This is a genomic window from Kitasatospora sp. NPDC056076, from assembly GCF_042266305.1.
Lineage (GTDB): Bacteria > Actinomycetota > Actinomycetes > Streptomycetales > Streptomycetaceae > Kitasatospora.
Genome location: NZ_JBHJWG010000005.1, coordinates 57,672 through 114,371 on the forward strand (window position 1 = coordinate 57,672; position 56,700 = coordinate 114,371).

The following is a 56,700-nucleotide window of genomic DNA, read 5'->3' on the forward strand; positions in this document are numbered from 1 at the left end:
TTGGGCCGAGTCGAGCTCCGTTGCGAGCAGGGGCGCCCCGTCGCCCTGGCGGGTGCGCGCCGCAGAGCGGTGCTCGCCCTGCTCGCGAGCGAACTCAACGACCACGTCACCGTCGAGCGGCTGCTCGACACGGTGTGGGAGGGCGCGCCGCCGCCCACCGCCCGCGCCGCCCTGCACGGGCACGTCTCCGCCGTCCGGCGCAGCCTCGGCGAGGGCCTCACCCTGCTCACCCGCGCCCAGGGCTACGTCCTCGTCGGGGACCCCGAACTGGTCGACGCCGAGCACTTCCAACGACTGGCGGCCGCCGCCGAGGAGACCGCCGACGCCGTACGGGCCGCCGCACTCCTGCGTGAGGCCCTCGACCTCTGGGACGGTCCCGCCCTCACCGACTCCGGCTCGCTCACCCTGACCGCCACCACCGGCCGACGGCTCGACACCGCCCGTACCCACGCGGTCGAGCGGCTCGCCGAACGGCTGCTGACCCTCGGCCGGGGCGCCGAGGCCCTCGACGACCTCCAGGCCGTCGTCACCGCCGACCCCCGGCGCGAGCCCGCGGTCGCCCTGCTGGCCCGCTGCCTCCGACAGGCCGGGGACGGCCGTCCCGCAGATCCCGTCTCCATTTCCGCCCCTGTCCCCGTCCCCGCCTCCGTCCCCACCTCCGTATCCGGCCCCGGCGACGCCCTGCCCAGGCCCGGCACCGCCCTGGTCGGGCGCGCCGACGACCTGCGCCGCCTGGACGACGCCGCCTGCCGCGCCGACGGCCGGCCCGTGCTCGTCACCGGAGTCGCCGGGGCCGGGAAGAGCAGCCTTGTCCTGCACTGGGCCCACGCCGGCGCCGACCGCTTCCCCGACGGCCGGATCCACCTCGACCTGCGCGGCTTCGGAGAGGAGGAACCCCTCACCCCGGCCGCCGCCCTCGCCCTCCTGCTCACCCGCCTCGGCGTCCCGCCCGCCGAGGTACCCGAGGACCAGGCCCGGGCGGGCGCCCTGTTCCGGCGGCTGACCGAGGGTCGGCTGCTGCTGATCGTCCTCGACGGCGCCCGCTCCGCCGAACAGGTCGAACCGCTGCTGCCCGGCGCCCCCGAACCCGTCGTGGTGGTCACCAGCCGCTCCCGGCTCACCGACCTCGTCGTCCGCGAGGCCGCCATCCCGCTGCCCGTCGGCGGCCTGTCCGAGGACGAGGCCGTCGACCTGCTCGGCCGGATCGCCGGCCCCGAGCGGGTCGCCGCCGACCCGGCCGCCGCCCGTCGGCTCGCCGCGCTCTGCGACGGACTGCCCCTCGCCCTCCGGGTGGCCGGCGCCCGGCTCGCCTCCCGGCCCGCCTGGTCCCTCGACGACCTCGTCCACGAGATGTCCGACCGGACCACCGGACTCGCCGCCCTCGCCACCGGTGGCACCCTCGGCATCGCGGCGGCCCTCGGCCGGACCGTCCGCGCCCTGCCCGCCGAGGCCCGTCGGCTGTTCACCCTGTCCGGACTCCACCCCGGCGGGACCCTCGACAGCGCCGCCGCGGCCGCCCTCGCCGGTGTCCCCCGGGCCCGCGCGCGCGAACTCCTCGCCGAACTGGACGCGGCCCACCTCGTCCAGGAGGCCTCGCCCGGCCGCTTCCGCGGTGACCGCCTGGCGGGCCTCTACGCCGCCGAACTCGCCGCCGAACTCCCCGCCCACGACCGGGCCGAGGCCACCCGCCGCCTCCTCGACCACGCCGTCGACGCGGCCGCCGCGGCCCTCGAACGCCTCACCACCGCCGTCCCCACCCAGTGCCTCTCCGCGCGCGCCTTCGAAACCGCCGACCAGGCCCTGGAGCTGGCCCGCGGCCTGGTCACCGGCCTGGCCCGGCAGCTGACCGAACGTCCGGGCCCGGACCGGGTGGCGGACGGCGGGCCGGAGCGCATCCTCGACCGGCTGAGCCGCACCCTCGCCGAAGCCTGCCGCGGACCGGCCACCGGGCCCACCCCGACGGAGCCGCCCCACGGCCACACCCACACCGCCCCCGAGGGCGCCGAGGGCGCCGACCCCGGGGAGTGCGCCCTGATGGACCGCCTCCTCGCCGACCTCCTCCGCACCACACCCGTCGTCCGACGCACCGAGCCCCCCGGCGCGGGCCCGGCCCCGGCCCCGGCCGTCCCGGCGGACGCGCGGGCGCCGGGGCCGAGGCCGGGTCCGAGGCCGGGCTGAACCTCGGGTACGACGGCTCGCTACGGCCGTCCGCCCCGAGGCCACCCCTGGGCGTCGAAGACGGCGACCGGGTCGAGGTAGTCGCGCCAGTGCTTCACCTTGCGGTCCTCGACGGTCAGCACGGAGACGAAGTGGTTGTCGTAGGGCCGCCCCGTCGGAACCGACCTGCCGTGGACCGCGTACTCCAGCACCACCACCGAGGTCTCCCGGTCCCGGTGCACCCGGAGGCCGTCCGCGCCGTGCAGCTCCACGTAGTCGCCGTAGTCGCGGTACAGGTCGACGATCCCCTGGCGCCCCTCGACCCGCCGCGGGTACCCCGGGACGGTGATCACGAACTCGAAGACCACGTCCTCGGCCAGCAGGTCGTAGAAGTCCTCGCCGTCGACCAGGCCGTCCAGCCCCTCCTTGACGATCCGGAAGAACGGGCTGTTCGCCCCCACCAGGGGGGTGTCGTCACCGACGGTCCTGCTCATTGCGCCTCCGGGGGCCGGGTACGGGCGTGGTTCACGGCTCCATGCTCGCGGCTCGGGGGAGGTCTTCCCGGCGCGAATCGCCCGGTTCCGGCGGGCGGCTCGCGCGGGCCCGCCGCGATCAGCGGCCTGGCCCGGCGCCCGCACGCCCGTGGCCGTCAACCGGTGGCGGGCGCCAGGTCGTGGACCAGGAAGTGGAGTTGCCCGTCGTCCGTGGACTCCGCCCACAGCCCGTCGGCGTCCAGCACGGACGCCGCGACCATCCGGGCCTCGGCGACCAGCTCGGGACGGTTGTCGAAGCCCGGCCACGGCAGGACGGGGAAGTCGTTCTCCTCGCCGTACCGCCGGACCCGCTCGATGTCGCCGAGGACCGCGCGCGGCAGCGAGTCGTTCGCCCAGGACCACAGCCAGGACTGCTGGGCGAGGCTGACGCTGCCGATCATCGTGAGGCGGCCGGCGAGGAACACCTTCCCGGCGCGCGACCAGGTGATCCGCGCATCGTCCAACGACCAGTGGTACTGCACGTCACCCGACGGCCCGAAGCGGTCGACCATGAGGGCCTGCCGGGCGCGGGCACGTTCGCGGGCCGCGAGCACGACCTCCTCCCAGTCGGAGTGGTCATGCTTCGAGCGGTCGTTCACGGTGTCTCCTCGCACAGAACTTTCGGCGAGATCCTCTCATCCGGCGGGCGGGGGAGGGAGAGGAGGTGTCAGTGGCCTGCGGTTGACTGGTGCGATGGACGAACTCGCCGACCACCTCCACCGCGTCGACGCCCTGCTGGCCCGTCCGGCACCTGGCCTCGCCCGCCTGCCCGTGGCGACCGGGGGTGGCCTGGACGCCGCCCTGCGCCGCCTGGTCGAGGCGCTGCGCCCCCGCTGGGGGTCCTCGCGCACCCTGGCCACCGGCGGCTTCGTCGACCCCACCCTCGACGAGGGCCGCGGGCTGCCGTTGGTGTCAGCGTTCCCCGGGGGCGTGGTCGACCTGTGCGGGTGGGCGGTGGGCGGGCGCTGGGTCGGCTGCGGGATCGTCCGGCCGGACGGCGGGAGCGGCGAACCTCAGCTCCTCGTGCTGACGGCTCCCCGGGCGGACCCGGCGGAACTCGCCCTTCCCGCCGACTACTTCGAGGAGGATGACCGGGCCGAAGGGTCGGGCGCCCGCTGGGTGCGACGGCTCGCCGCGGTGACCGGCCGGCCCCGGTCGCGGCAGTGGTCCGTCGACTGGCCGTCGGCCGAGGCCGGGCTCGGCACCGCCCTGCCCGCCGACTACCGGCACTTGGTGGAGCACTTCGGCCCCGGCACGTTCGCGGGTTTCCTCGACATCTTCCTGCCCGGTCCCCAGCCCGGCTCCGACGATCCCTCCTGTCTGGTGAGGAACGCCCGAACCCTCGCCGAACTCGCCGCCGCCCACCCCGACATCGCCGCGGTCTACCACCCCTACCGGCTCCACCCCGCCCCCGGCGGGCTCCTGCAGTGGGCCGGCTCCGCCCAGGCCGACCAGTTCTACTGGCTGACGGAGGGCCCGGACCCGGACCGGTGGCCGGTCATCGCCCGCAACGAGGACGGCGACCACGAGGCCCGCTTCGACGGCTCCACCGCCGAGTTCGTCCACCGCCTCCTCACCGACCACCGGCACCCCTTCTCCATCGCGGAACTCCTCGACCACCGCGACTTCGAGCCGTACGAACCCCACTCCTCCTGCGAGGACGAGTGACGGCCGCAGGCCCGCCGCCCCAGCCCGGGCGTGCCGTCAGGCCGGGAGGGCGTCGAGCCATTCGGTCAGCAGGCGGTTGACCTCCGCGGGCCGCTCCTGCTGGATCCAGTGCCCGCAGCCGTCGAGGAGGTGGGCGGCCTCCAGGCCGGGCAGGGTGGTGGGGAAGGCGGCGATCGCGTCGGCCAGCCAGGTCGTGGAGGCGTCCAGCGCCCCACCGATGAACAGGGACGGCTGCTCGATCGGCGCGCCGCGGTACGGGGCGAGGTCCGCCCAGTCGCGGTCCATGGCGCGGTAGCGGTTGAGCGCCCCGGTCATGCCGGTGCGCTCGAACTCGCCCGCGTACACGTCGAGGTCCTCCTCGGTCAGCCAGCCGGGGAGCGCGCCCCGGGGGAAGCGGTCGCGCAGCCGGCCGCCGGCGCGGGCCAGGAAGTGCGGGTCCGGCTCGTCCCGGCCCGGCATGGTGTCGGCGGACAGGGCCGCGTAGAAGCCCGCGAGCCAGCCCCGGAGGTCGGATTCCATCTCCGCCTCGGCCCGGCCGGGCTCCTGGAAGTAGGAGACGTAGAACTCCTCCTCCTCGCCGCCCAGTTGGGCGAGGACCTCGCCGGGGCGAGGGCCGCCGGGCGGCGCGTAGGGGACGCTCAGCAGGGCGACGGCGCGGAAGACCCCGGGGTGCAGCAGGGCGGAGGTGGCCGCGATCCCGGCACCCCAGTCGTGCCCGACGAGCACCGCCCGCTCCTCGCCGAGGGCGCGGACCACGGCGACGTTGTCCGCCGCCAGGTCGACCATCCGGTAGGCGTCCGGCCCGGCAGGCGTGCAGGACCGGCCGTAGCCGCGCACATCGAGTGCCACGGCCCGGTACCCCGCCGCGGCGAGGGCCGGGAGCTGGTGGCGCCAGGAGTACCAGGACTCGGGGAAGCCGTGCAGGAGCAGCACCAGCGGTCCGCTGCCCTGCTCGACCAGGTGCAGGCGCCCGGCGGGCCCCTCGACGGTGCGGTGGTGCGGTTCGGCGGACGGCAAGGGGCGGTTCATCGCAACTCCTCGGTGAACGGGCGGGTGCGGCTGCCCACCGATCATGCGGCGCCGCGCCCGCCCGGCGCGAAGATCCTTGACATCCTGGCAAACTGGCAGGACAGGGCGTCGGCGACGGTACGACCGGAGGGGGCGGGCAGCGGTGACGGACGACCGTACGGCCGACGTGCTGGCGAGCATCGGCCCCCGGCTGCGGGCCGCACGCGAGCGCCGCGGGACCACCCTCACCGGCGTCAGCCGCGCGACCGGGATCGCCCTGAGCACGCTGTCGCGGATCGAGACCGGCCGGCGCCGACCGACCCTGGAGGTGCTGCTGCGGCTCGCGCAGGAGTACGGCGTCTCGCTCGACGAGCTGGCCGGCACCGCTCCCGCTCCCCCCGTCGGCACGACGACACGGCGGCGGCGCCCCGACGCGACCGACAAGTCCGTGCTGCCGCTGACCCGTTACGTGGGTGGCCTGCACGCCCACAAGCACGTCCTGCCCGCCGCCACCGCCACCGCCACCGCCGACGTCGACGCGCCACCGGCCCGGCCCCGGCAGTCCTCCCACGACGGGTACGAGTGGCTCTGCGTCCTGTACGGGCGGCTTCGGCTGGCCCTCGGCGACCAGGACCTGATCCTGGTCGCCGGTGACGTCGCCGAGTTCGACACCCGCACCCCCCACGGCGTCGCGAACGCCGGGACCGACGCCCCGGTCGAGTACCTGGTCATGTTCGGCCCCCAGGGCGAGGTCCTCCGCCCCCGCACCCCGCCCCTCGGCCGCACCGCCCACTAGCGGAGCGGCCTCCCGGCGGGCAGGTGCCGAGCGGGCAACGGCAGTTGCCGGCCCCGACCGGCAGGCGGGCAGGCGGGCGGGCAGGCGGGCGGGCGGGCGGATGCCGGGGCCTGGCGGGTTCGGTGCGATCATCCTCGGATGCGAGAGATCGACGAGTTGACCGAGGTGGACGATCCGGCGTGGCCCGAGCTGGCGGCGGCGATCGCGGCGGCGGCCGTGCCGGTGGAGGTGCTGCCGGTCGACCAGGAGGAGGGGCGCCGCTGCCTCCTGCAGTTGCAGGTGACGGCGCGGTCGGTGCTCGGCGCCCTGGTCCTGAACACGGGCGGGCTGCTGCTGGACGACGGGTGGGTGCGGGTGTTCGGCGGCGGTTCGGCCGCGGCCGGGAGCCTGCCGAGCCTGGGCCGGGTCAACGGGTTCCCGGCGGCCTTCGAGTCCGCCTGGCACCCCGCGGACGGTCTCGTCGTCGGCCACGACGCCGTGGGCGGGGTCTTCGCGCTGAACGGCCACGACCCCGCGGCGGCGGGCCGTCCGGGCGCGCCGGGGCAGATCACCTACTTCGCTCCCGACACCCTGGAATGGGAGGCCCTGGAGATCGGCCACTCGGCCTGGGTCTCCTGGCTGCTCTCGGGCGGTGCGGAGAGCTTCTACGACGGTGTGCGCTGGCCCGGTTGGCGGGCCGAGGCAGCGGCCCTGACCCCCTCCCAGGGGATCACGGTGTTCCCGTTCCTGTGGTCCGAGCAGGCCCAGGCGGACCTGGCGGCCACCAGCCGCCGGGCGGTGCCGATGCACGAGGTGCTCGGAGTGGCGGCCGACCTCGCCGGGCAGGCGGGGCTGACCGACCCGGGATTCCTCGGCGAGGTCTGAGGCGACGCGCCCACCTGCGCCGGCGGGCGTGAAGACGCCGCGGCCACATCCCCTTCGCACCGCACGAGGAGCTGCACATGGACCACCGGGACGTCGACACAGCCCTGGCGGAGTCGCTGAAGGTCCTGGGACCGCATGCCGACGAGGACTGGACGGTGCCGGCCGGTCCGCTGGAGTGGAGCTGCTGGGAGACGGCGGCTCACATCGCGCACGACCTGCTGGCCTACGCGGGGCAGGTGGCGGCACGTCCCGCCGACTCCTACCTCCCGTTCGACCTGACCGTCCGCCCCACCGCCTCCCCGGCCGACGTGCTCCGGACGGTCGCCGCCTGCGGCCGCCTCCTCAGCTCCGTACTGGCCGCGGCCGGTCCGACCTCGCGTGCCTGGCACTGGGGTCCCTGCGATCCCGAGGGCTTCGCGGCCATGGGCGTCGCCGAAATCCTGCTGCACACGCACGACATCACCCAGGGGCTGGCCGTGGACTGGCAGCCGCCCGCACCGCTGTGCGCGGCCGTCCTCGGTCGGCTGTTCCCCGACGCTCCTCCCGGAGACCCCGTCCAGGTGCTGCTCTGGTGCACCGGCCGCCAGGAACTGGACGGCCTTCCCCGCCGAACCACATGGGTGTGGAAGGCGGCGCGCTCCGACTGACCGCACCCACCCGGCGAACCGTCTCGGTCACGGCACGGGCCGGTCGGTAGGGCGGCGGTCGGTAGGGCTGGTCGGTGGGGCGGCGGGCGGCGGGCGGCGGGCGGCGGGCGGCGTCGGTGCGAGGGCACCGGCGCCGCCTTCGCGTTCCGGGGGCCTGGGGGCCGGACCCCGGGGTCACTCCTCGACCGGCAGCCCGGCCTCGCGGGCGAGCACACCCAGGGCCCGGCGGAGGGACTCGCGTTCGGCGGGGGAGAGGGCGGCGGCCAACTCGTCGTCGACGGCGTGCGCCAGGGCGGTGCACTCGTGCAGCAGGGCGCGGCCGTCCGCGGTGAGGGTCAGCGTCTGGCGGCGGCGGTCGGCGGGGTCGCGCTCGCGGGCCACCGCGCCCAGCGCCTGCAACTGGTCGGCCAGGCTGACCACCAGGCTCGGAGCTACTCCCATCACCTGGGCCAGCTCCAGTTGGGAGGCGGCGGCACCCGCGTCGAGGGTGGCGAGCAGCGCGACGTGCTTCGGCTTGAGGCCGCGGCTCTCGACGGCGGCGGTGAAGCGCGCGGTGGCGACGGTGCCCAGGGTGCCGAGGCGGAAGGCGAGCGAGGAGGTCAGCGAAGGGGGGTTGACGGCGTCCATGGCAGCGATAATATCTCCACAGAATCATTCAGAGCTCGAATCATTGGAGATGTGCTTGATATGCGGGGGACGATGACGGACTCACCGCCGCTCGGGGCCGGCGCCCTGGCGCTGCCGCACCTGGCGACGGCGCGGCGGGCCACCGGGGGCGCACGATGACCGCGCTGCTGCGCACGGCCGACGACGCGCTCGCCTTCCTGCTCGAACTCGCCGTCTACGCCGCCGCCGTACGGTTCGCACTCACCCGGCGCACCACCCGGCCGGCCCGCTGGGCACTCGCCCTCGCCCTGCCCGCCGGGTACGTCGCGGTCTGGGCCCTGTTCGGCGCACCGGGCGCGCAGGTGCCGCTGCACGGGGCGGCCCGGGCGGTGCTGGACCTGGTCTGGTTCGGCAGCGCGGCCGTCCTGCTCCGGTCAACGGGGCTGCGCCGTACGGCGGTTGTCTTCGCGCTGGGCTACCTGCTGACCACGGCGGTGCACCTGGCGCTGAGCTGAGGCGGGCCGAGGTGGGCCGTGCCGTGCGGCGGGGCGACGGCCGACCGGGGGAACGGTGAACCGGAGCGGGGCGGCGGGCCGTATCCCCCGGCGAGAAATCCCCGTGGGCGGCGGCGGACCCGGGACGGGCCGGGTGTCGGCCGGCCCTGACTCAGGAGAGCGACCGCCATGCCCAAACACCGGCTCAGCCGCCGTCGGCGGATCGCCGCCGCTGCCACCGCGATCGCGGCCGGCGGCGTCCTGATCGTCGCGCAGAACGACGCCCCGGCCGCCGCCACCGACCCGGTCGGCCTCAACGCCGCCTACGAGTACCTGGGTTGGGGCGACGCCCAGGACCCGGTCGCGGTGATGAAGGCGACCGGGCTCAAGCAGTTCACCCTCGCCTTCCTGCTCGCCGGCCAGGGCTGCGACCCGCGCTGGGACGGCAGCCGTCCGCTGACCGGCGGGGACGACGAGGCGAAGATCAAGGCGATCCGCGCGGCCGGCGGCGAGGTGGTGGCCTCCTTCGGCGGCTGGGACGGCGCCAAGCTCGGCGAGAAGTGCGCGGACTCCACCCAACTCGCCGCCGCCTACCAGAAGGTGATCGACGCCTACCAGTTGAAGGCGATCGACATCGACATCGAGTCCACCGAGCTGACCAGCGCCGACGCCCGGCAGCGAGTGGTCGAGGCGCTCGGGGCGGTCAAGGCGAAGAATCCCGGCCTGCGGGTCTACGTCACCTTCAGCACCGAACTGAACGGCCCGGACGCCGACGGCGCCGACCTGATCGCCCGGGCCGCCAAGGCCCGCGTGGAGGTGGACGGTTGGGTGGTGATGCCGTTCGACTTCGACAGCCACCCCGGCACCATGGTCGACGCCACCGTCTCCGCCCTGACCGGCCTCCAGCAGGCCCTCGTCCACGCCTACGGCTACGACGCGGACACCGCCTGGCGGCACACCGGCCTGTCCTCCCTCAACGGGCACTCCGACAGCAAGGACGAGCTGGTCGGCCCGGCGGACTTCCGCGCCATGCGGGACTTCGCGGCCGCCCACCACCTGGCCCGCTTCACCTACTGGGCCGTCAACCGGGACCGCCCGTGCAGCGGGGAGTTCACCGCGGAGAGCGCCTCGGTCTGCGGCGGGATCCAGCAGGACCCGTACGCGTTCACCAGGATCGTGGCCGGCTACCACGTCGACTCCACCCCTGGGGGACCTGTCGGCACCAGCTCCCACTGCCCGGACCCCGAGCCCGCCAATCCCGAGCCCGCCACCGGTGTGACCACCACCGCGAAGCCCGCGGCCGACGGCGGGTCACCCGCTCCGACGGCCACCCGCAAGCAGACCCGGCGCGCGGCAACCGAGGCCACCACCGCCACCGGGATGCCGGCGGACGACCACCAGCCGCCGGAATCGGGCGCCTCACCGTCGCCGACGGCCACCCGGCAGCAGGAGCGGCGCGCGGCGAGCACCGCCACCGCCACGGCCGGGGAGCCGGCCGGTCCGACGGACGACGGCTCCGACGGGCCCACGGCGAGCCCGAGCGCGAGCCGGACCAAGCACGGGACGCCCGGGCCCACCGCCTCCGCCGCGTCCCCCACCGAGTCCCGCGCCACGAGCACCCGTACGGCCCCCGCGACGCCGACGGCGGACTGCACCACGGTCTCGGCCCCCGCGCCCGGCCCGACCACCCCGACCGACGCGCCGACCGATACCGGCACGGGCACCGGAACGGCTCAGCCGAGCCGGACGCCGGCGCCCACCGCGACCGCCTCCGACACCGATCCGGCGCCCACCGACGAGCCCACCACGGCGCTCCCGGCCCCGACCCCGACCCAGTCCTCCGCCCCCACCACGTCCCCCAGTCCCGCCGCCCCCGCCCCGGCGCCCACCACCGAAGCGGCCTCCGGTACGGCCTCCGGCACGGGCACCGGCACCGGCCAGGCCCTGGCCCACACCGGCGGCGGCGACGCCACCGGCATCCTGATGGAGGGCGCCGGCGCCCTGCTGCTGCTCGGCGGCGCCTTCGGCATGGTCGGCACCCGCCGCCGCCGCGAAGGCGAGCGCGCCCGGTAGCGGGCACCGCCCCGGGCCGAGCGGCCGACCGCCCGGCCCGGGGCGGGGTGAGGGTCCGTGAGGTGACCGGGCGCGTGGCGGCCCGCGCGGTGGAGGACGTGCGGGACGGTTTCCCGGGATGCGGGCCGGGACGCCGCGGATTCCCCGGTGGCCGAGGGCTGCGGCGGACGCCGTCCTTCCGTCCGTCGGCCCAGCTCAACGGCTGCGCCCGGTGGGTGCCGTACCCGGGTGGCGGCTCGTCCCATCGGCCGGGCGGGTGCCGTGAGACGCGGCCGTCCGGCGGATGGGACGGCGTACCCCTCCCGTACGGGTGGCCGGGTGAGGCAGAGTTCTGACGAATCATCATGGATTTGGAGACCCCTGTGAACACCGTCCTCCCCACCCGGCGCCGCTTGTCGCTGGGCCTGGCCCTGGCGTCCGTGCTGACGGGCGTCGGCGCCTTCACCGCCTCGGCGGCCTCCGCCGCGACCGTGCCGGCCCCGATACCGATCACCTCTCCGTCCTGCCCGGCCAACCTCCAGAAGGGCGAGGTCGACGGCTGCGTCACCCAGCTCCAGCTGGAGCTCAACCAGACCGGCGCCCACCTCACCGTGGACGGGCAGTTCGGCTCGGGTACGGACACGGCGGTGCGCGACTTCCAGACCGCGCACTCCCTGGACGTGGACGGCATCGTCGGCCGGGCCACCAAGGCGGCCATAGACGCGGCCGCGGCGGCCGCCTCCGGCACGGTCGACCTGCGCACCCAGTGCGGGGACCTGCAGAAGGGCGCCACCGGCGCGTGCGCCAAGACCCTGCAGTCCATGCTGAACACCTTCAACGCGGGCCGCCTCACCGTGGACGGGCAGTTCGGCCCCGCCACCGACACGGCGGTGCGCAACTTCCAGGCCGCGCACGCCCTGACCATCGACGGCATCGTCGGCACCGCCGTCAAGAACGCCCTCTACGGCAGCAAGCCCGTCCCGCTGCCCAGCGGCCCGATCGACTCCACCAAGGTCCTGAACGCGGCCAAGTCCTACCTGGGCGTCCCGTACGTGTGGGGCGGCGGCCACTCGCTGCGCGGCGAGGGCCCCGGCCCGTCGCTGGGCACCTGCGACGGCTACACCGGTTCGATCCAGCCCTGCCCGGCCAACACCACCGTCGGCGTGGACTGCTCGGGCCTGGTCCGCGCGGCCTTCTGGTTCGGCGCCGGCATCGACCTCGCCAACGGCGGCGACACCACCGAGCAGACCCTGGACAAGCACCTCACCCCGATCACGGAGTCCCAGCGCCGCCCGGGCGACGTCGAGTACTTCGGCAACGGCCCGCACGACACCCACCACGTGGTGATCTACGCCGGCACCGACTCCGCCACCGGCGCGGACATGATGTACGAGGCCAAGGAGACGGGCACCAATGTCCACTACGCCGGCCTGCGCACCGGCGGGTACTGGTACCGGGTGACCGCCTGACGGTCCGACGGTCTGACAGCAGGCCCGGACGGGCGCTCGCGCGGGTGACGGTTGCCGTCACCCGCGCGTCGCGTCACCCCTGGCAGGTGACCCGGACCGCGGCGGCCGCGAGGTGGGCGTGGGTGGCCCGGCCGGAGCCGGTCCAGTCCTGGCCGCGGTTGTGGAGGCGGACGGTCAGTGGTCCGGCCTGGGCGCGGAAGGTGCCGGCGTCCACCCAGCTGCCGCGGTGGGAGACCTGGTCGACGGTGAAGGAGCCCAGATCGGCGCCGGAGGCGGCGGCCACCGTGTAGTAGGCCGGGGCGCCGCCGACCTGTTGGACCGAGGAGGAGTCCGGGACGTAGACGGCGACGCCGCAGGAGGCCGGGCCGGGGCCGGTGTCGAAGGTCCACAGGGCGTAGGTGCTGTTGTCGTCCTTGGCGCGGTCGCCGGACATCGGGACCGCGTCGTACCGACCGTCGCAGGAATCGCCGCCGTAGCCGCCGCTGCTGACGGTGACCCAGCCGTCGGCCCCCTGGCGGAACGCCCCGACCTCCTGGAACCGGGCGCCGGGGCCGGAGCAGCCGAGTCCGGCGACGGCCCGGTAGCCGGGGGCGGGCTGTGGGGCGGGCGGGGCCTGCGGGGCGGCCGGGGTGGCCGAGGCGGGTGTCGCGGCTGGTGCGGGGGCGGTGGCCGCCGGGGCGGTGGGCCGGGAGGCCTGGGCCGTGGGCGGGGCCTGGTGCGGGTCGTCGGTCGGGGACGGCGCGGCGGACGGGCTCCCGGTGGGCGTGCCGGTGGGGTCGGCGGAGCTGCCGGGCGTCGCGGTCGGCTCGGTCGACCCGGTGGGTGCGGGCGTCGGGGGGTGGGCCCGGCCGTGGGTGCCCAGGGGCGAGCGGCCGGTCGGCGCGGCGGCCGTGGCCGGGTCGCCGCTGCCGCCGTCCGGCTCGATGAACGGGGCGACGAGCAGCAGGACCGCGCCGGTGGCCATCGAGGCGGCCATCGCGATCCGGCGGGCGTCCCAGCGGGACCGGTCGCCCAGCCGGCCGAGGCCGGCGGACAGCCGGGCGGCGAGCGTGGCGGCGGTGGGGTGCGGCGGGCCCGGTTCGTCTTCCTCTTCCTCGGCGATCCAGGGCAGTTGGAGGCCAGGGCCCGGAGTCGCGCCGTGCGGGTCCTCGTTCAACGGGGGCCTCCGGCGGGGTCGGTGAGGTCGGTGAGGTCGGCGGGGACGGTGAGGGCCTCGGCCGGGGCCCCGGCGGTGTCCGCCCCGTCCGGCAGCGGTGCCCGGACCCCGGTGCGGGTCGGGCCGGACGGTGGCCGGGCCGGGGTTCCGGCCACCGCGGGCCCCGCCGCGCCGGCCGGGTGCGGCCGGGCGGGAGCGGGTGGGGGCGGGACGTGCACCGCGAGGAGTCCGGCCGTGACGAGGCCGGCGGCGGCCGCGCAGCAGATCACGGAGATCCGCCTCGGTGATTCGGTCCTGGTCACGTGTGCTCTCCCCGGGTGACGGTGCTCGCCGGGTTGCACGGCCGGCGGGCGCCGACCGGTTCACGGCGCCGACCGGTTCACGGGGGTCGACCGGTTCACGGGGGTCGACCGGTTCACGGGGGTCGACCGGTTCACGCTGGTTCGAACCTCCCGGGCCCGCCGTCCGTGGTACCGGGTGGGGCCGGGCGACGAACCGGCGCGGACGGACGAGGGAGGACCGCAGCGATGGCCTGGTACCAGGGGCCGAGCCGGATCACGGTGACGGCGGTGGAGGGCGAGTGGCCGCAGCGGGCGGTGGTGACCGTCCGGGGCGCCGCCCCGGTGGAGATCCCGGCGACGGTCGGCGCGGTCCACCTGGTGGTGGCCGACAGCTGGCAGCTGGCGCTGGAGCACCGCTACGGCTCCGAGTGGTGCCCCAACATCCGTGCCGTACAGGGGCGTTGGCAGGAGATCCGGGGCGTGCTGACGCAGTCCGTGCACAGCCGCAACCGCGACCGGGCGGGCGACCGCCGGGACCGCAACCTGGTGCTGCGGATCGAGCGGGTCGAGCCGGACGGCGGCACGCCCGCACCTGCGGCCGGGCCGGCGCCGTCGGCGGCACGCCGCACCACGGCCTCCGGCGCGGCGGCGCCTGCGGCCTCGGGCGTACGGACGACCGCAGGCGGCTCGGCCTCGGCCCGCCCCACCACCTCGGCGGCCTCCACCGCGGCGACCGCCTCCGCCGGCGTACCCGCCGTACCCGGCCTGCCCGGCCGTGCGCCCGCGCCGTACCGGCCGTCCCGGGGCGTCTGAGCGCGCGCCCGTCACGGCGGCCCGCACTGCGCCAGCCGTTCCTTCACCCGCTCCACCTGCCGGGTCATCCGCCCCTGCTCGGCGGCGAGTTCGAGGGCGTGCTCCCAGTGGGCGCGGGCCTCGGCGGTCCGGCCCCGGTCGTGCAGCACCTGCCCCATGACGTCCGCGAAGTCGAACTCGGCATGGGCCTGGTTGCCCTGGGCGCGGCCGAGTTCCAGGGCGCGGTGGATCTGCTCGACCGCCTCCTCGGAGCGGCCGAGCGCGCTCAGCACCTGGGCGTGGGTCTTGGTCGAGATCACCAGGTACGGGTCGGACTCGCGGCCGGCCAGCAGGGCGAGCGATTCGGTGATCGGTGCGAGGCCCTCCGCGGCCCGGTCGGCCCGCAGCAGGGCGTCGGCGAGGTTGTTGAGTGCCTGGGAGAGCGTCCGGTCGTCGCCGCCGGCCCGGGCCTCGGTGACCGTCTCGACGATTCCGGGGAGGGCCTTCACCGGGTCGCCGTAGTCGTCCAGGAAGCTGTTGCGCATGCTCAGGTAGCGGTGCCGCAGGACGGGCCGGCTCTCCGGGTCGGCGACGGCGACGGCGCGCGCGGACTGCTCCAGCGCCTCGGCCCGTCGGCCCAGCCAGCCCAGTGACAGGCTGTGGTTGGAGTACAGGTGCGGCCAGTCGGCGGCGGTCCCCGCGGCCTCGGCGGCGCGCAGCGCCGTCCGGGCGGAGTCCTCCCAGGCGCGGAACAGGCCGGCGTCCAGGTAGAGGTACCCGGCGTTCTCGACCATCCAGCAGGCGTACTCGGGCCGTCCCCACCGGCCGGCCAGGGCGATCAGGCCGCGGACGGCGGGCTCCTCGCCCCGGAACCAGTCGAGCGCCTCCGCCGAGCTCGCGAACTCCGGCGCGCCGCCCGGGGGTTGTGCGGACGGGCGGTGGTGCCGGGCGTCCGGCCGGGCCAGCACGAGGCCGGCCGCCGTCGCGGCGAGGTAGTGGTCGAACAGCCGGGCCAGCGCCGCGTCCCGAGTGGCGGCCGGCAGCTCCTCGGCGGCCTGCCGGGCGTACAGCCGGACCAGGTCGTGCCGCTCGAACCGGCCGGGAACGGTCTCCGCCACCAGGTGCGCCCGGTGCAGCAGTTCCAGGGCGGCGGCCGCCGCCCGCAGGCCGGTGCCCGCGAGCGCGGCCGCGGCCCGGGTGTCGACCTGCTGGCCGGGGTGGATGCCGAGCAGCCGGAACAGCCCGGCGGCCGGGCCGGGCAGGCTGCGGACCGTCAGTTCCAGGGCCGCCGCCACGCTCAGCGCGCCCTGGGTGGCCAGCGCGGCCAGCCGGGAGCGCTCGTCGGCCAGTTCCCCGGCCAGGGTCGCCACCCGCCAGTGCGGGCGGGTTGCCAGCCGGGAACCGGCGATCCGCAGCGCCAGCGGCAGCCCCTCGCACAGCTCCACGACCCGCCGTGCCGCCTCCGGCTCGGCCGCCAGCCGGGGCCGTCCGGTGACCTCGGCGAGCACGTCGAAGGCGTCCCCGGCCGGGAGCGAGGCCAGCGGCAGCGCGCGGGCGTCCGCCTCGACGACCAGCTCGGTCAGCCGGTGCCGACTGGTCACCACGACCGCGCAGCCGGGCTCGACCGGCAGCAGCGGGCGGACCTGCCCGGCGTCGCGGGCGTTCTCCAGCACGATCAGCACCCGGCGCCCGGCCAGCAGTCTCCGGCAGGCGGCCGCGGCCTCCTCGGGGGTGGACGGCACGGCGCTCTCGTCGGCGCCGAGCGCCCGCAGCAGCTCGGCCAGGGCCTCCTCGGGGCGCAGCGGTTCGGTCTCGTCGAAGCCCCGCAGGTTGACGGCGACCCGCCCGTCCGGGAAGGCCGGCCCGAGCCGGTGCGACCAGCTCAGGACCAGGGCGGTCTTGCCGACCCCGGCCGGGCCGGTGACCAGCAGGACCGGGCCGTTGCCGCCGTGCCCGGGCCGGTGCGTTCGCCGGAGGCTCGCGCACTGCTCGTCCAGCCAGGCCAGTTCGCCCGCCCGGCCGACGAAGCGGCGGGGAGCGCGCGGCAGCCGGGCGGGGGCGGGCGCGGGTCGTTCTTCCGCAGCAGCAGCAGCAGCAGTGGCGGCGGCGGACCGGACCTGAGCCGCGGCCTCGCGCAGTGCCGGCCCCGGGTCGATCCCGGCCTCCTCGGCGAGCCTGCCGCGCGCCTCCTCGTACACGGCGAGGGCCTCGGCGCTCCGGCCCTCCTGGTGGAGGCAGAGCACGGCGAGGCGGACGAGTGACTCGCGCAGCGGGTGCTCGGGGAGTACGGCGGTGAGCTGTGACGTCACCGACCGGCCCCGGCCGGTGCGCAGCGCGTGCCCGGCGAGCTGCTCCAACGCCTCGACCCGCAGGGTCTCCAGCCGTCCGGCGGCGGCTTCGCGCAGCGCGGCCGAGCCGCAGTCCGCCAGGGTCGGCCCGCGCCAGAGCGCGAGCGCCTCGCGCAGCAGAGGGACCGCGGCCTCCTCCCCGTCCGCGGTGCCGGCGCGGTCGAGCAGGCGTTCCAGTCGGTGGGCGTCGATCAGCTCCGGGTCGGCGTGCAGGACGTAGCCGGGTGCGCGGGTCTCCAGCCGGAGCCCGCCGTCCAGCAGGGTGCGCAGCCGGGCGATGTGGCCCTGGAGCGCGGCCCGGGCGGTCGACGGCGGGGCGTGCTCCCAGGCGAGGTCGACCAGCCGCTCGACCGGGACGACCCGGTTGGCCTCCAGCGCCAGCGCGGCCAGCACGGCCCGCCGCCGGGACCCCCCGACGTGCACGGGCACGCCCCGGTCGCTCCGCAGTTCCAACGGTCCCAGCAGGAGAATCCGCATGCCGCACCCGTGTTCCCAGTCCGTCCCCGGCCCCCGGCTGCACCTTAGCCGGATCGCCCCTCGTCCCTCGCCCCTTGCCCCACCCGACCGGGGCCGGGGGCCGCCGGGCCGAGGTGGTGGGAGGCGACACCCCCTACCAACCGGCTGGCCCCGTTGATCGGTTGCCTCCCGCCCGCGGGAACTTCTGCGGCCGGTCCGTCAGTCGGCGGTCTCGACGGTCAGGGGCGCTCCGGAGCCCGGCCCGCGCAGTCCGCGCAGTCCGTGCCGCGCGCGCAGGACCGTGGCCCCGGCGATCAGCTCGGCGGCCGTGATCGAGTAGACCGAGCCGCGCTCGAACACGGCCGCGTGGTACGGGACCGGGGCCGTCGGCATCATCGTGAGCAGGACGACGGCGCACACCAGCCCGACCGCGCCGCACCCGAGGACCGCCCAACCCGGCCACCGGGCCCGGCCGCTGCGCACCAGGTGCGCGCCCAGCACCACCGCCAGCAGGTTGCCGCCGATGATCGCCATGCCCGCGCCCAGACCGTGCCAGGCCATCGACCCGTCCCGGTCCGCCTCCGGCGAACCGTGCACCAGTCCGACCAGGACGATCCCCACCCCGTGGACCACGGCCAGGACCACGTACGCCCAGCGCAACCACCCCGGCAGCAGGTGCTGCAGGACCAGGGCCGCGGCGACGAACAGCAGACCCTGCGCGATGAACCCGGCGTTCATCACCCCGTTCAGCGGCGAGCAGATCGTCCGGCCCTGCAACACCCCGCCGCAGGAGGGCACACCCAGATCGCTGATGAAGTTGTGCGCGTAGTCGTAGACCGGGTCCCGCCAGGCGGAGGCCGCCATGGCCTCGGCGACCACGTACTGGACCGCCGCGACCACGAGCGCCACCGCACCCGACTTCCACGCGACTGCCCTGACCTCGTCGTCGATCGCCATCCTCAAAAGCCTTCCGTGTCGGGCCCGACGGAGTTCCAGGAGCCGGGACCACGATCCTGGCGCACGGAGCGGCAGTTGCCGGGCCGACACCACGCACCGGGTCCCCGACCTCCCTCACGTCCCGACTTTCCCGATTCCCGGTGGCGGCGCCTGCCGCGCGATTGACTGGGGGGACGGGCGAGACGCCGATCGGACGTGCGGACGCCACGGAACCGCAGGGCGATGGTGAAGGAGAGGTGGCAGCGATGGCCGTGCAGGAACGCCCCGTCGTCGTGACCGGGTCGGGCAGCGTGCGGGGCGTCGTGGAGGGCGGCGTGGCCGCGTTCCGCGGCATCCCGTACGCGGCCTCCCCGGTGGGGGAGCGGCGCTTCGCCGCGCCCGGACCGCACCCGGGCTGGTCGGGCGTCCGCGACGCCGCCCGTCCGGGGCCGGCCGTGCCCCAGGGGCCGTCCCGGCTCGAAGCGGTGATGGGGCGGCGCGCCCCCGACTGGGACGAGGACGGCTGCCTCACCCTCAACGTCTGGTCGCCGGAGCCGCCGGGTCCGTCCGGCCCTCCTGCCGAGGGGTCCTCCCCGGGCGGCCGCCCGGTCCTGGTCTGGTTCCACGGCGGCGGGTTCAGCAGCGGATCCGGCGGCTGGGACTGGTACGACGGCCGACACCTCGCCGCCGCCGGAGGCCTCGTCGTCGTCACCGCCAACTACCGCCTCGGACCGCTCGGTTACCTCCACCTCCCGGAGCTCGGCAGCGACAACCTCGGGGTGCGCGACCAGGCCGCCGTCCTCGCCTGGGTGCGGCACAACATCGCCGGCTTCGGCGGGGACCCGGAACAGCTCACCGTCGGCGGCCAGTCCGCCGGCGCCTACTCCGCCCTCCACCTCGCCCTCGCACCGGAGACCGGCCCGTGGATCGCGCGGGTCGTCACCCAGAGCGGCCCGTTCGGCCTCCCCCCGCAGGACCCCGGCGAAGCCGCCGACCACGCCCGCCGCTTCCTCGGGATCCTCGGCCTGGACCGCGGCCCCGACCCGCTGGCCGCGCTGCGCGCCGTCCCGCCCGGGCAGCTGCTCACCGCCTACGGGCAACTCGCCCGGGACGTCGCCCGCCCGGGCAACGTCGCTCCGCCGATGTACCCCGTCCTCGGCGGCTACGGCCTGCCGGTGACCTGGCAGCAGGCCCTGGCCGACGGCCGCCTGGACGGCAAGCAGCTGCTGACCGGCACCACCCGGGACGAGATGACGGCGTTCTACGCCTTCGACCCGGCCGTCCGCACCGCCACCGCCGAGCGGGCCCGCGCGATCGCGGCGACCCTGGCGGAGGACGGCGCCGAACGGTACGACCGCACGGCCGCCACCGTTCCACGGACGCCGGGCGACATCCTCACCGAGGTGGCCACCGGACTCCAGTTCCGTGACCGGACCCTCGCCATCGCCGACCACCACGCCGCGGCCGGCCACCCCACCTACGTCTACCGCTTCGACCGCACCCCGACCCCGGACCCGGCCCGCCTGGGCGCCACCCACTGCGCCGAACTCCCCTACCTCTTCACCACCTTCGACGCCTACCCCGACAGCCCGATGCTCGGCGACGCGACCCCCGCCGCCCGCACCCTCGGCCACGCGTTCTCCCACGCCGTGGCCACCTTCGCCGCCACCGGCCGTCCCCCCGCCGAGCACTGGCCCCCGTACGCCCCCGCCGACCCGACCACCGTCCGCCACTTCGGCTGATCCCGGGCCCCTCGGAGGCGCAGGCGAAGGGGGCTTGAATCTCCCGTCGGGGGAGACGCCAGGCAAGGGGAATGGACGGCGACACGCCTCACTCGATCGGCGAGCCGGTTCGGCGGGTCAGTCTCACGGTCAAGGCCATTCGATTCCACTCCGATCGCGAAATCGTGACGCCGACGGCCCTCAAAGGCGTCGCCTCCGGCAAGCCCTCGGCCGAGGTGGGCTATTGGACCGCGGTGCATGCGTGCGGGCGGAGCGTGGCGCCCTGCGCCCTTGAGGCCCTCACCGGCGGGGCCTTCGCCACCTTCGGGAACGGCGGGCTGGCGCAGCTGGAACTCCTGCATCAGGTGGACAACTCCGTCTCGTGCCGGGTCGCACAGAAGAGCCGGTACGCATTCGACCGCATCCTGCTCGCGGCACCGCCCGCCTTCCCCCCTCGACGGCCATCTGCACATCCGGCGCAGGGACGGCTGAGACCCACCCGCTTTCCACGGATCGGCGCACCTCGCGTCCCTCCCGGAACCGATCCGCAGGCCTTGAGCATTACCGGCCGACAGGGCGTCACGAGGTCGAGAGCCCGCGCTCCTTCGGCGCACGGCCCTGGCCCCCGCCGCCACCGTGACGGCGCGCAGAGATGCCGGTTCCCGCATGCCGCTCGACAGCTGATGTCACAACAACCACTAACCTTGTGATTTATCCGTTTACGGCGGTTCGTCGGGGTTTGGTGCCCTTCTTGTGGTGGGCGGGGCGGGCGTATGCCTCGCCGGTGGCGAGGACTCTTCCCACCTCGTAGCGGGTGGCGGGCTGATTGTTCTTCGAGCCGAGCGGTCGGCCGGGGCCGGGGCGGGTTGGTTTCGGTGCACGCGCCGGTGAGGGTGCCTTCGTGTGGAGGTTCCTGAATCCGCGCCGGACACGGGCTGGGGTGAGCTTGTTCGGTTCCGCCGGTCGCTCCCAGGGGTGGCGGAGGTCGGCGACGAGCGGGCGGGCGAGGCGCAACTGGGTGTGAGCGGCGACCACCAGCCAGGTCCAGCGGTCGGCCGCTGTGGAGTCGCGCAGGCGGGGCCGGGTCCAGCCGAGGGTCTGCTTGAGTAGGCGGAAGGTGTGCTCCAGGTCGAAGCGGCGGAGGAAGGACTGCCAGCAACGGTCCACGTCGGCCGGGGTCGCGCCGGTGCGCGACCACCACAGCCAGACCGGACGGTTCACCCCACCGCTGGGCAGCTTCTCGACGGCCAGCCGGATCACCGTGCCCTCGATGACCGGTAGCGGCCCGTCGTGCTCCAGCCAGGCAGCCCGGCGGGTCAGCCGGGGGTGGAGACGGTCCCAGGCCCGGGCGACGGCGGTGCCGTAGCGGCGGGTGTCGGTGGTGGTGACCGCCTGCTCGGCGTCCCAGGTAGCGGGGTCGCCGAAGACGAACTCAGCCCCGTGCTTGGGCGGCCGGCCCCCGGCCGGGTTGGCCGCGGCGAACTCCGCGCGGCTGGGCGCCGGTCGGCGCATCACCCGGTCCGAGCGGAGCCGGCCGAGGACCTGCACCGGCAGGTCGCCGAGCAAGTGGGCGATACGCGGGGCGTCGTATCCAGCGTCCATCACCACCAGGATCTCCGGATCGCTGGCCTTCCACTGCCCTGCGGCGATCAACCTGCCCACCGTGTCCCGGAGCTGGTCGGTGGTGACGGCGGCCAGGTCGGCGCCGGGCTCCAGTCGCACTGCGTCCAGGACGGCCGTCCACGACGTGCGCCTGGCCTCCAGCGCGACGACGAATGAGTATGGCCAGCCGGGGATCATCTGGTGCTTGGCGTCGCCGCGGCCATAGGTGTGGCAGAACGACCGGTCCGGGCAGGTCCCGGCGTCCGGCCGCAGCCACGGCGAGACGTCCACCGCCAGCACCAGGCGGCCGTCGGCGGCCCGCGGCAGCGACAGGCTGGCCAGCTCGGTCCGCAGCCGGTCGATGTCCAGGCGGCCCTTGTTCAACGAGCCGTACAGGGCGCCGTGCCCACGCCGGTGCTCGGGCGCGAGCGCCAGGTCCACCAGAGTCTTCACCGGGCCCTCAGCGCACAGCAGCGCGTCGGCCAGCTCGAACAGCGCGTCCCCTCGACCGCGCAGGCAGTCGTAGGAGTCCGCCCGGAAGCGTGACAGTTCCGCGAACGGATCGCGCTGGCTTGCCTGTTCCACCACACTCGTCACCACGGCCTTCGCGTGAAGTCCTCGATCTTTTAGCCGAGTTCAGGATCACGTGAAGGCCGACCCACCGTCTTGGGAATCCCCGTGTGGGTGACAGGGTCGAACACTCAGATTCGGGGACCTCGGCGGCAGCGGATTCCCCACTCGCCGCTGGGCGAGAAGGTCTCGCCGTTTGCTCGTGTCACGGACAGACTTCGGCCGTCGAAGCTGATCCGGTCGCCGATCGCCAGGAAGAGCGGGCTGTCCAGCTCACAGAAGCCGCCGCTATCCGTCTCAAGATCGTCAACCATCATCATCCGCGGGACCGGAGTGACTCCGTCAGCAATCAGCAGCATGCCGGGATCGTCCCACACCCGGTTGATCGACGGCGTTCGATTTCCGGCGGCCGAGAGGTTAAACGGCAAACTGATCCTCCGTCTGGAAGGGGCCCTTGATGGCGAACCTGGTCTACAAGCGGGTCTCGACCGACCAGCAGTCCACCGCCCGGCAGAACCTTCTCCTGGACGAGGCCGGCATCGAGAACCCGGACGTCTTCGAGGAGGCCCCGGGCATCTCCAGCCGCCTCCACCCCCTCCAGCGGCCGAAGTTCGGCGAGCTGCCGGCGTACGCGCGCCCGGGCGACACCGTCCACATCTCCGAGATGTTCCGCCTGGTGCGCGGCACCGGGCACATCCTCGACGTGCTCGACGTCCTGCACCGCGACCGCCTCGCCCTGCGCATCCACGACGGCGCGTTCTCCGCGATGGACCTCACCGCCCGCCACCCGCGCACCGGTGAGCTGCTGTCCACGGTGAAGTTCATCGTGCAGACCCTCGCCGCCGCCGGAGAACTCCAGCGCGACCTCCAGCGAGAGCTGACGTACGACGGGCTGCGGGCCGCCGAGGTGAAGGGCAGCAAGGGCGGCCGGCGGCCGGCGGCCGGCCGTCGCGGCCGGGAAGATCGCCGACGTGCGCACCGCGTACCTGGAAGGCCGCTCCATCGCCGCCCTCGCCCGCGAGAACGGCGTCAGCCGCGGCGCCATCCGCACCGCCGTCGCCGACCTCCTGCCCGAGCGCACCCACGCCGGTGAGGACACCCCACCGACGAGCTGCCGGTCACCCTCGACATGCCGGGCAAGGTCGCCGACTTCCTCCGCACTGCCGAGCTGGAGCCCGCCGACCGCGCCGCCCTCGACCAGGGCGTGGCGGTACGACGTGGCCAGGGCTACACCCTGCGTGTCACCGCCCAGTCCGCGGCCCACCGCCGACTCCTCGCCTGCTGCCAGCCGCTCGACGGCACCCCGGGCCTCCCGGCGGTCCCGGCTCAGCGCAAGGCCCGCCGCGAGTACGAGAATCAGGGTCAATGCGCTCGCGTCGATCACACTTTGATCGTTCTCACCGATAACCACGGTTCCGTTGATCCCTGAGGCCGGAATTGACGGCAGCACTGACAGCTGCCCTTGCAATCGGCACGGAATGCCCGATCTGCGTGGGATCGCGCGACGGTGGGTGGGTGGGTGAAAAGGGCACCGAGAGGCCGGTGACGCGACGCCATAAGGGGCCGGGCGGCCCGTCAATTACGGTGCGCATCACCGGCATCCGACAGCTGGCGCCGGCGGGCTTTCAGCCGCTGCCGAGGATCCGGCGCAGGAATGTGACGGCTCTCGTGCCGGGCGGTGGGGCTACTCCGGTGCCGTCCGGACCGCCAGGGCCGCCTCGCGGACGTCCGGGTGGGGGTGGCGGCGCAGGGTGCGGAGGGTGGCGCGCCAGTGGGGGTGCCAGTTGGTGCGGGGGCCCAGGGCGTGGGTGAGGGCGACGGCGAACAGGCCGTGGACGCAGCCGGCGTGGGCGGTGAGCTGTTCGACCACGCGGTGCAGGACCGCCGGGTCGCCGGGGCGGCGGGTGGCGTTGAGTCGGTTGTGCAGGGCTTCGGCCGTGCGGGTGGCCGGTAGCGGGCGGTCGGCGTGGAGGGTGGCCAGCGCGTCGAGCTCGGCGAGCAGGCTGCCGTACGGCGCGTCGAGGTCCAGGGCGGCGGCCCGCAGGCGCAGGGCGAGGGGTGCGAAATCGGGGGCCGTGGTGAGGAGTTCGGCTGCGTCCCGGGCCGTTGCGACGGCTGCCGCGGTGGGGCGGTCGCCCACGCCCACGCCGAGTCGGGTCGCCAGGAAGTCGATCCGTTGCCGGGCCGGCCGGTCGCGGTCGGGTGTCGCGTCCAGCTCGTCCGCCGCCGCGTGCTCGCTCGCCAGCAGCCGCGTCAGGGCCTCGGTCAGTCGGCGGCCGGTGCCGCCGGTGGCCAGCACCACGAGGCCGCTGGCGGCGGCCCGCCAGGAGGAGCGGTTGGCGAGGTCGACGGTGCCCGCCAGCAGGAGGTCTTCCGCCTCGGGGTACCAGGGCGCCCAGGAGACCAGCCGGTCGAGCGCGGCCTGGGCGGTCTCCGGGTCGTCACCGCCCGCCACCCGGCTCACCAGGGCGGCGTAGCGGGGGCGGTCGGCGGCGGTCAGGTCCAGCGGGCGGGTGCGCAGCACCGCGGTCCGGGTGACGGGCGGGCCCGCCGCGGCGCCGTCGAGCATCCGCCAGGCCGCGGGCGCGGGGAGCAGCTTGACGGCGGCGGCCACGGCGGCCGCCCGTACGTCGCGGTGTTGTTCGGGCCGGTCGTGCACCTCGGTGAGGAGCGTGAGCGCGGTGTCCAACGGCAGCAGGCGGGCGACCAGACGGACCAGTTCCTTGCGGCTGGTGACCTTCGTCCCGCCGCCGGCGGCGGCCCCGGCGCTGTCGGCTGTCCCGGAGCTGCCGGCCGGTCCGGGCAGCAGCGCCTCCCGCAGCACGGGTGCCAGGCGCGAGGGCGTGACGAAGCCGGCGGCCCGCCCGGCCGCGTACAGGGCCACCCGGGCCCGGTCGTCGCCCGCGTGGGCCAGCAGCAACGGCAGTGCCTCGGCGGGCCGGTCCGTCCGGACCAGGGCCCCGAGCGCGGCCTCGGCGAGCACCGTGTCCGGGGACTCGGCGTACCGGTGGACGGCGGCGAAGCCGAGTTCGGGGATCGCCGCCAGGGTGCGCAGGTGCCCGGCCCGGGTGTGCACGGGCAGCGAGGCGTCGTCCGCCGCCCCGGCCAACAGGTGCGCGGCGGCCGCGCGTTGCCGGGGCGCCCAGCACTCGATCCCGTCGGTCGGCGGCAGCCAGCGGGACCCCGCCGCCAGGAAGCGCCCGTACGGCGGGGTGGCGCCGAGCACGGTGTCGAGCAGGTCGGTGCGCTGTCGGGCCAGCACGACGAGCACCTGTGGCAGGACGGCGGCCGAGGGCTCCAGGTCCAGGACCCGGGCCACCCGCTCGCCCCGGGTCGCCGGGTCGGCGATCCAGTGGCCGACGGCCTGCCGGACGGTCGCGTTGTCACCGAACTGGACGGCCTCCCACAGGAGTTCCTGCAGTTCGGGCAGGCGGTGGGCGCGTCGGCCCAGGGCCCCGGCCAGGGCGAAGGTCAGGGTGTGGTCGACCTTGTCCGCGCCGGCCGTCAGCCACGGCCGCAGCGCCTCGAAGACCTGGACCTCCTGGCCGCGCCGCAGCGTGGTGTCCAGCCGGCCCAGCGGAATGCTGCCGAGCGCCCCGGAGAGCTGCCGCAGGGCGGCCAGGGCCCAGCCCAGCAGGGCCTGTTCGCCGCTCGTGGCGTGCTCGCGCAGCACCCCGAGGGCGAGCTCGGAGAGTGCCTGGCGGGTGTGCCAGGAGGTGTCCCGGGCCTCGACGGCGTCGGTGACGATCCGGGTGAGGGCGTCGGCCGCCGCGCCGGTGAGGAGCGCGGGCGGGACGGCCGCCAGCGCGGCCAGGGCGGGGGAGCGGACCGGGTCCTGCTCGTTGCGCAGCCGCGCCAGCTCGGCGAGCAGCTCCCCGACCGCCGCCGCGTCGCCCGAGCGGGCCGCGTTGCGCACCAGCAGCGGGTAGGCCAGCGCCCGGTCCTCCGCGGCGGGCCGGCGGGTGGCCGCGAGCAGCCGCGGCCGGGCCTCGGCCACCGGCAGGTGGGCGACGTGGGCCAGCACGACGGACCACGCGGCGCCGCGCTCGGCGGCCTGCTCGGCCATCCGCCGGGCCTCGGCCTGCGCCCGACGGCGGGGCAGCGCGTCGAGCACGGCCTCGGACAGGTCGTGGTGGCCCTGGTCCCGGTCGGCGGTGGCGTGGTCGTAGAACGCCTCGCGGCGGGACGGCGGCAGGGCGCGCAGCAGTCGGGCGAGCCACATCGGGGCGGTGCTCCAGGCCCGGGCCAGGTCCGCCAGCTCGGGCGTGTCGAGCCGGGCGGCCCGGGTCAGCGCGCTGCGGGAGATCGACGCGGTGGCGGCCCGCTCGGGCACGGTGACCAGCCGGATGGTCCGGCCGGGCGCGGCGGTCAGCAGCCGGCCCAGGCACTGCTGCACCGGCTGTGGCAGGCGGGTGGGGCAGTGGCGTTCCAGCAGGTCCAGCACCCGCTCCGGCCGGTTCCCGGCCACGGTTGCCAGGGCGTCCCCGTTGCGGTACCACCAGGCGGTGCGGGCGGACTCGGGCAACTCGTCGAGCTGCCGGGCCAGTTCGTCCAGCAGCAGGTCGGGGTGGCGGCGGGCCAGCTGGTGCCAGTTGGTGAAGGCCGGGAACAGTCCGGGCAGGAGTTCGGCCACGGTGCCGGGCCCGCAGCCGGGCAGCAGCCTGGCGGCGGCCGCGTCCCCCCAGGACCGCCGGAAGGAGTCCAGCAGCCGTTCCGCCAGCTCGGTGCGGCCGCGGGACACGATGAGAGTGGTGAGCCGGTGGCGCAGCACGGCCGGCGCGTCGGCGAGTGCCGCGGCCAGCGCCTCGTCGGGGACCGGCAGGTGGAGCGCGGCCTTCAAGGCCTGGCGGCTGACGGCCGGGTCGGGATCGGTGAGCCGGGCGGCGACGAAGGCGACGTCCTCGGCGATCGTGGCGGCGACTCCGGCCAGTCCTCGACCGTAGGCGCCACGCGTGTCCAACTCGGCCAGCAGCGGGCGGAGTTGCTCCGGGTTGTTGCCGCGCAGCTCCCTGGTCCAGGCGGCGAGCCGCCGGATCCGGGCCGGGTGGGCGAGCGGATCGAGCTCGGCGAGGAGGTGGTCGACGGTTTCGGCGGGAGTCTGCGGTGCGCTGGACATGCCCGTCATTCAACCTGCCCGCCGCCCCTGCCGTCGCACGGTTTTCGGGTGCGGCGGGTGCGGCGGGTGCGGCGGGCGGGACGGGGGCTGGCTGGCAGGCGGGCAGGCGGGCAGGCGGGCGGGGCGGGGGCTGGTGGGGCCGGGTGCGGGACGGGCTCAGGTGGTCGACGGGGTCAGTGCGCCGGGCGCCTGGCGAAGACCTGGTGGTCCGCGGGCGCGGGCGGGGCGCTCGGGCCCGCCACCAGGTTGCGGCTGGTGGACTCGAACAGGACGGTGCCGCCGTGCGCGTCCACGTGCGGGGTGGTGGAGTCGCCGTTGCCGAGCGAGCCGTCCGCGGCGTCGGAGACCCGCTCGACGCGGCCGGTGCGCAGGTCGTAGCGGTACACGTCCCAGTGCTCGTGCTGTGCGCCGGGCACCAGGTTGGTGGCGGAGGAGTCGAAGTACGCCCAGTGGTCGTTGCCGGTCACCTGGGGGCTGTCGGAGGTGGCGGTCGAGACCGTGCCGGGCAGCCCGGCGGTGAGGGGGATGAGGGCGCCCGTGTGGAGGTCCCGGGCGAAGAGCTGGTCCTGGTACCGGTCGCCGCCGGGGGCGCCGACGGGGACGGTCAGGCCGTAGACGGCGTACCGCCCGCTCGGGCTGAGCGTCGCGTCCAGGGTCGCGTCGGGGCTGACGTGCCCGGCGGGGTCGTAGCTGACCGGGAGGACGGCGTGCGACCGCACGTCGTAGGTGTAGTAGGTGCCCGCGCGCATCCGCCCCGAGGCCGGCGGCGGGGCCGGGTCGGCCCGGTGCGCGGGGGCGCCGGTGACGCCCAGGTCGGTGGCGTTCGAGCTGAACCCGACGGTGCGGCCGTCCGCGCTGATCGTCGGGTTGACGGACTGGCCCCGGGAGGCGGCGCCGGCGGCGGTGGCGGACACCACCCGGGTGGTGTGCGTCCACAGGTCGGTGAGGTAGACGTTCGAGTCGTAGTTCGGGAGGCGGAGCCGCTCGCCGCGGTCCGCCGTGGTCGCCGTGGCTGCGGGTGCGGCGGCCGGGACGAGGTCGGTGCGGTCGGAGACGTAGGCGACGTAGCGGCCGTCGGCGCTCATGGACGGCGCCGACGCGCTGTGGCCGGGATCGGGGTCGGGGGTGCCCTGCGGGGCGCTGACCAGCCGGGTGTGCCCGGTCAGGCGGTCGCGGACGTAGACGTTCTCCCGGCCCGGGGCGGGGGCGCCGGGGACGACGTTCGCGGCGGTGGTGTCGAAGGCGACGTACCGGCCGTCGGCGGAGACCGCCACGCCGACGGTGACGCCGCTGAGCGCGGAGCCGTCGTCGGCGAGGTCGACCCGCTCGGTGCGGCCGTCGCCGAGGTCCCGCAGGAACGCGTCGGTGCCCCCCTTCGACGGCTGGGCGACCAGGTCGGTCGCCGCGGAGGTGAACACCGCGGAGCGGCCGTCGGCACTGACGGCCCCCGACTGGGCCTGGCTGTTCGCCTCGGCGCCGTTCGGCGTGACGCTGACCGGGACGGTGGCGGACCGACGCGTCTCCGGGCCGGCCTGCGCGGGGGCGGTGGCCAGGGCCGGTGCGGCGGCGGTCAGGGCCAGCGCGGTGGCGGCCGCAAGGGCGGTGACGGGGCCGGCGAAGCGGCGATTGACGGGATGCATGACGGAGTGTCCTCCCCGGGTCGACCGCCCGCCGCTTCCGGACGGCGGGCACCGGGGAGAGCCAATCGCCGGGCGGTGCGGGCGGTCAACCGACGGCGCGGCGAGGAGTGGGGATTGCGCCAACTTTCTTTTCCAGTAAGAGAGTTGACTCGCCGGAGAGGGTCGTATGACGCCCGCCCCGAGGGCCGGCGAACGCGGCGGAAAACCTTGGTGGGGGTGTTGTCGTCGACCAACCGTGCCCCCGTCGGGGCCCGGCGGCGGGGCGGTGATCTACGGTCGAGGTGCGTGCGAGTGTGAACGCGAGTGTGGCGCGGGAAGGCGGGAGGGTGGGCATGGAGTTGCCCGAGGAGGTCCACGGCGAGATCGGGCGGTTGTGCCGGGAGGGGGACGCGCTGCTCGGGGCGGCGGAACTGGTCGAGGCCAAGCAGCGTTACGTCGAGGCCCTGCGGCTGTTGCCGGGCGATCACCGGCAGTGGGCGGCGGCCACCTGGATCTACGTCGCGATCGGGGACGTGCACTTCCGGCTGGGCGTCCACGACCGGGCGCACAAGTGCTTCCGGAACGCCGTCCAGTGCCCCGGGGGGCTCGGCAATCCGTACGTCCACCTCCGGTTGGGGCAGACCGCCTTCGAACTGGGCGACCACGACCGTGCTGCGGATGAGTTGATCAGGGCCTACATGGGTGCCGGGGCCGAGGTCTTCGAGGGGGAGGATCCCGCGTACCTCGGGTTCCTGAGGACCAGGGCGGAGCTGGACCGCCCCGGCCCCGGGGCCCCGGACGGCACCTGACCGGCCCGTTCCGGCAGGTCAGGGGCGGTCCGCCCCCGGGGTGTCGAGGAGGTCGGTCACCAGGCGCTGGGCGTAGGTGGCGTCGAGGCCGGACGGGCGGAAGAGGATGCGGTACATCAAGGGGGCGACGACCCGGTCCATGGTCGTCTCGACGTCGGGGGCGGGCTCGCCGCGGTCGGTGGCGCGGGTGAGGACGGCGTCGAGCTGTTCGGCCGCGTAGGCGGAGCACTGGCCGGCGTTGCTGCCGTCCGGGTCGCCGAGCAGCGCGTCGCGGGTGTAGGCGCGGCCCGAGGGGGAGGCCATCTCGTCGAGGAACTGTTCGGCCCAGGCGGTGAGGTCGGCGCGCAGGTCGCCGTGGTCGGCCGGCGCGCCGTCGGGGCGCAGCCGTTCCACGGCGACGTCCGACAGCAGCTCGGCCAGGTCGCCCCAGCGGCGGTAGATCGTCGACGGGGTGACCTCGGCGCGCTGGGCGACCAGGGGGACGGTGAGCGCGTCCCGGCCCACCTCGGTCAGGAGTTCGCGGACGGCGGAGTGCACCGCGGCCTGGACCCGGGCGCTGCGCCCGCCGGGGCGGACCATCTGCTTGCGGCTCATGACTCCACTTTAAAGCACAGTTCTTGCGTTTAGCGGACGTCTCATTGGGGGCCTTGAATCGAGTGCGAGAGTTCCGGCCCGGGTGATACACGGTCTGCGTGACTGAGCAGTTCCCAATCCGCCTGGGATCGATCGGCAGGACGTCGGGCGGGCGTCGGCGGCGAGGACGAGTTCTTTGTTCGTCCTGCGGGTGGCCCGGCGGGCTGACCGGTCGGAGACCAGGCCGGCTGTGGCGGCTTGGGTCTCGGCGAAGTATTCGAGGCGGCCGGTTTGGCGCTGCGCCACTGCCTTGCCGGATCGTGGCGGACGGCGTGGAGCGGTCCACTCCTGACAGCGCAGCCAGGGCCGAGTGCGGAAGAGCGTGTCCCAGGTGCGCGAGCGTGGCCGGCACCCGGTCGACGCACACCGGACGATGCTTCGGGCCGGCACCAGCCTCGCGCCGCCTACGCCTGCCGCCGCTCCCACTGCTCCTTCGTGATCTCGTACCGCACACCGCCGAGCTCGGAACCCTCGACCGCCATCATGAAGTCCGGCGTGGGGATGTTCTCCGCGAGCGTCATCCCGAGCTTCTCCATGACGTTGCGCGAAGGGCGGTTCACGGTCATCGTCTCGGCCCAGACCATGCGGATGCCGAGCTCGCCGAACCCCTTCACCAGCAGCGCCTGCGAGACCTCGGTGGCGTAGCCCCGGCCCCAGGCCGCCTGGCGCAGGCGATAGCCGAGTTCGGCCTCCTCGCGCGGGCCGCTGCGCCGCGGGCGCAGGCAGAACCAGCCGACGAACGCGCCGCCGTCCTTCTCGTGCGCGGCGAACAGGCCGAGGTCATGATTCCAGCGCTCGTAGCCGGCGAGGATGCTGGGGATGGCGAGGTCGCGGACCTCCTCCGGCGGGGTCGGAGCGCCGCCGTTCAGGTAGCGCATCACCGCCGGGTCGCTGTCCAGCTCGATCAGCAGGTCCGCATCGGCGGCGGCGAAGGGGCGGAGGATCAGGCGCTCGGACTCGAGGTAGGTGGTCACGTGAGGATCTTGGCCGAGACGGGTCGGGCGGTCCAGGGAGTTTTCGTCCCGGGGTTTGGAGGTCAGGTTCCGCGTCAGATCGGCGTGCCAGCCACGGCGGCCCTGCTGTCCGTCGTCGAGGTGAGGCACGGGCCTGCCCGAACGTGATCACGAGGTCCCGGGGCCCGCTTCCGGCCCCGGGACGGGATATCCGATCTGCGTCAGATCCTCATTGAGATCGGCGAGGTCGACATCCGGGTTCAGTGCGGATACGACGCTCTGGGTGAGAGGTCGCAGCGCATAGACGTGACGAACGGCCTCGATGTCCACCGCGACCTCGTAGTACTCCTCCGCGAACTGTTGATATGCCTCGGGACGGCCATCGGTCAGAACGTCGAACAACCATTCCGCGCTGCCGCCGTCCTCCACCCCCGCCGGCAGGGCCTCGATGGCCCCGGCCCTCCACGCGGAGCCTGCCTGTTCACGCCAGAAGCACACGGTTGCCCGCGGTGTCCCGTCCTCTTCGCTGAACGCAGGCTCCGCGACGTGAGGCAGAAATGCCGCCGGCACCCCGTCGAACAGCCCGGGCCACGGGACCGGGGGCGTGACCCGATACGGACTCATCGGCGACTCATGATCGAAGCCACGGGCATACGCGCCCGCCGGCGAGAAGACGATCGAGTAGTCATTGCCGCACCCGTCACGCATCGAGGCCATCTCCTCGGTCGGCGACCAGCGGGAGTCGAACGAGTAGAACCGGGACTCCCAGTCCGGGCTCAGGACGGCGTCCAGGACGGCCATGGCGCGGGAGCGATCCCGAACGGTAGAGATCTCCGGCAGCTGACGGGTTACTTCATGGACAGACATGTGCCTCATCCAAGCCGATCCCGCTGACAGAACCCACACCGCCCACGTGACATCGTGGATTCCACAGAAACGCACCTTCGGCTGGCTCATGAACCACCGCCGCCTGGCCCGAGACCACGAAGCCCTCCCCGCCCGTTTCGAAGCCATGGTCCACGTGGCGATGATCAACCTCATGACCCGCCGACTCACCAGCGAAGCCACCCCCACCTGGCATGGAACCTGACCTCAGAACTCGGTTCTGGCACAGATCTTGGGGAGCGGTCGCGGAAGGTGACAGGTTCGTTCGATTGCAGGGAGGGCCACGACCCTGGAGACCGTCAGCGTTCACGCATTCTGGTCCACCACCAGCGCGTCATCGCCCACTCACTGTAGTTGGGCTCCGGCAAGGTGCGGCGCTCGAATTCCTCATCGATACGCGCGATCAATCGACCCAAGTCCCGTTTGGCTCCGGGCGGCAGGTGCAGCATCGCCCACTCCAGGTCATCACGGGCATCTCCCACCCCCGGCGAATCAAACGCGGAGGCGTCCAGGTAGCGTCCGGGCTGCTTAAGCGCCCACTCGAAACGCCAGATTGCCTTGGCGACCGCGTTGGGCCACATCTCCTGGTCCTCGACCCGGCGGATCGCTGCACGAGTCCGCGCGGAGACACCAGGGACCCTCAGGACCGGATACTGCCATCGTGGCCGCCACCGCTCTGCACGGACGGCCTTGGGACGCCTACGCGGCATCGCCCTTTCGGATCAACATGAGGTCATCCTGCCACGGCTGGGTACCTGCATGCACTGGCTATATGCCCGCCGCGGCAGGGGTTCCTACTGTCCGGTTCTCGCGCGGCTCTTGGGGAACATCGCGAAGTGTTACTGGAGAAGGATCATCTTGCGGAGCAGCTCGAAGCCGGCGCGACCGTAGAGCTGCCGCTTGATCTTCTTGATGCGGTTGACGGCGCCCTCGATGCTGCCGGAGCTCCAGTCGAGAGTGAGCCCTGCTGTCACGGCGTCGAGGTCTCGGAGCAGGTGGAGTGCGAAGCCGGTGAGGCCCGGTAGCTGGCTGGCGTCGACTGCGTCGATCCAGGCGGGGAGTGTGGAGCCGAGGCGGTCGGTGAGGATCTCGCCGAAGTCGCGGACGTGTCCAGCGGCCTTGTCCAGTTCGGGGCAGCGGGCCAGGACCTCCTTCAGGCCGGCCCGGTCCTCCTCGTTCAGGGTCGAGGGGTGTCGGGTGAGCCAGCCGGTCACCTGCCGCACCGTCGGCGGTCGCGGCGGCGCGCCGGCCGGAGCCCCGCGGAGGGTGGCGATGCGGGAGCGGTCCATCTGGTAGGTGACGGGCGCGTTGTCGGCGACGAGTTCACTGTGGAGGTGGGTGACGCTGGTGCATCCCGCGGCGAAGCGTCGCTCCAGGTAGGGCTTGTTGGGGTCCAGTCTGCTGGGCCGGGGGCGGTTCTCGCGGATGGTGTCCTGCCAGCGTGCGGCGTTCGCGTACCGGAGGACGGTGTTGAGGCCCCAGCCCAAGTGTCGGGCGATCGCCCGGCGTGAGTGGCCTTGGGCCAGGAGCTCGTGAACCTGGGCGTGTGCCGCCTTCTTTCTCTCGGCACGTCGGCCGACGGGCTCCGAGTCGTCCTGCGGTCGACCGGAAGCAAGTCCGGTGGCCTCCGGCAGCATGCTGCTGGGCGATGGGTTGCGCAGGCAGTCGCGGTGGGCGGCGACGCAGGTCTCCACGGCCCGGCCGAAGCCCTGCCACAGAGGGAACCGGCCAGCGACCTGCAGAGCGTCAGGGGTACCGCGCCGTGCGCCTTCGGCGGAGGCGCCCGCCCGGTCCCGGCAGATGATCTCCACGCCGGGGTGACGGACCAGCCACGCAGCCAGCGGCCCGGCCTCACGTGTCGGGAGCACATCGACCACGCGGTGGTCTTCGACGCTGGTCAAGACGGTGGAGTAGGTCTGGCCACGACGGATCGCGAAATCGTCCACGCCCAGCACACGCGGCGTGCTGAACGCGGGATCGGGCAATGCCATGACCCTGCGCAACAAGGTCATCCTTCCCGCGCCGAAGCCCAGCTGGGCTGCCAGCCGGGCGCCGGCCCGACCGGCGAGCGCGAGCCCTCGCGCTCCAGGGCATGGTTGAGCCGGGTGGTGAACCGTGCGTACGGGGCAGCCAGCCGCGAGAACCGCTCAGCACACGTCCGACGCGGACAGTCCGCCGCCCCACAGATGAAACGCCGGACCACCAACCGGATCACGAAGCCCTGCTCAGCGAGCGGAAGATCCTTCAATCTGCGGCGATATCGGTCGTGCACCGGGTCCGAGAAGCGGCCACAGTCCAGACACTCCGCCCCGGCACCCCGGCACCCCGGCCCCGCGCCACCACCTCGACCGTACCGAACAAGGCGGTCACCGCCTCGACGTCCAAGTCGTCGATCCCGTCGAACACGAGCGAGTCCCAGAACGATGCAGTGGTCTGCATGACCAGCACGATCACCGCCACCGGCCGACCACGGCAGATACCACAAAGGAGGTGATGGAGCGTCACTTCCGGCTGTCGGGCAGCCAGGCGTACGCGGTCTCACGCGACCCAGCCCCTCGCAATCGAACACCAAGGTGACGTTCCGCGACCGCTCCCCAAGATCTGTGCCAGAACCCAGAAGTCAGGGACGAAACGCCCAGTCAGCGGGGCTCGCTCGGCAGGTCGGCCCGGCTCGCGAGTGCCCGGGCGGGCTGCGCCCGCTCCGGCTGCGTCGGCTCCGGCCGCGTCCGCTCGTAGGCGTGGCCCACCCGCAGCAGGGTCCGTTCGCCGAGGGGGTGTCCGAGCAGTTGGAGGCCGATGGGCAGGCCCGCCGTGTCGTGGCCGGCCGGGACGGACAGGGCGGGCACCCCGGTGATGTTCGCCGGGGCGGAGAGGCGGACGTAGGCGTCGGAGACGCCCTCGACCGTGCCGTCGGGCCAGGTGACGGTGGCCTGGCCGACCCGGGCTGCGGTCATCGGGACGGTCGGGGCGGCGAGCACGTCGACCTCCTCCAGGGCGCGGGCCCACTCGCCGCGCATCAGGGTCCGGGCGCGTTGGGCGCGCAGGTAGTCGCCGGCGCCGAGCAGCTCGCCGGCCTCCAGCAGGACCCGCACGTCCGCCCCGTACAGCTCGGGGACGGCGCGCAGGGTGCGCGCATGGTAGGCGGTGGCTTCCGGCACCATCAGGCCCCACTGGGTGGCCTGGAGGTAGCGGGTCAGCGGGATGTCGACCTCGACGGGCCGGGCGCCGAGCTCCGCCAGGTGGCCGACGGCCCGGTGGACGGCATCCGCCACCTCCGGGTCGACGTGGTCGAAGTAGTGGTTGGTCGGCACGCCGACGCGCAGGCCCGTCAGGTCCGCGGCCCGGGCGAGGTCCCGCTGCGGCCGGTGGTCGACGGCGGGGGTGTCCAGCGAGGCGGGGTCGCGCGGGTCGTGACCGGCGAGGGCGGTCAGGACGAGGGCGGCGTCCTCGACGGTGCGGGTGATCGGCCCGACGTGGTCGAGGGACCAGGACAGCGAGGTGACGCCGTGCCGGGGGACCAGGCCGTACGTCGGCTTGAGGCCGACCACGCCGTTGAGCGCGGCGGGCACCCGGATCGAGCCGCCGGTGTCGGTGCCGAGCGCGAAGGTCGCCGCCCCGGCCGCCACCGCGACGGCGGACCCGCCGCTGGAGCCGCCGGCGACCCGGGAGGCGTCCCAGGCGTTGCCGGTCTGCGGGGTGGTCAGGCCGTAGGCGAACTCGTGGGTGTGGGTCTTGCCGACCAGGACGGCGCCGGCGGCCCGCAGCCGGGCGGTGACCGTACTGTCGGCGCTCGCGCGGTGGTCGGCGCGGACCCGGGAGCTGGCCGTGGTCGGCAGGCCGGCGACGTCGATCAGGTCCTTGAGGCCGACCGGGACGCCGTGCAGCGGCCCCCGGTACCGGCCCCGGGCGATCTCCCGCTCGGCCTCGCGGGCCGCGGCGCGGGCCTGCTCCCCGGTGACCGTGACATAGGCCCCGACCTGCGGCTCAACCCGCTCGATGCGGTCGAGGACGGAGTCGACCAGTTCGACGGGGGACAGTCGCCGCTCCCGGATCTGCTCGGCGGCCTCGGCGAGGGTCAGCTCATGCGGCTGCATCGTTCTTCTCCTGCTCCTTCTTCTCCTGTTCCGGCTCCTGCTCCGGCTCCTGGTGGCCCGCGTGCTCCTGCGTCGCGCGGTAGGCGCTGCCGGGCGGGGTGTCCCCGAAGTCCAGTTCGCGCAGGACGGCGACGACGGAGCGGATGTGCTCGGCGGTGGCCGTGACCTCGGCGTGGCGGTCGTCGGGCAGCGGGAGTCCGGCCAGGGCGGCCCAGCGGGCGGCCTCGGGCGGGGTGAGGGCGGGCGAGGACATGGAGGATCCCTCTTCCGGTCGGGCGGGAACGGCGGAGCGCCCCGCCGAGAAGCTAAAAGCTAACGGCTTGCGTTAGTGCGACTGTAGGTTCTATCGTCACTTAACGCAAACACATTGCTTTTACGGGAGGGAGTCCCATGTCCGGCCTTCTGTCAGGCCCCCTGTCCGGCCGTCTGACCGGCCGTCTGACCGGCCGTCTGTCCGGCCCCGTGGCGCGCGCCTCCGTCCACCGGAGGAACCGCGCGGCGACCTTCGCCCTCGACGCGTCGGTCCTGGCGGCCCTGCTGGCCGCCTCCAGCGCCCCGACCCCGCTGTACCCCGTCTACCAGGACCGCTGGGGCCTCTCCGCGCTCGCCGTCACGGTCGTGTTCGCCGCGTACTCCCTGGCCCTGCTGTCGGCCCTGCTCACCACCGGCGCGCTCTCCGACCACCTGGGACGGCGCCCCGTACTGGCCGGCGCACTCCTCGCGGAGGCCGCCTCGATGCTGCTCCTGGCCTCGGCGGACGGCGCCGGCTCCCTGACCGCGGCCCGCCTCCTGCAAGGAGCGGCGACCGGCGTGGCCACCAGCGCCGCCGGCGCGGCCCTCCTCGACCTGGCTGACCCCCGGCACCCCGGACGCTCCGCCCTGACCAACACCATCGCCCCGGTCGCCGGCATGGCGGCGGGCGTCCTCGGCTCCACCCTGCTCGTCCGCTTCGCCCCGGCCCCCACCAGCACCGTCTACCTGCTGCTGGCGGCGCTCTTCGCGGCCCAGGCGATCGCCGTCGCCTTCACCGCCGAGACGGCCCGCCGCCACCCGGGCGCACTGCGGTCGCTGCGCCCGCGACTCGCCCTCCCGCCCGCGGCGCGCCGCACCCTGCTGACCACCGGCACCGCCGTCGTCGCCGTCTGGGCCCTGGGCGGCTTCTACTCCTCCCTCGGTCCGGGCCTGGTGCGCCTGGCCGCCCCCGAGGCCCCGCAGGCGGCCCGCGGCATGGTCTTCTTCACCCTCAGCGCCACCGCGACCCTCACCGTGTGGGCCCTGCGCCGCGCCGACCCCCGTACCGCCGTCACCCTCGGCTGCCTCGCCGTCCTGCCGGCCGCGCCCCTCGCCCTGGCCGGACTGCACGGCGCCGGAGCCCCCGCCGTCCACGGCGGCGCGGCCCTGGCCGGCGCGGCCTTCGGCGCCGTCTCCCAGGGGACCCTGCGCCTGCTCCTCGCCCCGCTCGCCGAACGGGACCGCGCCGCGACCCTCGCCGCCTACTACGTGCTCAGCTACCTCTCCATGAGCCTGCCCGCCATCGCCGCGGGCGCCGCCACCCGGCAGTACGGGCTCGGGACCACCTCCCACGCCTACGCCGCCGTCGCCGCCCTGCTCGCCGTGGCCGCCCTCGCGGCCCTCGCCGGGTCACGGCGCCGGTCGGCCGCGGCCCACCCCGACCACTGACGAACACCCACCGACGTACAGCCCACCGAAGAACAGAGGAACGACAGACCGTGCAGACCCCCTCCGCCACCACCGCCCCCTCCTGGACCGTCGGCGACCTCACCGTCCACCGCATCGACGAAGTCCCGCTGCCGCCGGCCACCGGGCCCTGGCTGCTGCCCGACGCCACCCCCGAGGTGGTGGCCGGCCAGGACTGGCTGCGTCCCGACTTCGCCGGCCAGGACGGCGTCCTCCACCTCGACAGCCACAGCTTCGCGTTCGTCGTGGACGGGCTGCGGGTGCTGGTCGACACCGGCATCGGCAACGGCAAGCAGCGCGCCAACCCGGCCTGGCACGACCTGCGCACCGACTACCTGGAGCGCCTCACCGCGGCCGGGTTCGCGCCGGAGACCGTCGACCTGGTGGTCCTCACCCACCTGCACGCCGACCACGTCGGCTGGAACACCCGGTGGGAGGACGGCGCGTGGGTGCCGACCTTCCCCGCCGCCCGCTACCTCACCGCCCGCGCCGAACGGGAGTTCTGGGCCGGGTACGACATGGACGAGGCCCGTGCGCAGATGTTCCGCGACTCCGTAATCCCGGTCGAACGGGCCGGACAGCTCGACCTGGTCGACGTCCCGGCCGAGGGCGTGCAGATCGTCCCGGGCCTGCGGCTGATCCCCACCCCCGGCCACACCCCCGGGCACATCGCCGTCGAACTGGCCGACCGCGGCGAGACCGCGCTGATCACCGGCGACTGCGTGCACCACCCGGTGCAGCTCGCCCACCCCGCGATCGGCGCCTGCGTCGACATCGAGCCCGAGCGCTCCGAGGCCACCCGCCGCGCCCTGCTCGCCTCCCTGGCCGGCACCGACGCCCTGCTGCTGGGCACCCACTTCGCCCCGCCCACCGCCGGCCGGGTCGTCGCCCACGGCGACGCCTACCGCCTCCGGCCCGTCCCGGCGGCCTGACCGGTCCCGCCTACGGCCCGTCCCGGCGGCCTGACCGGTCCCGCCTACGGCCCGTCCCCCCGACCTGACCGTCCCCGCGACCTGACCGGGCCCGGCGGCCCGACCGGGCCCGCGCTGTGCCGCTGCCGCTCGGCAGTCAGATGACTTAACAGGCCCCCGGGCCCGGAGGTCAGGCTGAATCGGCAGGGTTTCGGCGAAAGGGCGGTCAGGTGGGTTCGCAGGTGACGACCGCGTCGGTTCCGGAGGACGCGACGGCGACGCTCTGGAGTGCGGAGCTGTCACGGACACTGGTGCCGGTCGAGGTGGTCCCGCTCGCCGGGCGGCCGCTCGCGGGCCGGCTCGCGTCGCACCGGCTCGGGTATGTCCGGATCTCGACGCTGGAGGCCGACGCGGCGCGGGTCTCCCGGACGGCGGCGCTGATCGCACGGGCCCCGCTGACGGAGCCGCAGGTGGGGGTCGGGGTGCAGGTGTCGGGGCGGGCCGTGCTGGAGCAGGACGGGCGGCGGGCGGCCGTGTCGGCGGGCGGGTTCGTGCTGTACGACACGGCGCGGCCGTACTCGGTCGACTACCCGGAGGGTTTCCGCACCCATCTCTTCCACCTGCCGCGCCGGTTGCTGGGCGTGCCGGAGCACGAGCTGCGGCAGGTGGCGGGAACGGCCGTCACTCCGGCCGAAGGGTACGGTTCCGTGCTGGTGCCCTTCCTCAACGCCCTTGCCGCGTTCGCGCACTCCTATCCGGCCCCGGTCGGTGACCGGCTGCCCGGCAGTGTCGCCGACATGCTGAGCACGCTCGTCGCCCAGCTGGCCGCCGTGCACACGGCCGAGGTGCCCGGCGCTCCGAACGAGCACCTGGTGCGCCGGGTGCGGGAGCACATCGACCGGAACCTGGCCGACACGGACCTGTCGCCCGAGACGATCGCACGGGCCCACCACATCTCCGTGCGGTACCTGCACCGGCTGTTCGAGGGCGAGGGCGTGACGGTGAGCCGGCTCATCCAGCGGCGCCGGCTGGACGCGTGCGCCCGGGAGCTCGGCCGCCGGGGTCGCACCGCGCCGACGGTGTCGGCGGTCGCCCAACGCTGGGGCTTCGTCAACCCGGCGCACTTCAGCCGGGCCTTCCGGGCTGCCTACGGCGTCTCACCGCGCGAGTGGCGCGCGCTCCGGACCGCCGACACCGGCTGACGACCTGCCCGGCGCGGCCGGGATCCGTGCACGGACAGGCCACTACGGCCGCCGCTGCGGTCGTACGGTCGGGCGGCGTGCGCGTGGCGCGGGGCGGTGCGGCCGGCACCTCGCCCGGCGGCCACCAGGTGCCCGGCACGCGACCCCGTGCCCGTCCGATCACGCCAGGAGCGACGAGTTGTCCGACACCACCCCCGCGCACCTCCGACGACCGGTGCTCGACCGGGCGCTCCAGGAGTTCCTGGACACCTCCGCCGGACAGGCGGCGACGGAGCTCCCGGACCTCTCCCTCCTGGCCCCGGACGAGGCGCGGGACGTCGGCGCGCCGCCCGGCGGGAAGGCAGCCGGCGGGGAGGCGACGGGCGGGGACCCGGACGATCCGTACGGCACCACCACGGAATGGCTCGCCCTGCCCTGCGGACCCACCGGGCGGGTGCACGTCCAGGTGACCAGACCCGTCGGTGCCCCCGAGCCGAGCCCCGTCGTGCTGTTCCTGCCCGGCCTCGGCTGGGCGCTCGGCGACGCCGCCGTCTACGGCCGGCTGATCCGGGAGTTCGCGCTGGGAACCGACGCCGCCGTGGTGTACGTGGACTACGCCCGGGCACCCGGGGCCCGTTACCCGGTGGCCGTCGAGCAGTGCTACGCCGTGGCCCGTTGGATCCACGCGCACGGCCGTGAGGCCGGCCTGGCGGGAGACCGGATCGCCGCCGTCGGCGACTCCGCGGGGGGCAACCTGGTGGCGGCGCTGACGCTGCTCGCCCGGCAGCGCGGGGACGTACGGCTGGTGCACCAGGTACTGCTGTGCCCGGTGACCGCCGCGGACTTCGACACCCCGTCCTACCGCCGGTTCGCGACGGGGTACTTCCTGCACCGTGACCACATGCGCCGGTTCTGGGACGACTACCTGCCCGAGGTGGACCGACGGCGGGAGGCCACGGCCGCGCCGCTGCGGGCCACCCTGGACCAGCTCGCCGGGCTTCCCCCGGCGCTCGTGGTCACCGCCGAGGCCGACGTGCTGCGGGACGAGGGCGAGGCCTACGCGGCCAGGCTCCGTTCGGCGGGCGTCCCGGTGGTGGCGACGCGCTACCAGGGGGCCGTGCACGGCTTCCTCCTCCTCGACGGGCGCCATCCCACCGGCACCGCCAGGGCCGCGCTGATCCAAGCCGTCGACACCGTGCACGTGGCGTTGCACCGCCGTTCCTGAGGCCGGTGCTCCTGGTGAGGCCGGTGCGACGCCGGGGCGGTGATGCGCGGAGAGTCAACAGGGGATACGCGCAGAGCGCACCACGCCGTGTTGCGGCGGCTAACGTCGGCGTCCGCCGCCGGGCCGCCCGGACCGCCCCGCCGCGAGTTCGGCCGCGAGACGGGGCCAGCACTGTCGGCTCCGACGGCCGATCGATCCGGGAGGAACCCCGTGCCCACCGAACTCTCCACCACGTCCCTGTCCGCCGCCGACCGCGCGGAGTGCTGGCACGAGGCGGTGTCCCGTGCCTTCGTGCCGATGGCGGTGAACCTGCTGGAGGAGGAGCCGTCACCCGGAACGATCGTCAGCCGCCAGCTCGGCCCGGTGCGGATCTCCCGCGTCCAGGCGGGGCCGCAGGTGGTGTCGCGCGGCAGGCACCTGATCGCCAAGGACGACCGGCGGTCACTCATCGTCAGCCTCCAGGAGCGGGGCAGCGCGATCAAGGAGCAGGACGGCCGGGAGGCGCTGATCAGGCCGGGCGAGTTCTCCCTCACCGATTCGTCCCACCTGTTCCGCAAGAAGCTCGACGGCGGATTCGCCTTCACCTCCTTCCAGTTCCCCCGCGCCGACCTGGACGTGCCGGAGCGGGACCTGCGGGCACTGACCGCGACGGCCTTCACCGGCAGCGAGGGCATCGCCGCGCTGGTGGCGACCTATCTCGCCCAAATGGCGCGCGAGGCAGGTGGGTTGGAGGAAGCCGCCGGCCGCCGGGCGGCGGCCACCGCGCTCGACCTGGTGGCCCAGCTCGTCGACGAGCGGCTCGGGCGCGGCCGGGCGCGGACTCCGCGCAACGCGGCCTCACTGGAGCGCGTCAAGGCCCACATCGTACGGAACCTCTACGACCCGGACCTGTCACCGGCCGGGATTGCGGCGGCGAACTTCATGTCGGTCCGCTTCCTCCACAAACTGTTCCAGCCCGAGGGGGTCACGGTCGGCGGGTGGATCCGGACCCAGCGGCTGGAGCGCTGCCGCCGGGACCTGCTGCGCCCGATGGCCGGGGAGTTGGGCGTGGCGGGCGTCGCGAGGCGCTGGGGCTTCGCCAACTCCAGCCATTTCAGCCGCGCCTTCCGCGCCGCGTACGGCATGACGCCCCGCGACTGGCAGCTCGGCGGCGGCGGTCCGGCCGACCAGCACCCCGCCGCGGGCGCCTGAGCGGGCGGTCCCGCGAAGCCCAGGAGATCGGCACCTCGTGGCCACCCACGTGTGGGGCCGGGGTCTCAGTCGATGTGCAGGGTGAGCTGGGCGGTGTGCAGCTGCCCGGCCGTCTGGAACTGGAGGAAGACCCGCCAGTTGCCCGGTTCGGGGAGCAGGGCGTGGAACGTGAGCGTCGGCCCGCCGTGGTCGCCGTTGACCGCGTCGGCCGGGTGGAGGTGGGCCAGCGCCTGGTCGGCCTCGTGGAAGGCGCTGAGGTGGGCGTAGGCGTCCAAGTACGGCTGGAGGTCGGTGACCGGTCGGCCGTCCCGGCTGATGGTCGCCGTCAACTGGTGTGCGCCGGACATCGGTCGGGCGTGCAGGGAGACGGTGTAGCCGTCGACCGTGGTGGAGTCGCTCGGGGCGGGCAGGGGCAGCGGGACGGCTGTGCCGGGCACCGTGACGGTGCGGCTGAGGACGAGTTCGGCGGCGTGGGCGCCGGTGTTCGGGATGAAGTCGGCGTACAGCCGCCAGCTGCCCGGGGTGAGGGCCGCCAGGTCGGCGGTCCAGGTGCCGTCCTCGGCCATCTCCGGGTGCAGGTGCTGGAAGCCGGTGAGGTCGCTGCGGATCGCGTAGAAGTGCAGCTTCTTGGTCTGGTGGACGGCGAAGTCGGTGACCGGGGCGCCGCCCGGGCCGGTGACGGTGAACCGGAAGGCCGTCGGTCGCCCGGCGGGCACGCCGCAGGTCGCGGTGGAGAGCCGGTAACCGTCCTGCTCGGCGGCGAGACCGCGGGCGAGCACCGGGGAGGTGGCCGCCGCCGCGACCGGCGGGGGAGCGGGGGTGGCGGACGGGGCGGACGCGGCCATCCCGAGCAGGAGCAGCACGGGCACGCAGGAGGCGAGCAGCCAGCCCCGGGAGAAGGGGCGAGGGGGCGGAGCGGTCATGGGCAGGCCCTTCCGGTTGCTGGCGGGTCGGAACGGACGCCGTCCGGGACCGAGGGGATTCGGTCCCACTGCTCAGGAGAACGGTGACGTCGCGCGGGATAACCGAAAGTCGACGGCCGCCGCACCGCCCCGCGGCCACCGGGTGACCCCCGTCCTCGCCCGACGAGAGCCCGAGCCGACGCGAACCGGCGAGCCGAGGGGTGCGGCGTCCGTTTGTGGGCGGAGCGGCGGTGGGGTCTCGCTCGTTCATGGCTCTGACCAGGGAGGATTCGGTTGCGGGGGCCTGACAGGTTGTAGCATCGGGTGCTCGCCGGACGGGGTCGGGCGGACCTGAGGGGGCGGGAGTGGCGGACGGCGGGCCGGGCGGGGCACTGATCGGGCGGCAACGGGAGACGGAGGTGCTCACCGCTGCCCTGGTGCAGGCCGTCGACGGCCGGAGCGGTTCCACGGTGCTGCTGCGGGGCGAGGCGGGGGTCGGCAAGAGCACGCTGCTCGGCTGGGTCGAGCGGGCGGCGCGCGAGCGCGGGTTCACCGTGCTGCGGGCGGTCGGAGCGGAGGCCGAGACGGACCTCGCCTTCGGCGCGCTCCACCAGGTGTTCTGGCCGCTGCTGCGGCGGTCCGGCGCCCTCTCGGCGCACCAGCGCGAGGCGCTGGAGAGCGCGTTGGGAGTCCGGTCCGGCACGCCGACCGGATTCGCCGTCGGTGCCGCCGCGCTCACGCTGCTCGACGAGGCGGTGCGGACGGCCCCGGTACTGCTCGTCCTGGACGACCTGCACTGGATCGACTCGTCGAGCGCGACGGTCTTCGCGTTCCTGCACCGGCGCAGCGCCGACCTGCCGTTGGTGATCGTCGGGGCCGGGCGGCCGGACGGCCCGTCCGCCCGGAACTGGTCGGCGGAGGTCCTCGACGTCCGGGCGCTGCCCCGGGACGACGCGGTGCTGCTGCTGGGCGCCCACCACCCCGGCCTCGCGGCGACCACCCGGGAGCGGGTCCTGACGGAGGCGGCCGGCAACGCGCTGGCGCTGGTGGAACTGCCGCGCCAGCTGGCGTCCGCACAGCAGCGGGGGCTCGCGCCGCTGCCGGAACCGCTGCCGCTGGGGCGGAAGCTGGAACGGCTGTTCACGGACCGGCTGGAGACGATGACGCCGGAGGTCGGACGCCTGCTGCTGCTGGGCGCGCTGGCCACCGGACCGGAGTTCGGCGGGGCCGCGTGGCTGCGCGCGGTCGCGGACGACGGCGCGCGGGAGACCCTGGCGCGGATCGAGGCGGACGGTCTGGCCCGGCTCGACGAGGCCGGGCAACTGGCCTTCCGGCACCCCCTGGTGCGCGCCGCGGTGGTCTCGGCGGCCTCGGACGCCGAGCGCCGGGCGGCCCACCGCACCCTCGCCGCGGTGCTCGCGCCCGACGACCCCCGGCGGCTGAGCCACGAGGCCTCGGCCGCCTGGCTCCCGGACGAGGACCTGGCACGCCGCCTGGAACGGGCCGGACGCGAGCTGGCCGGGCGCGGGGGCGACGCGGAGGGCGCGCTCCTGCTCGAACGCGGCGCCGGCCTCAGCCCCGGCTCCTGCGACCGCGCCCGCCGGCTCACCTGGGCCGCGGTGATGGCGGCCCGCGGTGGCCAACTGCGGCACGCCGCGGCCCTGGTGGAGGAGCTGCGGACCAGTACGGTGCCCCCGGACGTCGCCCCGCTGTTCGGGTACGCGGTGGTCTACGCCGACCAGAGCCACCACGTCGACTTCGAGTCCTCCGCCACGCTGCTGCCCGCGGCCCTCGACGCGTTGACCGAGCCGGGCGCCGACACCTTCGGGGGCCTCACGGAGCAGGTCTTCTTCAAGCTGCTGCTGGCCGCCGGCTACACCGACGACCCCCGGATCTGGCGGGCCCTGGAACGGCACCGGGACGGCGTCCCGGAGGTGGGGCGGCTCTGCCTGCGGGCCTGGACCGACCCGGGGCCGGACGCGGCCGCCGCCCTGCGGCGGGCGGCCGAGGCCATGACGGAGGAACAGGAGGCCGGTGCCGCCTGGCTCGTGCTGTGGACGGCGTCGGCGCTCGACTGCCCCGAGAGCGACCTCTGGCAGCGCGTCGCCGGGCTGCACGGCTACGCCACCCAGGGCTCGGTGGCGAAGGCCAAGGCCCACCAGGACTATCTGCTCGGGCACTGGGACCAGGCCGCCGTCAGCCTGCGCGAGGCCGAGATCGCGGACGAACTGGGCTACCACACCAATGCGTTGATGTTCCGCCAGTACCACGCCCACTTCCTGGCCGGGCGCGGCGACGAGGCCGGGCTGAGGGCGGTCGACGAGGTCGTCCGGCCCGTCGCCACCCGGGCCCGGCTGCGGTACGTCCTCGACCGGCTGACCCACCTGCGCGGGCTGGCCGCGCTCGCCTACCGGCGCTACGAGGAGGCGTACGGGCACTTCTGCGGGCTCACTCCGCCCGGACTGCTGCCCGCGGGCCCGCCCTGGTACCACGCGCTGGTCCTTGACCTGGTGACGGCGGCCGTGCACACCGGACGGCGGGACGAGGCCCGGGCCCACCTGGCGGCGGCGCGCGCGGCCCGCTCCGCGGAGATCTCCGACCGGCACGCCTTCCTGTTCGCGGCCGCGGTCGCGCTGGCCGCCGAGGACGACGAGGCCGAGGAGGCCTACCGGGCCGCGTACGCCGTGCCGGGGGCGGAGCGTTGGGCGTTCGAGCTCGCCCGGCTGCGGCTCGCCCACGGTTCGTGGCTCCGGCGGCGCCACCGGGCCGGGGCCCGGGGGGTGCTGCGGGTGGCGCAGCACGTGTTCCGGCGCCTCCGGGCCGACCCGTGGACGCGGTACTGCGAGGAGGAGCTCCGGGCCGCGGGAGACCAGGTGGCGCTGCCGCCGGGCGGCCCGGCCGCGGAGCCCGGCGGCCTCACCGGCCAGGAGCTGAGGATCGCCCGGCTGGCCGCGACCGGCCTGACCAACCGGGAGATCGGGCAGCAGCTCCAGCTGTCGCCCCGCACGGTGGGAGCGCACCTCTACAAGATCTTCCCGAAGCTCGGCATCACCTCGCGGGCCGCGCTCGCGCACGCCCTCGGCAGCGGCTGAGCGGCTGAGCGGCTGGGCCGCCCGCCGCCCGCCGCCCGCCGCCCGCCGCCCGCCGCCCGCCGGCTGCCGCCCGCCGCAGGACGGCGGACGCCGCGGAACCGGCCCACCCCGCCGGGGTGGGCCGGTCACCGGGAGGCGGGTCACCGGGCGGTGTGGACCTCCGCGAGGTAGCCGCCCGGGAACCGCACCATCGCGCTGTCCCGGCCGCCTGCCGTGACCGGCCCCCACAGCACCGTGGCGCCGGCCGCCTTCGCCCGGTCCAGGGTGGCGCCGAGGTCGGGCACGCCGTAGCCGGTCAGCTCGCGGCCGAACGGGTGCGGCAGGTGGCCGTCCGTCACGGTGACCGTGGTGGTGCCGAAGCCGGAGGTGAGGCGCAGCAGCCGGTACGTCGTCCCGGGCAGTCCGATCGCGGCGCCGTCGGCCCGTCGGTCGTCGGAGGTGATCCGGCCGCCGGTGAAGGCGAGGTAGCTGTGCAGGAAGGAGCCGACCGCGTCGGGGGACAGGTAGAGCCGGTTCTCCGGCACGCTCGCCAGGTCCGGGTAGGACGGCGGGGTGGTGTGCACGTAGAGCTGGGCGCTGATGCCGCCGGGGAACTGGACGACGGCGTCCCGGCCGATCGGGTCGGCGAACGGGGCGACCGTCACCGAGGCCCCCTCCGACCGCGCGGCGGCGACGGCCCGGTCGAGGTCGGTGACCAGCCAGCCGGTCCGCTCGGTGCCGAACGGGTACGGGACGGGCGTGGTGTAGTCGAACACCGAGAGCGTGCCGACGGGGGAGAGCACCAGCTCCGAGAGCGTACGGCTGGGGGTCGGCGTCACCTGGGTGGCGTTGGGGCCGATCGTGGTGCCGCCGAAGGTGGCGACCCAACTGGCCACGAAGGCCTGCTCGGTGCCCGGTTCGACGTAGACGTGGGTGGAGTCGTACTGCGGGCCGACGGCGAACTGCCGGTGCGTGCCGGGTGCGCGAGCCGTGTCGCCGTAGGCCGCCGAGGCGGTGGGAACGGCGGTCAGCGCGGCGATCGCCGCCGCCAGCGGGACCAGCCGGCGGGCGAAGCCCTTCATCATGGGGAGGATCCTTCCGGTCGGGGTGTGTCGGGGCGTGTCGGGGTCAGGCCGTCGGCGGTGCCCAGTGGGCGTCCGGGGCGGAGACCCGGTGAGCGGTCAGCGCGGTGGCCAGCAGCAGGAGGGCGGCCAGGGCGAGGGCCGTGGCGGGCCGCCCGTGCAGGACCAGGGCCGCGCCGGCGAGGCCGCCGAGCAGCATCGCGAGGGCGGAGAGGATCCGCCGCCCCGGGCGCGGGGCGGTGCCCCCGGCCGGGGCCGAGTCGGCGGCGAGGCCGGTCAGGGTGAGGGTCAGCACGGTGGTGGTCAGGTCGGGCACGCCCAGGCGCCTGGCCACGGCGTTCTGCAGGCCCATGCCGAGGCCGAGCAGGACGATCAGCGCGTAGTTCTTTTCGTCGCCCGCGCCGCCGTCGGCCAGGGCTGCGGTGACGGCGGCGGCGGCCGTCAGCACCGTCTGGACTCCGGCGGCCCGGGCCAGCAGCTGCCCGCGGTGGCCCGCCAGGCGGCTGCCGAGCCGCCCGCCGGCGAGCGCGCCGGTCAGGAAGGCGGCCAGCGAGACCAGCGAGGCGGGGGCGGACAGCCCCGGGGCGCCCGCGAGCGAGAACCCCAGGAAGACCACGTTGCCGGTCATGTTCGCCACGAAGACGTGCCCGAGGCCGAGGTAGCTGACGGCGTCGACCACGCCGGTGGCCATGGTCAGCAGCAGCATCAGCGGGGGCAGCGGCCCGTGCCGGTCCGTGCGGGGCGGGGCGAGCGTCCGGCGGACGTCAGCCAGCAGTTCGCGCACCGGCCGTCACCCCCTCCGCCGTCGGCGGGCGGTGCAGGACGGCCCGGGTGAGCAGCCCGCTGGCCGGGCCGAGGAGGAGGCATGCGAGCGACAGCCACAGCGGCCAGGCGGTGAGGCCGACCGCGTGGTCGGCGGACCACCGGCCCGGCCCGGTGAGGGCGAGCGACCCGGCGACGACGACCAGCACCAGCGGGTACTCGTAGCCGTCGTCCTGCACCCAGAGTCCGTGCGGCCGCTTGACGGTGATCGCCACCGTCATCACGCCCATGGCGACCATGGCCGCCAGCGGGGTGAGCGCGCCCAGGGCCAGGAACAGGCCCGAACCGATCTGCCCGGCGCCCGCGGCGAGCGCGGTCAGCCGCCCGCCGGCGAAGCCGTCGTGCCGGAACTCCTCCGTCCCGCCCGCCAGGCCGTTGCCGCCCAGGCGGTGGCTCACCTTCTGTACCCCGTGGCCGGCGATGAGCAGGCCCACCACCACGCGGAGGATCAGCAGTCCGGTATCCGTCATGTCCTGTTCCTGGTCCCTGTGTTCCTGGTCGTTGTGTTCCGGTGTCCCCGAGGTGGGGTCAGCCGGCGGCGTGCTCGCCGATGACGGCCTGGGCGTAGACGACCCCGAGGCCGTAGGCGCCGGCGTGCTCCTTGACGATCTCCATGACGGCGCCGTAGGTCTCCGTCCGGGCCCAGTCGCGCTGGAGCTCCAGCAGCACCTGCACCCAGGTGACCGGCACGGCGCCGGCCTGGGTCATCCGCTGGATCGCGTGCTCGTGGGCCTCGGGGGAGACGCCGCCGGAGGCGTCGGTGACGACGTAGACCTCGTAGCCCTGCTCGATCATCGACAGCACGGGCAGGACCAGGCAGACCTCGGTCCACAGGCCGGCTATCACGACCTTGCCGCGCCCGGTGGCCTTGACCGCCTCGACGACCGCCTCGTCCTCCCAGGCGTTCATCGAGGTGCGGTCGAGGATCTTCGCCTCCGGGAAGACCGCGCCCAGCTGCGGCAGCAGCGGACCGGAGAAGGACTCGGCGGCGACGGTGGTGAGCACGGCCGGGACGTCGAAGGCCCGGGCGGCCTTGGCGAGGCCGACGGTGGCGTTGATGATCGCGGTGCGGTCGCCGCTGCCGGTGCCGAAGAACATCTGCGGCTGGTGGTCCACGAACAGCACGACGGCGTTGTCAGGGGTCAGCAGGTCGGGGCTCGGGGTGGCGCTGACCTGGGTCAGGTCGACCATGGTGGTGGTCCTTTCGGTGCGGGCCGGAGGAGTCCGGCGCGTTTCGGGAGGTCCTGCGCACGGTGGTCCGTGGCGGAGGTTCGGGGGAGCGGTGCGGTCAGAGCACGAAGCAGGGGTCGAAGGGCTGCTGCCGTTCGGCCGCCAGGCCGCGTTCGACGCGCCAGTGGCGGTGCAGCTCCGACTCGGCGACGACCTGTCCGAGCAGCTCCGCCTGGCGGGCGCCCGCGCCGGAGGCCTGGTAGCCGCCGAAGCGGGCCACCGGGCTCCAGGCCGGGCTGACCGGCGGGAGTTCCTCGTCCAGGCCCTCGTACTCGGCCGCGGCGTGGACGATCCGGCCGCCGACGACGGTCAGCACGGACTCGATGTGCGGGATGTCCTGCTCGGGCACGGTGAAGTAGTCGTCGGTCAGGACCGCCAGGTCGCCGTAACAGCCGGGCCGCAGCACGCCCTTGACGTCCTGCTCGCCGGTGAGCGCGGCGCCCGCCGTGGTGTACATCGCGAGTGCGGTCGCGCGGTCGACCCGGTTCTGCGCGGGCCGCAGCGCCCGGCCGCCGACCGTGCGGCCGGAGACCAGCCAGTGCAGGGCGACCCACGGGTTGTACGAGGAGACCCGGGTGGCGTCCGTCCCGGCGGCCACGGTCAGGCCGCGGTCCAGCATCGCGCGGATCGGCGGGGCCTCGGCGGCGGCGCCGGGGCCGTAGCGGCGCTCGAACACCTCGCCCTGGAAGGAGAGCCGGTTCTGGACGGACAGCGAGCCGCCGAGCGCCGCGATCCGGTCGAGGCTGTCCGGGGAGACGGTCTCCGCGTGGTCGAAGAGCCACCGGTTGCCGGCGGGGAACAGTCCCTCCGCGGCGAGCTTCTCGAAGACCGCGAGGTCGCGCCGGATCGTCTCGTCGTAGGTCGCGTGCAGCCGGAAGCCCCAGCCGTGTTCCATGAGCAGCCGGACGGCCTGCTCGAACTCGCCCTCGTAGTCGCCGAGTTCCGGTCGCGGCTCGGCGAAGTTCTCGAAGTCGGCGGCGGCCCAGGTGAGGTTCTCGCCGGCGCCGTTCAGCCGCAGCCACGCGTCGCCGTCCCCGGGCCGGACGGTCCCGATCCAGCGGGTGAGGTCGTCGAGCTCCTGGCCGGCGGTCTGCGGGAACAGGTGGTAGGCGATCCGCAGCGAGAGCTGTCCGTCCCGGGCGAGTTCGGTCACCGTGCCGTAGTTCTCGGGGAAGTTCTGGAAGCCGCCGGCGGCGTCGATCGCGGAGGTCAGCCCGAAGCGGTTCAGCTCGCGCAGGAAGTGCCGGGTGGAGGTGCGGCGGTCCTCGCCCTCCAGGGCCGGGGCCTTGGCGAGCGTCGAGTAGAGGATCAGGGCGCTCGGGGCGGCCAGCAGCATGCCGTTGGGCTCGCCGCCGCGACCCCGGACGATCTGGCCGCCCTTCGGGTCCGGGGTGCGCGCGGTGAAGCCGGCGGCCTTGAGCGCGGCGCGGTTGAGGACCGCGGACTGGTAGAGGTGGAGCACGAACACCGGGGTGTCCGGCGCGGCCTCGTTCAGCTCGGCGGGGGTCGGCAGCCGCCGCTCGGCGAACTGCTCGGCGGACCAGCCGCCCACGACGCGCACCCACTGCCCCTTCGGGGTGCGGGCGGCCTGCTCCCGGAGCATCGCGAGCGCCTGGCGCAGCGACCGCACGCCGTCCCAGCGCAGCTCCAGCACGTAGTTGAGGCCGCCCCGGATCACGTGCAGGTGCGCGTCGTTGAGGCCGGGCACCACGCGTCGGCCGAGCGCGTCGACCACGGTGGTGGACGGGCCGATGACCGGGGCGACGTCCGCGTCCTCCCCGACGACGGTGATCACGCCGTCGCGGACGGCGAGGGCGCCGGCCCGGGGGCGGCGGGCGTCGCCGGTGTGGATCCTGGCGTTGCGGACGACGACGTCGGCGGCGTCCTCGACGGAGCGGGGCGTCAGCCCGCCGACCGGCATTGCAGGCACCTCGGAGGCCTCCTGTCACAGGGGTTGGGGTGGCCGCCCGGGGGTGGGCGGCGGAGGGCGGCGGCCGGGCGGGGCGGGCGTTGGCCCGGCGTGCCCGATCACGTGACAGAACGTTAGATCCGTTGCAGGGCAAGGAGTTTGCGCAGAGTGCACCGCCTCCGTTCCGTCCGCGCACCGCTGTCCCTGGAACGGTTCCGTACGGGCCCCGGAACGGCCGGGGCCCCGGCCCCTCTGCCGTCCGGTGGGACGGGGAGGGGCCGGGGCCCGGGGCCGGGACCGGCCGTGCGGTCACTTCGCGAGGAAGGCCAGCAGTGCCTCGTTGACCTCCTCGGCGTGGGTCCACAGCAGGCCGTGCGGAGCACCCTCGATCTCCACGTACTCGGCGGAGGGCAGGGCGCGGTGGAACGGCCGGCCGGTGCTGTCGATCGGCAGGATGCGGTCGGCGGTGCCGTGCACGATCAGGGCCGGCACGTCGATGCGCGGGATGTCCGCGCGGAAGTCGGTGTACCAGGTGGACGGCGCGGCGGCGGAGGCGTGGGAGCCGCTGGCGGCCGCGGTGTTCCAGCTGTTGCGGACGGCCTCCTCGCTGATCCGGGTCCCGAGGTTCTCGTCCAGGTTGTAGAAGTCGCGGAAGAAGGCGGTGAAGTAGGCGTAGCGGTCGGCCTTCACGGCCGCGACGATGCCGTCGAAGAACTCCTGCGGGGCGGCGCCGTCCGGGTTGTCGGCGGTCTTGAGCAGGCAGGGCTCCAGCGAGCCCAGGAACGCGACCTTGGCGATGCGCGCGGAACCGTACGCGGACACGTAGCGGGCGACCTCGCCGGTGCCCATCGAGAAGCCGACCAGGACGACCTCGCGCAGGTCGAGGGTGTCCAGCACGGTCTTGAGGTCGGCGGCGAAGGTGTCGTAGTCGTAGCCGGTCGTGGGCTGCGAGGACCGGCCGAAGCCCCGGCGGTCGTAGGTGATCACCCGGTGGCCGGCGGCGAGCAGCGCGGCGCTCTGCCGCTCCCAGGAGTGCCCGTCGAGCGGGAACCCGTGGATGAGGACGACCGGCTGCCCGGAACCGTGGTCCTCGTAGTACAGCTCGACGGGTGCGGAGTTCTCCTGGCCGACGGTGATGAACGGCATGGGCGGTGCTCACTTTCTCTTGCGTGCAGCGTGCAGCGTGCAGCGGGCAGCCGACGGTCGGTGCGGCTGCGGTGCACGACACGCTAGGGCCGGTCGCGCCGGGCCGGTTGCCGCTGAGCGCACCGCGTGTTGCCCGGCAGCGCCGCCGAAGGTGCCCGGCCCGAGCGGGGCGCGTTCGCGGGCGGCGCGGACGGCGCGGACGGACGGTGCCGCGGGTGTGGGGGTCGGCGGGTGGCCGGATCGCCGGGGTGCGGCGGCGGGAAAGTGACTTGATCGACCGTCACATTCAGTGAAAGCGTGGACGCGTTCTGTGGTGATCGCGTGGCCGTCGGTAGCCCTACGGCCACCGGACGTGAGGTGGCGGCTTGGCGGAGCAGCAGCACTTGGCGAAGGTCTACGGCGACCGGGCCTACGTGCACACGACGACGGTGCGGCACCAGGGGAGCACGGTCGCGTTCGCGATGGACGAGCAACGGCGCCTCGTCTACAGCGTCCTGGACCTGTCCCGGCACGACGAGGCGAAGGGCGAGGCCGACGCGGCCTACTGGTCGGAGGACCCGCTGACGCTGCGCTTCCCGGCCGAGGTGGCCCGGGTCGGCTACGCGGTGGCGGGCTCGGTGCGGATGCCGGTGGTCAAGCGCGGAGGCCGGGTGGAGGCGGACGCGGCGGAGCGGCTGGAGGAGCAGGAGCTGGACCGGTTCCTGTCCAGCACCGCCCGGCTCGGCGCCGCCGCCCCCTTCCACGTCGTCTCCGACGGCACCCACGTCTACGTGCTGCGCCAGTCGGTGCGGGCCGACCACCCGGACGCGGTGTTCCGGCTCGCCGACGGCACCGGCTCCTCCGGCGACCCCGCCCGCACGGACTACCTGGCCACGGAGGGCGGGCGCAAGGTCGCGGTGGTCGACGCGACCCTGTTGTGCGACCGCTTCGTGCTGGCCGGCGGCGAGTTGAAGCCGGTGCTGGAGGTCCGCTACCGCCGGAGCCGGCACAAGGACCGCCCGGACTCCGCCAAGGACAGCCTCGGCACCCAGGACATGGAGGGGCGGCCGTTCGTCGAGCCGACCCAGGAGCTGTCCTTCGTCCGCAACCTCTCCGAGGGCCGCTTCGCCGCCCTGCTGGTACCCACCGCCGTGCACGGCCGGGAGCGCTGGCAGGTCTTCGCCCACAACGACGCCACCGGCCGGATCGACGCCTTCAGCATCCAACGCAGCCGGGACGGCCTCTTCGACACCCGGGGCACCCAGGCCTGGACCAGCCCCGACCCGCGCCACCGGAACGCCGTCTACGAGAGTGCGCCCGGCACCTGCCCGTTCACCGGCCGTCCGCTGGTCCCCGCCGAGGACGGGGGCGGCCGGGCGGGGACGGCGCTGCGCTTCGACGGCGTCGACGACCTGGCCGAACTGCCGAGCAGTGCCCTCGACCTGGCCGACTCCGACTTCACGGTGGAGTTCTGGGCCCGGCGCACCGCCACCGGCGGCCGCGAGGACTTCCTGATCGGCCACGGCGCCGCCAAGGGCGTCCGGCTGCGCACCCTGCACATCGGCTTCCGCAGCGACGACACCTTCACCTTCGCCTTCTACGGCGACGACCTGAACATCGCGCAGCGCATCACGGACACCGACTGGCACCACTGGGCCTGCGTCTTCACCCGGGCCACCCGCGAGCAGATCGTCTACCGCGACGGCGTCGAACTCGGCCGCCGCACCACGGACATGCCGTACGCCGGCCTCGGCGGACTCACCCTGGGACGCGCCATCGGCTCGTACGGGCGCGGAGAGCTGGACGAGGTCCGGATCTGGCTGCGCCCGCGCGGCGGCGCGGAGATCGCCGCCGACCGCGGCCGCCGGCTGATCGGCAACGAACCCGGGCTCGCCGTCCACTACCGCTTCGACGAGGGCTCCGGCACCACCCTGCACGACCAGACCGACCACGCCCGGCACGCCGCGTTGAGCGGCGGCCCCGCCTGGGTCACCTCGGACGCCCCCGTCGGCGAGGACTCCGGGGTGAGCCGCAGCAGCTTCGCCTTCACCGGGCGCCGGGTGGTCTCCGGCCTGTCCGCGCTGCTGCACCACCAGCAGGAGGCCGCGCCCGCCGGCTACGACCAGGCGTCCAAGCCGGTCAAGCGCCAGGCCAGGGTGCTGCTCGCCTGCACCACCGGCGGGCCCGACCCGGTGACCGGCCGGGCCACCGACGAGGCCTACGTCGCCACCGTGGACCTCGGCGTGGGCCGGGACGGCAGGCTGGCCCAGGTGCCGGAGGAGCTGGCGCTGCCGGTGCTGGCCGCGCCGGAGTCCAGCGGGACGGTGGACGCGGCCGGGGAGGTGGACGCCCAGGTGGCGAAGCTGACCCGGGACGTCGCCGCCACCGAGGCCGAGATCACCCGACTCCAGCTGGAGACCGCCGAGATCCCGGAGGTCGAGCGCCAACGCGCCGAGGCGCGCACCGCGCTGGAGAACGATCCCACCTACTGGCGCTACCGGCTGCGGTTCAAGCTGCAGAAGGACGGCAAGGACCAGTACCTCGCGGTGGAGGGCGACAGCAAGGACGGCGCCGCCACGGTCGTGCGCACCGCCGACCGGAAGGCCGCGTCCACGCTCTGGACCTTCGAACAGACCGGCACCACGCTCAACGGCTTCCCCTGCTACTTCGTCCGGAACGCCAACTCCGGCCTCGACATGAACGTGGCGGGCCGCGACACCGGCAACGACGCCCGCCTCATCCAGTACCGCCGCGAGGCCGACAACGACTTCACCCACTTCGCCCTCGACACCTTCAACGGCTACAGCCTGGTGGTGCGGGGCAGCCGCAAGCCGATCACCGCCCGGGACAGCCAGGGCGACCGCGTGGTCCAGTACGAGTACCAGGCGGCGAACGCCTCCGGCGAGAGCATCCTGATCCTGGAGCGAATCGACAACTCGCTGCGGACCAACCCCGCCACCGACCGGCTGAACCGGCAGATCTCCGAGCTCACCCAGCGCCTGGAGCTCCTCGGCACCAAGCAGGACCGGCTCGCCCAGCTGCGCCGCGACCTGGCCGCCCAGCAGGCCGGGCTCGCCGCCAAGCGGGAGGAGCTGGGCCGGCTCACCGGCGGGGTGCGCGGCTCCGACGACATCGCCCTGCCGGTGCCGCAGCTCACCGTCGACCGCACCGGCCTGAGCGGCTCCGGCGCGCTGCTGGGCTTCGCCCGCGCCGCCGACCGCCCCTTCCTGCTGGACAGCGCCACCGGCAACGTCGTGCTCTACTTCCGGGGCTCCAACGGCCAGTTCTTCGCCGCCTACTACGACAGCCAGGTGCTGCGCTCCTCCCGGCAGCTGGCCGCCGGCGCGCGGACGGTCTCCTTCACGGCCCGGGACGCGGGCACCGACCTCACCGGGACGGGGATCACCGTCGAGGCCGGGGACGGCCCGACGCAGGTCACCCTCACCATCCGGCACGGCGGGCAGACCGAGAAGTGGTCGCACCTGCCCCGCCGGGCCGAGGACTTCGCCGCCGTGGTCAACGGCGCGGCCGAGCAGCCCGTCACGATCGGCTCGGTCCTGCGGATCGACGGCGACGTGGTGCAGTTCACCGAGGGCACCCTCGCCCCGCTGGCCGGCCCCGGCTTCGTGACCGTCGGCGGCCACGGCTTCCGCTTCGAGGGCAGCCACCCCGCCGGGTCGAAGTCGCTGCGCCTCGGCGCGGGTGCGGAGCCGGCCCTGTTGAAGCCCGGGATGAGCGTGCAGCGGGTGCGCTACGACCACCGCTGGTCCGAGTCCTCGCAGCCCGGCAGCACCCTCGCCGAGGGCTCCCGGCTGATCACCGTCGACCCCGGGGGCCTGGCTGAACTGCCCCTGGGCAGTGCGGACGGCCTGGCGCGCGGCCACGGCGGGCGCTGGCGGGCCGACATGCCGGGCCGGGCCTACGCCTTCGACGGCAAGGGCCGCTTCCTGGCCCTGCCCGCCGGGCAACTGCCCCGGGCGGCGACCCCGGGCGACCTCACCCTGGAGACCTGGGTCAACCCGGAACGGGCCGAGGGCCCGGCGCGGCTGCTGCACGCCAGCGCGGGGGACACCCCGTACGGCCTCGGC

At 74.9% G+C, this 56,700-nt stretch carries 48 protein-coding genes and 2 pseudogenes (2 of these 50 running past the window's edge); 22 read left to right on the forward strand and 28 right to left on the reverse strand.

The annotated features are described in order from the left end of the window. A protein-coding gene (locus ACFC1T_RS05955) for a BTAD domain-containing putative transcriptional regulator (protein WP_375884100.1) crosses the window boundary here: on the forward strand, positions 1-2,178 show its 3' portion. The gene continues 15 nt to the left of window position 1, outside the view; only the last 2,178 of its 2,193 coding nucleotides appear in the window; the start codon falls outside the window, past its left edge; its stop codon occupies positions 2,176-2,178. Positions 2,179-2,198: 20 nt separating this feature from the next. Here the strand turns inward: ACFC1T_RS05955 and ACFC1T_RS05960 are convergent, their stop codons facing one another. Further along, entirely contained in the window at positions 2,199-2,651 is a 453-nt protein-coding gene (locus tag ACFC1T_RS05960) for a nuclear transport factor 2 family protein (RefSeq protein ID WP_375884102.1), read from the reverse strand. Between the two features lie 155 nt (positions 2,652-2,806). Beyond that, on the reverse strand, positions 2,807-3,289 hold the full coding sequence (locus ACFC1T_RS05965) for a DUF6882 domain-containing protein (RefSeq protein WP_375884104.1): 483 nt from the start codon (positions 3,287-3,289) through the stop codon (positions 2,807-2,809). Between the two features lie 94 nt (positions 3,290-3,383). Here ACFC1T_RS05965 and ACFC1T_RS05970 point away from each other — a divergent pair, with 94 nt between their 5' ends. Beyond that, positions 3,384-4,358 carry a hypothetical protein gene (locus ACFC1T_RS05970; protein ID WP_375884106.1) on the forward strand — a complete coding sequence of 325 codons (975 nt, stop codon included), beginning with the start codon at positions 3,384-3,386 and terminating at the stop codon, positions 4,356-4,358. A 36-nt stretch (positions 4,359-4,394) separates the two neighbouring features. On the opposite strand, the gene ACFC1T_RS05975 is transcribed toward ACFC1T_RS05970, so the two are convergent. After that, positions 4,395-5,387, reverse strand: a complete 993-nt coding sequence (locus ACFC1T_RS05975) for an alpha/beta fold hydrolase (protein ID WP_375884108.1) — start codon at positions 5,385-5,387, stop codon at positions 4,395-4,397. A 142-nt stretch (positions 5,388-5,529) separates the two neighbouring features. On the opposite strand from ACFC1T_RS05975, the gene ACFC1T_RS05980 reads away from it, so the two are divergent. From ACFC1T_RS05980 to ACFC1T_RS05990, 3 genes are all read left to right on the forward strand, one after another. Beyond that, entirely contained in the window at positions 5,530-6,162 is a 633-nt protein-coding gene (locus ACFC1T_RS05980) for a helix-turn-helix domain-containing protein (RefSeq protein ID WP_375884110.1), read from the forward strand. A 138-nt stretch (positions 6,163-6,300) separates the two neighbouring features. Beyond that, entirely contained in the window at positions 6,301-7,026 is a 726-nt protein-coding gene (locus ACFC1T_RS05985; protein ID WP_375884112.1) for a DUF2625 domain-containing protein, read from the forward strand. Positions 7,027-7,103: 77 nt separating this feature from the next. Next, positions 7,104-7,673, forward strand: a complete 570-nt coding sequence (locus ACFC1T_RS05990; RefSeq protein ID WP_375884113.1) for a DinB family protein — start codon at positions 7,104-7,106, stop codon at positions 7,671-7,673. 174 nt (positions 7,674-7,847) lie between these two features. Here ACFC1T_RS05990 and ACFC1T_RS05995 read toward each other — a convergent pair whose 3' ends face one another. After that, positions 7,848-8,300, reverse strand: coding sequence for a MarR family winged helix-turn-helix transcriptional regulator (locus tag ACFC1T_RS05995; protein ID WP_375884116.1), 453 nt, complete (start codon positions 8,298-8,300; stop codon positions 7,848-7,850). Between the two features lie 155 nt (positions 8,301-8,455). On the opposite strand from ACFC1T_RS05995, the gene ACFC1T_RS06000 reads away from it, so the two are divergent. From ACFC1T_RS06000 to ACFC1T_RS06010, 3 genes are all read left to right on the forward strand, one after another. After that, positions 8,456-8,794, forward strand: a complete 339-nt coding sequence (locus ACFC1T_RS06000) for a YrdB family protein (protein WP_375884118.1) — start codon at positions 8,456-8,458, stop codon at positions 8,792-8,794. 168 nt (positions 8,795-8,962) lie between these two features. Beyond that, complete coding sequence (locus tag ACFC1T_RS06005) at positions 8,963-10,846, forward strand: hypothetical protein (RefSeq protein WP_375884121.1); 1,884 nt, start codon at positions 8,963-8,965, stop codon at positions 10,844-10,846. Between the two features lie 350 nt (positions 10,847-11,196). Further along, a complete protein-coding gene (locus ACFC1T_RS06010) occupies positions 11,197-12,294 on the forward strand; it encodes a peptidoglycan-binding protein (RefSeq protein WP_375884124.1) in 1,098 nt (365 codons plus the stop codon). A gap of 73 nt (positions 12,295-12,367) precedes the next feature. On the opposite strand, the gene ACFC1T_RS06015 is transcribed toward ACFC1T_RS06010, so the two are convergent. Both ACFC1T_RS06015 and ACFC1T_RS06020 read right to left on the reverse strand, forming a co-directional pair. Further along, entirely contained in the window at positions 12,368-13,450 is a 1,083-nt protein-coding gene (locus ACFC1T_RS06015; protein ID WP_375884127.1) for a hypothetical protein, read from the reverse strand. Then, positions 13,447-13,752: a hypothetical protein gene (locus ACFC1T_RS06020; RefSeq protein ID WP_375884129.1), complete on the reverse strand. Its 306-nt coding sequence runs from the start codon at positions 13,750-13,752 to the stop codon at positions 13,447-13,449. Before ACFC1T_RS06020 ends, ACFC1T_RS06015 begins: the two co-directional genes overlap by 4 nt. A 225-nt stretch (positions 13,753-13,977) precedes the next feature. Between ACFC1T_RS06020 and ACFC1T_RS06025 the strand changes: the two genes are divergently transcribed. Beyond that, positions 13,978-14,544, forward strand: coding sequence for a hypothetical protein (locus ACFC1T_RS06025; RefSeq protein ID WP_375884132.1), 567 nt, complete (start codon positions 13,978-13,980; stop codon positions 14,542-14,544). An 11-nt stretch (positions 14,545-14,555) separates the two neighbouring features. Here ACFC1T_RS06025 and ACFC1T_RS06030 read toward each other — a convergent pair whose 3' ends face one another. Beyond that, complete coding sequence (locus ACFC1T_RS06030; protein ID WP_375884134.1) at positions 14,556-17,300, reverse strand: BTAD domain-containing putative transcriptional regulator; 2,745 nt, start codon at positions 17,298-17,300, stop codon at positions 14,556-14,558. 246 nt (positions 17,301-17,546) lie between these two features. Next, positions 17,547-18,284: a DUF998 domain-containing protein gene (locus tag ACFC1T_RS06035; RefSeq protein WP_375884137.1), complete on the reverse strand. Its 738-nt coding sequence runs from the start codon at positions 18,282-18,284 to the stop codon at positions 17,547-17,549. 245 nt (positions 18,285-18,529) lie between these two features. Between ACFC1T_RS06035 and ACFC1T_RS06040 the strand changes: the two genes are divergently transcribed. Both ACFC1T_RS06040 and ACFC1T_RS06045 read left to right on the forward strand, forming a co-directional pair. Further along, complete coding sequence (locus tag ACFC1T_RS06040) at positions 18,530-20,005, forward strand: carboxylesterase/lipase family protein (RefSeq protein WP_375884139.1); 1,476 nt, start codon at positions 18,530-18,532, stop codon at positions 20,003-20,005. A 179-nt stretch (positions 20,006-20,184) separates the two neighbouring features. After that, positions 20,185-20,476: pseudogene (locus ACFC1T_RS06045) on the forward strand (GNAT family N-acetyltransferase); the annotation flags it as partial. A gap of 219 nt (positions 20,477-20,695) precedes the next feature. Here the strand turns inward: ACFC1T_RS06045 and ACFC1T_RS06050 are convergent. Together ACFC1T_RS06050 and ACFC1T_RS06055 are read right to left on the reverse strand one after the other, a co-directional pair. Further along, on the reverse strand, positions 20,696-22,183 hold the full coding sequence (locus ACFC1T_RS06050; RefSeq protein ID WP_375884141.1) for an NF041680 family putative transposase: 1,488 nt from the start codon (positions 22,181-22,183) through the stop codon (positions 20,696-20,698). A gap of 104 nt (positions 22,184-22,287) precedes the next feature. After that, complete coding sequence (locus tag ACFC1T_RS06055; RefSeq protein ID WP_375884143.1) at positions 22,288-22,584, reverse strand: hypothetical protein; 297 nt, start codon at positions 22,582-22,584, stop codon at positions 22,288-22,290. Positions 22,585-22,613: 29 nt separating this feature from the next. Here ACFC1T_RS06055 and ACFC1T_RS06060 point away from each other — a divergent pair, with 29 nt between their 5' ends. Together ACFC1T_RS06060 and ACFC1T_RS06065 are read left to right on the forward strand one after the other, a co-directional pair. Then, positions 22,614-23,249 (forward strand): recombinase family protein, encoded by a 636-nt coding sequence (locus tag ACFC1T_RS06060; RefSeq protein WP_375884145.1) that lies wholly within the window; start codon positions 22,614-22,616, stop codon positions 23,247-23,249. Between the two features lie 36 nt (positions 23,250-23,285). After that, a complete protein-coding gene (locus ACFC1T_RS06065) occupies positions 23,286-23,585 on the forward strand; it encodes a hypothetical protein (RefSeq protein WP_375884147.1) in 300 nt (99 codons plus the stop codon). Positions 23,586-23,840: 255 nt separating this feature from the next. On the opposite strand, the gene ACFC1T_RS06070 is transcribed toward ACFC1T_RS06065, so the two are convergent. Beyond that, complete coding sequence (locus ACFC1T_RS06070; protein ID WP_375884150.1) at positions 23,841-27,272, reverse strand: hypothetical protein; 3,432 nt, start codon at positions 27,270-27,272, stop codon at positions 23,841-23,843. Between the two features lie 173 nt (positions 27,273-27,445). Then, positions 27,446-28,912, reverse strand: a complete 1,467-nt coding sequence (locus ACFC1T_RS06075; RefSeq protein ID WP_375884153.1) for a TolB family protein — start codon at positions 28,910-28,912, stop codon at positions 27,446-27,448. Positions 28,913-29,244: 332 nt separating this feature from the next. Between ACFC1T_RS06075 and ACFC1T_RS06080 the strand changes: the two genes are divergently transcribed. After that, a complete protein-coding gene (locus ACFC1T_RS06080) occupies positions 29,245-29,700 on the forward strand; it encodes a tetratricopeptide repeat protein (RefSeq protein ID WP_375884155.1) in 456 nt (151 codons plus the stop codon). 18 nt (positions 29,701-29,718) lie between these two features. Here ACFC1T_RS06080 and ACFC1T_RS06085 read toward each other — a convergent pair whose 3' ends face one another. The 3 genes from ACFC1T_RS06085 to ACFC1T_RS06095 all read right to left on the reverse strand — a co-directional run bounded on the left by ACFC1T_RS06085 (position 29,719) and on the right by ACFC1T_RS06095 (position 32,153). Continuing rightward, a complete protein-coding gene (locus tag ACFC1T_RS06085) occupies positions 29,719-30,294 on the reverse strand; it encodes a TetR/AcrR family transcriptional regulator (RefSeq protein WP_375884158.1) in 576 nt (191 codons plus the stop codon). A gap of 443 nt (positions 30,295-30,737) precedes the next feature. Next, entirely contained in the window at positions 30,738-31,307 is a 570-nt protein-coding gene (locus tag ACFC1T_RS06090; protein WP_375884160.1) for a GNAT family N-acetyltransferase, read from the reverse strand. Between the two features lie 147 nt (positions 31,308-31,454). Next, positions 31,455-32,153, reverse strand: coding sequence for a hypothetical protein (locus ACFC1T_RS06095; RefSeq protein ID WP_375884163.1), 699 nt, complete (start codon positions 32,151-32,153; stop codon positions 31,455-31,457). Positions 32,154-32,223: 70 nt separating this feature from the next. Between ACFC1T_RS06095 and ACFC1T_RS06100 the strand changes: the two are divergent. Next, positions 32,224-32,376, forward strand: a pseudogene (locus ACFC1T_RS06100) (IS5/IS1182 family transposase); the annotation flags it as partial. A 94-nt stretch (positions 32,377-32,470) separates the two neighbouring features. Here the strand turns inward: ACFC1T_RS06100 and ACFC1T_RS06105 are convergent. The 6 genes from ACFC1T_RS06105 to ACFC1T_RS06130 form a co-directional block, all read right to left on the reverse strand. Continuing rightward, positions 32,471-32,752 carry a hypothetical protein gene (locus ACFC1T_RS06105; protein ID WP_375884166.1) on the reverse strand — a complete coding sequence of 94 codons (282 nt, stop codon included), beginning with the start codon at positions 32,750-32,752 and terminating at the stop codon, positions 32,471-32,473. Between the two features lie 258 nt (positions 32,753-33,010). Beyond that, positions 33,011-34,183 (reverse strand): transposase, encoded by a 1,173-nt coding sequence (locus ACFC1T_RS06110; RefSeq protein WP_375884168.1) that lies wholly within the window; start codon positions 34,181-34,183, stop codon positions 33,011-33,013. Beyond that, entirely contained in the window at positions 34,180-34,443 is a 264-nt protein-coding gene (locus ACFC1T_RS06115) for a hypothetical protein (RefSeq protein ID WP_375884169.1), read from the reverse strand. The genes ACFC1T_RS06110 and ACFC1T_RS06115 overlap by 4 nt, the downstream gene beginning before the upstream one ends. After that, the gene (locus ACFC1T_RS06120; RefSeq protein WP_375884172.1) at positions 34,416-34,631 is read right to left on the reverse strand and encodes a hypothetical protein; all 216 of its coding nucleotides are present in this window, start codon (positions 34,629-34,631) and stop codon (positions 34,416-34,418) included. The genes ACFC1T_RS06115 and ACFC1T_RS06120 overlap by 28 nt, the downstream gene beginning before the upstream one ends. Before the next feature lie 179 nt (positions 34,632-34,810). Then, on the reverse strand, positions 34,811-36,265 hold the full coding sequence (locus ACFC1T_RS06125; RefSeq protein WP_375884173.1) for an amidase: 1,455 nt from the start codon (positions 36,263-36,265) through the stop codon (positions 34,811-34,813). Then, on the reverse strand, positions 36,252-36,518 hold the full coding sequence (locus ACFC1T_RS06130) for a hypothetical protein (protein ID WP_375884176.1): 267 nt from the start codon (positions 36,516-36,518) through the stop codon (positions 36,252-36,254). Before ACFC1T_RS06130 ends, ACFC1T_RS06125 begins: the two co-directional genes overlap by 14 nt. Before the next feature lie 137 nt (positions 36,519-36,655). On the opposite strand from ACFC1T_RS06130, the gene ACFC1T_RS06135 reads away from it, so the two are divergent. From ACFC1T_RS06135 to ACFC1T_RS06155, 5 genes are all read left to right on the forward strand, one after another. Beyond that, entirely contained in the window at positions 36,656-37,945 is a 1,290-nt protein-coding gene (locus tag ACFC1T_RS06135) for an MFS transporter (RefSeq protein WP_375884179.1), read from the forward strand. Positions 37,946-37,995: 50 nt separating this feature from the next. Then, a complete protein-coding gene (locus ACFC1T_RS06140; RefSeq protein ID WP_375884181.1) occupies positions 37,996-38,895 on the forward strand; it encodes an MBL fold metallo-hydrolase in 900 nt (299 codons plus the stop codon). 221 nt (positions 38,896-39,116) lie between these two features. Beyond that, positions 39,117-40,076, forward strand: coding sequence for a helix-turn-helix domain-containing protein (locus ACFC1T_RS06145; protein WP_375884184.1), 960 nt, complete (start codon positions 39,117-39,119; stop codon positions 40,074-40,076). Positions 40,077-40,254: 178 nt separating this feature from the next. Continuing rightward, positions 40,255-41,280, forward strand: coding sequence for an alpha/beta hydrolase (locus tag ACFC1T_RS06150; protein ID WP_375884187.1), 1,026 nt, complete (start codon positions 40,255-40,257; stop codon positions 41,278-41,280). Between the two features lie 210 nt (positions 41,281-41,490). Further along, a complete protein-coding gene (locus ACFC1T_RS06155) occupies positions 41,491-42,471 on the forward strand; it encodes a helix-turn-helix domain-containing protein (RefSeq protein ID WP_375884190.1) in 981 nt (326 codons plus the stop codon). Between the two features lie 65 nt (positions 42,472-42,536). Here the strand turns inward: ACFC1T_RS06155 and ACFC1T_RS06160 are convergent, their stop codons facing one another. Beyond that, complete coding sequence (locus ACFC1T_RS06160; RefSeq protein ID WP_375884193.1) at positions 42,537-43,394, reverse strand: hypothetical protein; 858 nt, start codon at positions 43,392-43,394, stop codon at positions 42,537-42,539. A 344-nt stretch (positions 43,395-43,738) separates the two neighbouring features. Here ACFC1T_RS06160 and ACFC1T_RS06165 point away from each other — a divergent pair, with 344 nt between their 5' ends. Further along, positions 43,739-46,465 carry a BREX system ATP-binding domain-containing protein gene (locus ACFC1T_RS06165; protein WP_375884196.1) on the forward strand — a complete coding sequence of 909 codons (2,727 nt, stop codon included), beginning with the start codon at positions 43,739-43,741 and terminating at the stop codon, positions 46,463-46,465. A 140-nt stretch (positions 46,466-46,605) separates the two neighbouring features. Here ACFC1T_RS06165 and ACFC1T_RS06170 read toward each other — a convergent pair whose 3' ends face one another. The 6 genes from ACFC1T_RS06170 to ACFC1T_RS06195 form a co-directional block, all read right to left on the reverse strand. Then, positions 46,606-47,529: a VOC family protein gene (locus ACFC1T_RS06170; protein ID WP_375884198.1), complete on the reverse strand. Its 924-nt coding sequence runs from the start codon at positions 47,527-47,529 to the stop codon at positions 46,606-46,608. A 43-nt stretch (positions 47,530-47,572) separates the two neighbouring features. Beyond that, a complete protein-coding gene (locus ACFC1T_RS06175) occupies positions 47,573-48,310 on the reverse strand; it encodes a YoaK family protein (protein WP_375884201.1) in 738 nt (245 codons plus the stop codon). Further along, positions 48,291-48,818, reverse strand: a complete 528-nt coding sequence (locus ACFC1T_RS06180; protein WP_375884204.1) for a DoxX family protein — start codon at positions 48,816-48,818, stop codon at positions 48,291-48,293. Before ACFC1T_RS06180 ends, ACFC1T_RS06175 begins: the two co-directional genes overlap by 20 nt. Positions 48,819-48,876: 58 nt before the next feature. Further along, positions 48,877-49,539 (reverse strand): hydrolase, encoded by a 663-nt coding sequence (locus tag ACFC1T_RS06185; protein WP_375884207.1) that lies wholly within the window; start codon positions 49,537-49,539, stop codon positions 48,877-48,879. A 97-nt stretch (positions 49,540-49,636) separates the two neighbouring features. Beyond that, positions 49,637-51,499, reverse strand: a complete 1,863-nt coding sequence (locus ACFC1T_RS06190; protein ID WP_375884459.1) for an amidohydrolase — start codon at positions 51,497-51,499, stop codon at positions 49,637-49,639. A gap of 297 nt (positions 51,500-51,796) precedes the next feature. Continuing rightward, the gene (locus tag ACFC1T_RS06195) at positions 51,797-52,633 is read right to left on the reverse strand and encodes an alpha/beta fold hydrolase (RefSeq protein ID WP_375884210.1); all 837 of its coding nucleotides are present in this window, start codon (positions 52,631-52,633) and stop codon (positions 51,797-51,799) included. Positions 52,634-52,998: 365 nt separating this feature from the next. Here ACFC1T_RS06195 and ACFC1T_RS06200 point away from each other — a divergent pair, with 365 nt between their 5' ends. Next, a protein-coding gene (locus ACFC1T_RS06200; protein WP_375884212.1) for a LamG-like jellyroll fold domain-containing protein crosses the window boundary here: on the forward strand, positions 52,999-56,700 show its 5' end (the start). It continues 3,864 nt past the right edge of the window; only the first 3,702 of its 7,566 coding nucleotides appear in the window; it begins with the start codon at positions 52,999-53,001; the stop codon falls past the right edge of the window.

Coding starts and splice junctions, on each gene's coding strand:
- ACFC1T_RS06075 (WP_375884153.1), bottom strand. CDS start 28,912: ATGCATCCCGTCAATCGCCGCTTCGCCGGCCCCGTCACCGCCCTTGCG.
- ACFC1T_RS06160 (WP_375884193.1), bottom strand. CDS start 43,394: ATGACCGCTCCGCCCCCTCGCCCCTTCTCCCGGGGCTGGCTGCTCGCC.
- ACFC1T_RS05975 (WP_375884108.1), bottom strand. CDS start 5,387: ATGAACCGCCCCTTGCCGTCCGCCGAACCGCACCACCGCACCGTCGAG.
- ACFC1T_RS06035 (WP_375884137.1), bottom strand. CDS start 18,284: ATGGCGATCGACGACGAGGTCAGGGCAGTCGCGTGGAAGTCGGGTGCG.
- ACFC1T_RS06070 (WP_375884150.1), bottom strand. CDS start 27,272: ATGTCCAGCGCACCGCAGACTCCCGCCGAAACCGTCGACCACCTCCTC.
- ACFC1T_RS05970 (WP_375884106.1), top strand. CDS start 3,384: ATGGACGAACTCGCCGACCACCTCCACCGCGTCGACGCCCTGCTGGCC.
- ACFC1T_RS06085 (WP_375884158.1), bottom strand. CDS start 30,294: ATGAGCCGCAAGCAGATGGTCCGCCCCGGCGGGCGCAGCGCCCGGGTC.
- ACFC1T_RS05990 (WP_375884113.1), top strand. CDS start 7,104: ATGGACCACCGGGACGTCGACACAGCCCTGGCGGAGTCGCTGAAGGTC.
- ACFC1T_RS05985 (WP_375884112.1), top strand. CDS start 6,301: ATGCGAGAGATCGACGAGTTGACCGAGGTGGACGATCCGGCGTGGCCC.
- ACFC1T_RS06105 (WP_375884166.1), bottom strand. CDS start 32,752: ATGTGGCCCAACGCGGTCGCCAAGGCAATCTGGCGTTTCGAGTGGGCG.
- ACFC1T_RS06060 (WP_375884145.1), top strand. CDS start 22,614: ATGGCGAACCTGGTCTACAAGCGGGTCTCGACCGACCAGCAGTCCACC.
- ACFC1T_RS06065 (WP_375884147.1), top strand. CDS start 23,286: ATGCCGGGCAAGGTCGCCGACTTCCTCCGCACTGCCGAGCTGGAGCCC.
- ACFC1T_RS06005 (WP_375884121.1), top strand. CDS start 8,963: ATGCCCAAACACCGGCTCAGCCGCCGTCGGCGGATCGCCGCCGCTGCC.
- ACFC1T_RS06185 (WP_375884207.1), bottom strand. CDS start 49,539: ATGGTCGACCTGACCCAGGTCAGCGCCACCCCGAGCCCCGACCTGCTG.
- ACFC1T_RS05960 (WP_375884102.1), bottom strand. CDS start 2,651: ATGAGCAGGACCGTCGGTGACGACACCCCCCTGGTGGGGGCGAACAGC.
- ACFC1T_RS06195 (WP_375884210.1), bottom strand. CDS start 52,633: ATGCCGTTCATCACCGTCGGCCAGGAGAACTCCGCACCCGTCGAGCTG.
- ACFC1T_RS06170 (WP_375884198.1), bottom strand. CDS start 47,529: ATGATGAAGGGCTTCGCCCGCCGGCTGGTCCCGCTGGCGGCGGCGATC.
- ACFC1T_RS06125 (WP_375884173.1), bottom strand. CDS start 36,265: ATGCAGCCGCATGAGCTGACCCTCGCCGAGGCCGCCGAGCAGATCCGG.
- ACFC1T_RS06080 (WP_375884155.1), top strand. CDS start 29,245: ATGGAGTTGCCCGAGGAGGTCCACGGCGAGATCGGGCGGTTGTGCCGG.
- ACFC1T_RS06130 (WP_375884176.1), bottom strand. CDS start 36,518: ATGTCCTCGCCCGCCCTCACCCCGCCCGAGGCCGCCCGCTGGGCCGCC.
- ACFC1T_RS06025 (WP_375884132.1), top strand. CDS start 13,978: ATGGCCTGGTACCAGGGGCCGAGCCGGATCACGGTGACGGCGGTGGAG.
- ACFC1T_RS06135 (WP_375884179.1), top strand. CDS start 36,656: ATGTCCGGCCTTCTGTCAGGCCCCCTGTCCGGCCGTCTGACCGGCCGT.
- ACFC1T_RS06040 (WP_375884139.1), top strand. CDS start 18,530: ATGGCCGTGCAGGAACGCCCCGTCGTCGTGACCGGGTCGGGCAGCGTG.
- ACFC1T_RS06095 (WP_375884163.1), bottom strand. CDS start 32,153: ATGTCTGTCCATGAAGTAACCCGTCAGCTGCCGGAGATCTCTACCGTT.
- ACFC1T_RS06180 (WP_375884204.1), bottom strand. CDS start 48,818: ATGACGGATACCGGACTGCTGATCCTCCGCGTGGTGGTGGGCCTGCTC.
- ACFC1T_RS05995 (WP_375884116.1), bottom strand. CDS start 8,300: ATGGACGCCGTCAACCCCCCTTCGCTGACCTCCTCGCTCGCCTTCCGC.
- ACFC1T_RS06190 (WP_375884459.1), bottom strand. CDS start 51,499: ATGCCGGTCGGCGGGCTGACGCCCCGCTCCGTCGAGGACGCCGCCGAC.
- ACFC1T_RS06000 (WP_375884118.1), top strand. CDS start 8,456: ATGACCGCGCTGCTGCGCACGGCCGACGACGCGCTCGCCTTCCTGCTC.
- ACFC1T_RS06110 (WP_375884168.1), bottom strand. CDS start 34,183: ATGACCTTGTTGCGCAGGGTCATGGCATTGCCCGATCCCGCGTTCAGC.